40 protein-coding genes and 1 pseudogene are annotated in these 41,996 nt (G+C 69.6%); 24 read left to right on the forward strand and 17 right to left on the reverse strand.

Annotation, left to right across the window (positions count from 1 at the left end; all coding sequences use genetic code 11):
* The 6 genes and pseudogenes from ON27_RS03805 to ON27_RS03830 all read left to right on the forward strand — a co-directional run.
* Positions 1 to 1,012, forward strand: a pseudogene (locus ON27_RS03805) (sensor histidine kinase); the annotation flags it as partial.
* The gene (locus ON27_RS03810) at positions 1,009 to 1,422 is read left to right on the forward strand and encodes a roadblock/LC7 domain-containing protein (RefSeq protein WP_011207200.1); all 414 of its coding nucleotides are present in this window, start codon (positions 1,009 to 1,011) and stop codon (positions 1,420 to 1,422) included. The pseudogene ON27_RS03805 and the gene ON27_RS03810, both read left to right, overlap by 4 nt.
* 7 nt (positions 1,423 to 1,429) lie before the next feature.
* Positions 1,430 to 1,804 carry a DUF742 domain-containing protein gene (locus tag ON27_RS03815; protein ID WP_014981573.1) on the forward strand — a complete coding sequence of 125 codons (375 nt, stop codon included), beginning with the start codon at positions 1,430 to 1,432 and terminating at the stop codon, positions 1,802 to 1,804.
* Positions 1,785 to 2,387: a GTP-binding protein gene (locus tag ON27_RS03820; protein WP_174377809.1), complete on the forward strand. Its 603-nt coding sequence runs from the start codon at positions 1,785 to 1,787 to the stop codon at positions 2,385 to 2,387. The genes ON27_RS03815 and ON27_RS03820 overlap by 20 nt, the downstream gene beginning before the upstream one ends.
* Positions 2,388 to 2,438: 51 nt before the next feature.
* Complete coding sequence (locus ON27_RS03825) at positions 2,439 to 4,016, forward strand: acetyl-coenzyme A carboxylase carboxyl transferase subunits beta/alpha (RefSeq protein ID WP_043719361.1); 1,578 nt, start codon at positions 2,439 to 2,441, stop codon at positions 4,014 to 4,016.
* Positions 4,017 to 4,133: 117 nt separating this feature from the next.
* Positions 4,134 to 4,991 carry an aldo/keto reductase gene (locus ON27_RS03830; RefSeq protein ID WP_043719431.1) on the forward strand — a complete coding sequence of 286 codons (858 nt, stop codon included), beginning with the start codon at positions 4,134 to 4,136 and terminating at the stop codon, positions 4,989 to 4,991.
* A gap of 16 nt (positions 4,992 to 5,007) precedes the next feature.
* Here the strand turns inward: ON27_RS03830 and ON27_RS03835 are convergent, their stop codons facing one another.
* Positions 5,008 to 6,111 (reverse strand): NAD(P)-binding domain-containing protein, encoded by a 1,104-nt coding sequence (locus ON27_RS03835; RefSeq protein WP_043719363.1) that lies wholly within the window; start codon positions 6,109 to 6,111, stop codon positions 5,008 to 5,010.
* An 89-nt stretch (positions 6,112 to 6,200) separates the two neighbouring features.
* On the opposite strand from ON27_RS03835, the gene ON27_RS03840 reads away from it, so the two are divergent.
* From ON27_RS03840 to ON27_RS41090, 5 genes are read left to right on the forward strand one after another with little or no spacing between them, the layout of a single operon-like run.
* Entirely contained in the window at positions 6,201 to 6,929 is a 729-nt protein-coding gene (locus ON27_RS03840; protein ID WP_043719366.1) for an enoyl-CoA hydratase, read from the forward strand.
* On the forward strand, positions 6,929 to 8,071 hold the full coding sequence (locus ON27_RS03845) for an MBL fold metallo-hydrolase (protein ID WP_051046189.1): 1,143 nt from the start codon (positions 6,929 to 6,931) through the stop codon (positions 8,069 to 8,071). Before ON27_RS03840 ends, ON27_RS03845 begins: the two co-directional genes overlap by 1 nt.
* A gap of 39 nt (positions 8,072 to 8,110) precedes the next feature.
* Positions 8,111 to 8,317 carry an antitoxin gene (locus ON27_RS03850; protein WP_043719368.1) on the forward strand — a complete coding sequence of 69 codons (207 nt, stop codon included), beginning with the start codon at positions 8,111 to 8,113 and terminating at the stop codon, positions 8,315 to 8,317.
* 47 nt (positions 8,318 to 8,364) lie between these two features.
* Positions 8,365 to 10,683 carry an ATP-dependent DNA ligase gene (locus ON27_RS03855; RefSeq protein ID WP_043719371.1) on the forward strand — a complete coding sequence of 773 codons (2,319 nt, stop codon included), beginning with the start codon at positions 8,365 to 8,367 and terminating at the stop codon, positions 10,681 to 10,683.
* Positions 10,684 to 10,727: 44 nt separating this feature from the next.
* On the forward strand, positions 10,728 to 10,904 hold the full coding sequence (locus ON27_RS41090) for an antitoxin (RefSeq protein WP_245559772.1): 177 nt from the start codon (positions 10,728 to 10,730) through the stop codon (positions 10,902 to 10,904).
* Positions 10,905 to 10,946: 42 nt separating this feature from the next.
* Here ON27_RS41090 and ON27_RS03860 read toward each other — a convergent pair whose 3' ends face one another.
* Positions 10,947 to 11,591 (reverse strand): cysteine hydrolase family protein, encoded by a 645-nt coding sequence (locus ON27_RS03860; RefSeq protein WP_043719375.1) that lies wholly within the window; start codon positions 11,589 to 11,591, stop codon positions 10,947 to 10,949.
* A 247-nt stretch (positions 11,592 to 11,838) separates the two neighbouring features.
* On the opposite strand from ON27_RS03860, the gene ON27_RS03865 reads away from it, so the two are divergent.
* Positions 11,839 to 13,107 (forward strand): lipase family protein, encoded by a 1,269-nt coding sequence (locus ON27_RS03865; RefSeq protein ID WP_083887365.1) that lies wholly within the window; start codon positions 11,839 to 11,841, stop codon positions 13,105 to 13,107.
* A 109-nt stretch (positions 13,108 to 13,216) separates the two neighbouring features.
* Here the strand turns inward: ON27_RS03865 and ON27_RS03870 are convergent, their stop codons facing one another.
* From ON27_RS03870 to ON27_RS03885, 4 genes are all read right to left on the reverse strand, one after another.
* A complete protein-coding gene (locus ON27_RS03870) occupies positions 13,217 to 13,870 on the reverse strand; it encodes a DUF8020 domain-containing protein (RefSeq protein WP_043719378.1) in 654 nt (217 codons plus the stop codon).
* Positions 13,871 to 14,334: 464 nt separating this feature from the next.
* Positions 14,335 to 15,072, reverse strand: coding sequence for an energy-coupling factor transporter transmembrane component T family protein (locus tag ON27_RS03875; protein ID WP_043719381.1), 738 nt, complete (start codon positions 15,070 to 15,072; stop codon positions 14,335 to 14,337).
* Complete coding sequence (locus ON27_RS03880) at positions 15,069 to 17,192, reverse strand: ABC transporter ATP-binding protein (protein ID WP_245559773.1); 2,124 nt, start codon at positions 17,190 to 17,192, stop codon at positions 15,069 to 15,071. The genes ON27_RS03875 and ON27_RS03880 overlap by 4 nt, the downstream gene beginning before the upstream one ends.
* A 55-nt stretch (positions 17,193 to 17,247) precedes the next feature.
* A complete protein-coding gene (locus ON27_RS03885) occupies positions 17,248 to 18,714 on the reverse strand; it encodes a flavin-containing monooxygenase (RefSeq protein ID WP_043719384.1) in 1,467 nt (488 codons plus the stop codon).
* Positions 18,715 to 18,799: 85 nt separating this feature from the next.
* On the opposite strand from ON27_RS03885, the gene ON27_RS03890 reads away from it, so the two are divergent.
* The gene (locus tag ON27_RS03890) at positions 18,800 to 19,861 is read left to right on the forward strand and encodes an AraC family transcriptional regulator (RefSeq protein ID WP_043719386.1); all 1,062 of its coding nucleotides are present in this window, start codon (positions 18,800 to 18,802) and stop codon (positions 19,859 to 19,861) included.
* On the opposite strand, the gene ON27_RS03895 is transcribed toward ON27_RS03890, so the two are convergent.
* From ON27_RS03895 to ON27_RS03905, 3 genes are all read right to left on the reverse strand, one after another.
* Complete coding sequence (locus tag ON27_RS03895) at positions 19,858 to 20,535, reverse strand: hypothetical protein (protein ID WP_043719390.1); 678 nt, start codon at positions 20,533 to 20,535, stop codon at positions 19,858 to 19,860. The genes ON27_RS03890 and ON27_RS03895 overlap by 4 nt on opposite strands.
* 67 nt (positions 20,536 to 20,602) lie before the next feature.
* Positions 20,603 to 21,388 carry a metallophosphoesterase gene (locus tag ON27_RS03900; protein WP_228839096.1) on the reverse strand — a complete coding sequence of 262 codons (786 nt, stop codon included), beginning with the start codon at positions 21,386 to 21,388 and terminating at the stop codon, positions 20,603 to 20,605.
* Positions 21,389 to 21,544: 156 nt separating this feature from the next.
* Positions 21,545 to 21,982, reverse strand: a complete 438-nt coding sequence (locus ON27_RS03905; RefSeq protein ID WP_043719392.1) for a MarR family winged helix-turn-helix transcriptional regulator — start codon at positions 21,980 to 21,982, stop codon at positions 21,545 to 21,547.
* A 51-nt stretch (positions 21,983 to 22,033) separates the two neighbouring features.
* On the opposite strand from ON27_RS03905, the gene ON27_RS03910 reads away from it, so the two are divergent.
* The gene (locus tag ON27_RS03910) at positions 22,034 to 22,636 is read left to right on the forward strand and encodes a TIGR03086 family metal-binding protein (protein ID WP_043719394.1); all 603 of its coding nucleotides are present in this window, start codon (positions 22,034 to 22,036) and stop codon (positions 22,634 to 22,636) included.
* Positions 22,637 to 22,846: 210 nt separating this feature from the next.
* Here the strand turns inward: ON27_RS03910 and ON27_RS03915 are convergent, their stop codons facing one another.
* The 3 genes from ON27_RS03915 to ON27_RS03925 form a co-directional block, all read right to left on the reverse strand.
* On the reverse strand, positions 22,847 to 23,614 hold the full coding sequence (locus ON27_RS03915; RefSeq protein ID WP_043719396.1) for an RluA family pseudouridine synthase: 768 nt from the start codon (positions 23,612 to 23,614) through the stop codon (positions 22,847 to 22,849).
* A 48-nt stretch (positions 23,615 to 23,662) separates the two neighbouring features.
* Positions 23,663 to 24,673: an adenylate/guanylate cyclase domain-containing protein gene (locus ON27_RS03920; protein WP_043719442.1), complete on the reverse strand. Its 1,011-nt coding sequence runs from the start codon at positions 24,671 to 24,673 to the stop codon at positions 23,663 to 23,665.
* Positions 24,674 to 24,793: 120 nt separating this feature from the next.
* Complete coding sequence (locus ON27_RS03925) at positions 24,794 to 26,068, reverse strand: epoxide hydrolase family protein (protein WP_043719400.1); 1,275 nt, start codon at positions 26,066 to 26,068, stop codon at positions 24,794 to 24,796.
* A gap of 181 nt (positions 26,069 to 26,249) precedes the next feature.
* Here ON27_RS03925 and ON27_RS03930 point away from each other — a divergent pair, with 181 nt between their 5' ends.
* Positions 26,250 to 27,068 (forward strand): alpha/beta fold hydrolase, encoded by an 819-nt coding sequence (locus ON27_RS03930; RefSeq protein WP_051046191.1) that lies wholly within the window; start codon positions 26,250 to 26,252, stop codon positions 27,066 to 27,068.
* A gap of 127 nt (positions 27,069 to 27,195) precedes the next feature.
* Here ON27_RS03930 and ON27_RS03935 read toward each other — a convergent pair whose 3' ends face one another.
* The 3 genes from ON27_RS03935 to ON27_RS03945 all read right to left on the reverse strand — a co-directional run bounded on the left by ON27_RS03935 (position 27,196) and on the right by ON27_RS03945 (position 29,230).
* Positions 27,196 to 28,152 (reverse strand): type IV toxin-antitoxin system AbiEi family antitoxin domain-containing protein, encoded by a 957-nt coding sequence (locus ON27_RS03935; protein WP_063711271.1) that lies wholly within the window; start codon positions 28,150 to 28,152, stop codon positions 27,196 to 27,198.
* A gap of 92 nt (positions 28,153 to 28,244) precedes the next feature.
* A complete protein-coding gene (locus ON27_RS03940) occupies positions 28,245 to 28,874 on the reverse strand; it encodes a TetR/AcrR family transcriptional regulator (protein WP_043719402.1) in 630 nt (209 codons plus the stop codon).
* Positions 28,874 to 29,230, reverse strand: a complete 357-nt coding sequence (locus ON27_RS03945; protein ID WP_043719407.1) for an SPW repeat domain-containing protein — start codon at positions 29,228 to 29,230, stop codon at positions 28,874 to 28,876. Before ON27_RS03945 ends, ON27_RS03940 begins: the two co-directional genes overlap by 1 nt.
* 217 nt (positions 29,231 to 29,447) lie before the next feature.
* Between ON27_RS03945 and ON27_RS03950 the strand changes: the two genes are divergently transcribed.
* The 3 genes from ON27_RS03950 to ON27_RS03960 all read left to right on the forward strand — a co-directional run bounded on the left by ON27_RS03950 (position 29,448) and on the right by ON27_RS03960 (position 32,374).
* Positions 29,448 to 30,644, forward strand: coding sequence for an NAD(P)/FAD-dependent oxidoreductase (locus ON27_RS03950; protein ID WP_043719409.1), 1,197 nt, complete (start codon positions 29,448 to 29,450; stop codon positions 30,642 to 30,644).
* 160 nt (positions 30,645 to 30,804) lie between these two features.
* Complete coding sequence (locus tag ON27_RS03955) at positions 30,805 to 31,566, forward strand: glutamate racemase (protein WP_043719411.1); 762 nt, start codon at positions 30,805 to 30,807, stop codon at positions 31,564 to 31,566.
* Between the two features lie 58 nt (positions 31,567 to 31,624).
* Positions 31,625 to 32,374, forward strand: coding sequence for a DNA alkylation repair protein (locus ON27_RS03960; protein WP_043719414.1), 750 nt, complete (start codon positions 31,625 to 31,627; stop codon positions 32,372 to 32,374).
* 58 nt (positions 32,375 to 32,432) lie between these two features.
* Here ON27_RS03960 and ON27_RS03965 read toward each other — a convergent pair whose 3' ends face one another.
* Positions 32,433 to 33,488, reverse strand: coding sequence for a ferredoxin--NADP reductase (locus tag ON27_RS03965; RefSeq protein ID WP_043719417.1), 1,056 nt, complete (start codon positions 33,486 to 33,488; stop codon positions 32,433 to 32,435).
* A gap of 61 nt (positions 33,489 to 33,549) precedes the next feature.
* Entirely contained in the window at positions 33,550 to 34,188 is a 639-nt protein-coding gene (gene mftR2, locus ON27_RS03970) for a mycofactocin system transcriptional regulator MftR2 (RefSeq protein ID WP_051046193.1), read from the reverse strand.
* 388 nt (positions 34,189 to 34,576) lie between these two features.
* Here mftR2 and mftA point away from each other — a divergent pair, with 388 nt between their 5' ends.
* The 6 genes from mftA to ON27_RS44270 form a co-directional block, all read left to right on the forward strand.
* Positions 34,577 to 34,675 carry a mycofactocin precursor MftA gene (gene mftA / locus ON27_RS42680; protein WP_157107015.1) on the forward strand — a complete coding sequence of 33 codons (99 nt, stop codon included), beginning with the start codon at positions 34,577 to 34,579 and terminating at the stop codon, positions 34,673 to 34,675.
* Between the two features lie 16 nt (positions 34,676 to 34,691).
* Entirely contained in the window at positions 34,692 to 36,242 is a 1,551-nt protein-coding gene (gene mftC, locus ON27_RS03980; protein WP_083887366.1) for a mycofactocin radical SAM maturase, read from the forward strand.
* Between the two features lie 231 nt (positions 36,243 to 36,473).
* Complete coding sequence (mftF, locus tag ON27_RS03985; RefSeq protein ID WP_043719422.1) at positions 36,474 to 37,874, forward strand: mycofactocin biosynthesis glycosyltransferase MftF; 1,401 nt, start codon at positions 36,474 to 36,476, stop codon at positions 37,872 to 37,874.
* A gap of 91 nt (positions 37,875 to 37,965) precedes the next feature.
* Positions 37,966 to 39,417, forward strand: a complete 1,452-nt coding sequence (gene mftG / locus ON27_RS03990) for a mycofactocin dehydrogenase MftG (RefSeq protein WP_043719424.1) — start codon at positions 37,966 to 37,968, stop codon at positions 39,415 to 39,417.
* A gap of 113 nt (positions 39,418 to 39,530) precedes the next feature.
* Positions 39,531 to 40,892 (forward strand): GAF domain-containing protein, encoded by a 1,362-nt coding sequence (locus tag ON27_RS03995; RefSeq protein WP_043719426.1) that lies wholly within the window; start codon positions 39,531 to 39,533, stop codon positions 40,890 to 40,892.
* Between the two features lie 398 nt (positions 40,893 to 41,290).
* The coding region (locus ON27_RS44270) for an AMP-binding protein (protein WP_043719428.1) at positions 41,291 to 41,996 on the forward strand (706 nt) is incomplete at its 3' end.

A 41,996-nucleotide genomic window follows, 5' to 3' on the forward strand; every position in this document is an offset into this window, starting at 1 on the left:
CGCGCTGGGTGATCTGCCGCAGCGTGACGCCTCGAGCGGTTTGCCGCAGCGTGGGTCCACGGGTGGACTGCCGCAGCGGGATGCCTTGGGCGGCCTGCCGCCGCGTGAGCCGGGTTCCACGGGTCTGTCGCCGCGTGATTCGGGCCCCACCGGCCTACCGCAGCGGCAGCCGGGTTCGAACGGTGTGCCGCAGCGTGATTCGGCGGCCGGTGGCCTGCCACAGCGTGAACCGGGCAACGGCCTGCCGCAGCGGGATACCGGCGCCCACCGTCTCCCGCAGCGTGAGCCGGGCTCCGGTGCGCTGCCCGCCGTCAACGGCCTGCCGCAACGGGATTCGGCCTCGAACGGTCTGCCGCAGCGGGAACCCGGTATCGCGAACGGCTTGCCGCAGCGTCCTCCCGCTCCGTCGAGCCCGCCGCAGCGGGAGAGCGGGCTGACCGGCCTGCCGCAGCGGCAGCCGGGCGCCCAAGCGCCGCAGCGCCAGCCCGTGCCCCCGGGCATCGCGCTGCCGCAGCGGGATCGCGGAGCCCAGCACGCCGCGAGCGAGGATCAGCAGTCCACTCCGGCGGGGCGCGATCCGGGTAAGCACAGCTTCCGGTCCAACCCGGCCAAGACGGCCTCGTTCTTCCAGACCAGGTTGCAGCCCGCGGACGAGTCGGGGGCGGTGATGGGCGGAACGCCGATCTTCGCCGAGATGATGTCGGCGTGGCTGTCGGATCCCAACGCGGATCGGTCCCAGGTGGCCGCCTCCTTCGAATCGCCGGGCGACGAAGGGTGGCAGGCGGCTCGCCGTGCCAGCGAGGCGCAGACCGAAACGAAAACGGCCGCGGGGTTGCCGCAACGCAATCCGGGCGGAAGGCTTGTCCCCGGCGGCGTGACCGGTGCGGCGGATCGGGCGCCGCGCCGCGACCCAGAAACGATCAGGTCCAGCTTGAGTCGTCACCAGCAGGGCGTCCGGGATGGCCGCGCAATGAGAGCAATGAACCTAACCGGAGATAAAGGAGACCGATGAACCCCGATCTAGGTGGTACGAACCGTCAGCTGGATTGGCTGGTTTCGAACTTTGCCAACGAGGTTCCTGGCGTAGCCCATGCCGTCCTGGTCTCGGCTGACGGCCTACTCATGGCCGCGAGTGCCCAGCTGCCCGTCGATCGCGCCGAACAGCTCTCGGCCGTCACGGCCGGTCTGGCCAGCCTGTCAGTCGGCGTCTCGAACCTGTTCGAGGGCGGCACCGTGCTGCAGTCCGTCGTGGAGATGGAGCACGGCTACCTGCTACTCATGGCCGTCGGCGACGGTTCCTATCTCGCGGTGCTGACCAATACGTCGTGTGACATCGGCCAGGTCGGCTACGAGATGGCTCTGTTGGTCGAGCGTGTTGGCCAGACTGTTCAGGCCACACCACGCGTCACGATGGGTTCCTGATGGTGGGATGGACATAGAAGATCACCGCGTGGGGAGCGCCGAGCCGAGCCTCGTACGCCCGTACTCGCTGACCGCAGGCCGCACCAGGCCCGCGGTCGAGCTGGCGTTGGAAGCTCTCGTCGCATCGCATCCGGTCGCCCTGGAGCGGCAGTTCGAACTGACCAACATCGAGACGTCAATCGTGGAGTTGTGCAGAGAATCGCCGTCCGTCGCCGAGGTGGCAGCCCGATTGGGTATTCCTATCGGGGTGGCGCGCGTGCTCGTGGCCGACTTGATCGAGGCCGGGCACGTGCGCGTTTCGGCGACTTTGAAAGACGATTCCAGCGACGATGAGCGTCGCGAGCTGATCGAAAGGGTTCTCAGTGGACTCCGGCGTATTTGATTCGACGGCGCAGGTCGACACTCGTACCAGTAAGCCAACATCGGCGAAGATCGTGGTCGCGGGTGGCTTCGGTGTCGGGAAGACCACGTTGGTCGGTGCTGTCTCGGAGATCGTTCCGCTGCGCACCGAGGCATTGGTGACCAACGCCAGCACCGGGATCGATAACCTGACCGGCATTCCGATGAAGTCGACCACCACCGTGGCGATGGACTTCGGCCGGATCAGCCTCGCCGACGATCTGGTGCTGTACCTGTTCGGCACGCCCGGCCAGTATCGGTTCTGGTTCATGTGGGACGACCTGATCCGCGGCGCTATCGGCGCGGTCGTGCTGGTCGACACCCGCAGGTTGGAAGACAGCTTCGCGGCCGTCGACTACTTCGAAGCGCGCGGCCTGCCTTTCCTGGTGGCGCTCAACGAATTCGACGACGCGCCGCGATACCCGATCGAGGACATCCGGCAGGCGCTCGCGGTGCCCGCCGATGTGCCTATTCTGTCCATCGACGCCCGTCGCCGGGAGCCTGCCAAGCAGGCCCTGGTCGCGCTCACCGAGTACGCGTTGCGCAAGGTGATGCAGGGCTACTGAGTGCTCGTGTGGCTTGCCGAGGCGCCGGGTAGGGCCGGATAGGCTCGCCCGGTGCGTACTTCGGCGCGAGAGTTACTCGGGCAACTGCTCGACACGAATTCGTTCGTCAGCTGGGACCGGCCGCCGGTGACGGTGGCCGCATCCCCGCGGTATCGCGATGCTCTGCGCAAGGCGGCGGTCGCGGCGGGCACCGACGAATCGGTGCTCACCGGCGAGGGGCTGCTGCGGGGTCGGCGCGTGGCCGTCATCGCCTGCGAGTTCGGATTCCTGGCCGGCTCGATCGGTGTCGCGGCCGCGGAGCGGATCGTCTCGGCGGTCGAGCGCGCCACCGAACTCGGGCTGCCGCTGATCGCGTCACCGACCTCCGGCGGCACCCGGATGCAGGAGGGCACCGTCGCCTTCGTGCAGATGGTGAAGATCGCCGGTGCGGTCGCGGCGCACAAGTCGGCTGGTCATCCGTATCTCGTCTACCTGCGTAATCCCACCATGGGCGGCGTGTTCGCCTCGTGGGGTTCGCTGGGACACATCACGTTCGCCGAGCCGGGCGCGCTGATCGGGTTTCTCGGCCCGCGGGTCTACGAGGCCCTGTACGGCAGGCCGTTCCCGGAGGGCGTGCAGACCGCGGAGAACCTGTACCGGCGTGGCGTCATCGACGGCGTTCTGACGATTCCGGTCTTCCGCCGGATCGCTCACCGCGCGCTGAGTGTGTTCAGTGGCGTCGAGTTACCCGATTCGACTGCCGCACTGTCGGTTTCCGATCAGAGCGCTGTGCCGCAACCGCAGCGTTTGAAGCCTGATGACGCTGCGGCGGAAGGGATTCGGCCGGAAGGTCCGCCGACTGGCACCGGAGGCAATGCGGTATGGCAGTCGGTCGAGATCTCCCGCCGCCCGCAGCGTCCTGGTATCCGGGAACTTTTACGTCATGTGACACAACGGGTTCCGCTCAGCGGCACCGGTCAGGGCGAGTCCGACCGCACGGCGGTGCTCGCCCTCGGACGCTTCCGCGGGCAACCGTGCGTGGTATTCGGGCATGACCGGCGTGGCCAGGTGGGCGAGAACACCATGGGCCCGGCCGCACTGCGCGAGGCGCGGCGCAGTATGGCGCTTGCCCAGGAGTTGCGCTTGCCGCTGGTCCTGGTCATCGATACGGTGGGCGCGGCGCTGTCGAAGGAGGCCGAGGAGCGCGGGCTCGCTCCCGAGATCGCGCGCTGCATAGCGGATCTGGTCACCCTGGACACTCCGACCGTCTCGGTGCTGCTCGGTCAGGGCACCGGCGGTGGCGCGCTCGCGCTGCTGCCCGCCGATCGGGTGCTCGCCGCCACCCACGGGTGGTTGGCGCCGCTGCCGCCGGAAGGGGCGAGCGCCATCGTCTACCGCGATACCGGCCATGCGGCGGAAATTGCTGCGGCACAACGCATCAGCGCTGCCGATCTGCTCGCCGACGGAGTGGTCGACCGGATCGTGCCCGAGTTCCCCGACGCGGCGGACGAGCCGGTGGACTTCGCCCGCCGGATGGTCGCCGCGATCGCGCACGAGCTGGCGGCTTTGCGGGCCCGGCCGGAAGCGGAGTTGCTCGCGGCGCGGCAGGCGCGCTACCGGCGGCTCGGGTTGTCCGGCGGGACGAGCTGACGGGCGCGAACGCGGTGTGTTTTCCACTCCGGTGACACGGGGTTTCCCAGCAAATTGCGGGCCAACACACCCGATGGCGTGATTGACGGTTCGCCGCCGCACTTCTACCGTCGGAATGTGACCTTCAAAAGCGAGACCAGCACCGTTCCCTCGATCGTGCTGAACGACGGGAACGTGATCCCGCAGCTCGGCTTCGGGGTGTTCCAAGTGCCCGCCGAGGACGTCGTTTCGGCCGTCACCACCGCGCTCGAGGTTGGCTACCGCAGCATCGACACCGCCGCGATCTACGAGAACGAAGAGGGCACCGGCCGTGCCATCCGGGAATCCGGCCTGCCCCGCGACGAGATCTACGTCACAACCAAGCTGTGGAATTCCGAGCAGGGCTACGACTCGACGCTGCGCGCGTTCGACGCGAGCATGCAGCGGCTCGGCCTGGATTACCTCGACCTCTACCTCATCCACTGGCCGGTGGCCGCCGCCGACCGCTTCGTGGACACCTTCCGCGCCTTCCAGGCGCTGAAGTCCCAGGGCCGGGTGCGCTCGATCGGTGTCTCGAACTTCACGGTCGCGCACATCCAGCGGCTCATCGCGGAGACCGGTGAGATCCCGGTGGTGAACCAGATCGAGCTGCATCCCAGGTTGGCGCAACGCGAACTGCGCGAGTTCCACACCGCCAACGCGATCGCCACCGAGGCGTGGAGCCCGCTCGGGCAGGGCACGCTGCTGGAGGAGAGCGCCGTCACCAGGGTGGCCGCCGAGGTCGGGCGCACTCCGGCGCAGGTGATCATCCGCTGGCATCTGCAACTGGGCAACGTCGTCATCCCGAAGTCGGTCACGCCCTCGCGGATCGCGGAGAACTTCGACGTGTTCGGTTTCGAGCTGAGCCCGGAACAGATGAACGCGATCAACGCGCTGGACACCGGTTCGCGGCTGGGCGGTGACCCGGACACGTTCACACTCGGTCTGATCGACTGACCGGTCGGTGTGGCGGTCAGCGCAGTCCGAGCCGCGCGGTGAGTTCGGCCGCCGCCGCGCGTCCGGCGCGATTGGCGCCGACGGTGCTGGCCGACGGCCCGTAGCCGATCAGGTGGATGCGCGGGTCGGCGGCTACCTGGGTGGCCAGTCGTCCCGCCATGGTGATGCCGCCGCCGGGCCCGCGCAGTCGCAGTGGTGCGAGGTGGTCGAGGGCGCTGCGGAACCCGGTGGCCCAGAGGATCACGTCCGCTTGCCGGAACGTTCCGTCGGCCCAGCGCACCCCGGCTGGCTCGATGCGCTCGAACATCGGCAAGCGGGTGAGCGCGCCGCGAGCCTGCGCCGCGCGCAAGCGGTCATCGAGCGGCAATCCGGTGACCGAAACCACAGATCCCGGTGGCAACCCGAGCCGCACCCGATCTTCGACCATCGCGACCGCGGCCCGCCCGGCCTCCTCGGTGAAATCGTCCTCGCGGAAGCGCGGCGGGGTCCTCGTCACCCAGGTGGTGGTGGTGACCTGGGAGATCTCGTCGAGCAGCTGCACCGCCGAGATACCGCCGCCGACCACGACCACGTGCTCGCCCACGAACTCCGCGGCGCTGCGATAGTCGTGGGTGTGCAGCTGGCGGCCGGTGAAGGTCTGCGCTCCCGGATAGTGCGGTACGAACGGATGCTCCCAGGTGCCGGTGCAGTTGATCAGGCCGCGTACCCGGATGACTCCCGCGGCGTCGGTTTCCGCGTTGAGCACCGCACCGCGGTGGGCCGGGTCGCCCTCCTGGGTGCGATCACAGACCACGGTCACCGACACCTGGCGGTGGACGCGCAGATCGAACCGCTTTTCGTACAACTCGTAGTAGTTCGGCACCGCGGTGGCCGCCGGTACGGACGACGAACCCGGCGGCAAGGTCTCGGCGAACGGCATACCGGGCAGATCGTGCACGTTGTTCACCGTTTCCAAGGTGAGCGAGGGCCATCGGAACTGCCACGCGCCGCCGGGCCCGGGCGACCGGTCCACCAGCAGGAAATGCCGCTCGGGACGCAGCCCGAGGCGCTGGAGGTGGTATCCGGCCGACAGCCCCGCCTGACCAGCGCCGATCACCAGGATGTCGAAGTCGGTCGGCACAGCCGGTGATCGTATCGCCTGGCGCGGAAAGGGTGACGGGCTATGGCAGAGTGAAGAGACCAGATGGACCGTTCAGCCGGGGAGGTCGCATGCTCGGGGTCAGCCGTGACGGTGACGTGGTCACCATCGAATTGCGGCGGGAGGAGCGCCGTAACGCGCTCAACTACGAACTCGTCACACTGCTGCGCGAGGCCGTGCTCGCAGCGGTCGCCGACCAGGCGCGGGTCATCGTGTTGACCGGGCGCGGTCCGGTCTTCAGCGCGGGCGCCGATCTGTCCGGGGTGTACTCGGATGATTTCCTGTCCGCGCTGCTGGAGACGCTGCACACGATCGAATCGGCGCCGATCCCGGTGATCTCGGCCATCAACGGCGCCGCGATCGGAGCGGGCGTGCAGTTGGCGATCGCCTCGGACCTGCGGGTGATCGAAGCGGATGCCTACATCGCGGTGCCCGCCGCGAAACTGGGCATCACCGTGGACCGGTGGACCGTGCGCAGGCTGGTGGCACTGATCGGCGGTGGTCCGGCGCGAACCGTGCTGCTGGGCGCCGAACAGATATCGGCCGAGGACGGCTACACGTTCGGGTTCGCCAACCGGATCGGCGGACTGGCCGACGCGCAGGCCTGGGCCAAGCAGATCGCGGCGCTGGCCCCGTTGTCGCTGCGGCACCTGAAGCTGGTGCTCAACGACGACGGAACGCGCGATCCGGAGAACGCGCAGCAGCGGGCGGCGCTGGAGGCCGCCTGGACGAGCGAGGATGCCAAGGAGGGTCGTTTGGCCAGGCAAGAAAAGCGTCCGGCGAAGTTCGTGGGGCGATGATGGACATCAGACGTATCGGAGCGGCCGCCGCGGGCGCGCTCGGCATCACCTGGCTGGTGCGCGCGGTATGGGACATCCCCTCGGCGATGGGGGCTTCGATCTCCGCGATCCAGCCGCACGCGATGGGCGCCACGACCTACCGCGACCGCCAATTCCACAACACCGAGCCCAGCAGCCAGATCGCCGCGGGTTCGGCTCCCTCCCTGCTGGTCTCGGCGCTGACCAGACGCAACGCGGGCAGGCCACGGGCCCCCATCCCGCTGCAGACCCCGCCGCAGCCCGCCGCGGCCGCCGCGCTCGCCGTCACCTGGTACGGCCACGCCACGACGTTGCTCGAGGTCGACGGGTACCGGATCCTCACCGATCCGGTGTGGAGCGAGCGGGTTTCGCCTTCCCCGCTGGTCGGTCCGGCGCGGCTGCATCCGGTTCCGCAGCCGCTGGCAGATCTGCCTCCGATCGACGCGGTGGTCATCTCGCACGACCATTACGACCACCTGGACAAGGAGACGGTCCGGGAGCTGGTGGCGCGCCAGAGCGCACCGTTCCTCGTTCCGATCGGGATCGGCGCCCACTTGCGGCACTGGGGCGTCCCGGAGGACCGGATCGTCGAATTGGACTGGGGCGGATCGGTTTCGCTCGCCGAACTAGGCCGGGACCGGGACGGCGTCGACCTGGTGATCACCTGCACGGAGGCCCGGCATTTCTCCGGCCGCGGGCTGCTGCGCAACACCACGCTGTGGGCCTCGTGGTCGATCGTCGGTCCCACCCGGCGTGCCTACTTCGGCGGCGACACCGGCTACACCAAAGCATTCGCCGCGGCGGGCGCGGCGCTGGGTCCGTTCCATCTGACGCTGCTGCCGATCGGCGCCTACGACGAGCGCTGGCCGGACGTGCACATGAACCCCGAGGAGGCGGTTCGGGCACACGCCGACCTGTGTGGCGGCGATCCCGGCCACGGCCTGCTGGTGCCCATCCACTGGGCCACGTTCAATCTCGCCTTCCACGGCTGGTCGGAGCCGGTGGGGCGCATGGTAGGGGCGGCGCGGTCGGCCGGTACCGCCGTCGCGGTGCCGATGCCCGGGCAGCGTGTGGACCCGTCGAGTGCCCCAGCCGCGGATTCTTGGTGGGAGAATGTTGGGTGAACGACTCCGGCTAATTGACGACAGGAAGGAATCACGGCGATGAGTTTCGCGGATACGGTCAAGGGCCTGGTCGGCAAGGGGAAGGACGCGGCGGCCAAGAACGCCGACAAGATCAACCACGCGGTCGACAAGGCCGGCGACTTCATCGACCAGAAGACGCACGGCAAGTACACCGACAAGATCGCGAAGGGTAAAGAGGCCGCCAAGAAGGTGGTCCCGCCGGACCAGTCCGGCCCGCACGCCTGAGCCTGCGGCGGAGACCGCGACCGGGTCTCCGCCGCTACACTTCGAATATGGCGGCCCGCCGCGCGTTCGGTGGTATCGAGGTTGACCTGAGCAACCTCGACAAAGTGCTGTATCCGGCCACTGGCACCACCAAAGGCTCGGTCGTCGCCTATTATTCGGCGATCGCGCCTGCCATGCTGCCGCATATCGCCGGGCGTCCGGTCACTCGGAAGCGCTGGCCCAACGGGGTCGACGAACCGTCCTTCTTCGAGAAGAATCTCCCCTCGCACGCGCCGTCCTGGATCGAGCGGCGCTTCCTGCGGCACTCCGATCGCAAGGTCGACTATCCGCTGATCGATGCCGAAGCCGGGCTGGCCTGGATCGCCCAGCAGGCCGCGCTGGAAGTCCATGTACCGCAGTGGCGTTTCGACGGCGACGAGATGGGCCCGGCGACGAGGCTGGTCTTCGATCTCGACCCCGGCAAAGGAGTCGGGCTCGCCGAATGCGCCGAGGTGGCGCTCGCGGTGCGCGAGATGGTGGAGGGTATCGGGCTGCGTGCGTTCCCGGTCACCAGCGGCAGCAAGGGGATTCACCTCTACGTGCCGTTGGATCGCGAGCTGAGCTCGGGCGGCGCGTCCACGGTGGCCAAACAGGTGGCCACGAATCTGGAACGACTGCACCCGGATCTGGTCACCGCCACGATGGCGAAGGCGGCCCGCGGCGGCAAGGTTTTCCTGGACTGGAGCCAGAACAACCCGGCGAAGACCACCATCGCGCCCTACTCGTTGCGGGGGCGGCCCGAGCCGAACGCAGCCGCTCCGCGCACCTGGAAAGAGATCGAGAACCGGAAGAAGCTGCGGCACCTGCGGTTCGACGAGGTGCTGGCCAGGTACCGATCGGACGGTGATCTGCTGGCGGACTTGGATCCGCCGCTGACAACCCGCGATTCGTCGGCGCAGGCGGGGCCGGACACGTTGACGAAGTACCGCTCGATGCGTGACCCGGCCCGCACGCCGGAACCCGTCCCGGCCGAGTCGCCCGCGCCCGGAGCGAACAACCGCTACGTCGTGCAGGAGCACCACGCGCGGCGGCTGCACTGGGATGTGCGGTTGGAGCGCGACGGCGTGCTGGTGTCCTGGGCGGTGCCGAAGGGCCCGCCGACCTCGCCGGACCAGAATCGCCTCGCCGTGCACACCGAGGACCATCCGATGGAGTATCTCGACTTCCACGGCGCCATCCCGAAAGGCGAGTACGGCGCGGGCGAGATGACGATCTGGGATTCCGGCACTTACGAGACCGAGAAGTGGCGCGACGACGAGGTCATCGTCCGGTTCCACGGCAAGCGGCTCACCGGCCGTTATGCGCTGATCCAGACCAACGGCAACCAATGGCTGATGCACTTGATGCGGGCGGGCGACGGCGCCGAACCGCAGGAACCGCCGGACAAGACGCCGGGCCGGATAATCCGCCCGTCCAACGGGCCCGCGCCGCTGCCGCGCGGCCTGTCACCGATGCTCGCGACTCCCGGCGAGGTCGCCGAACTCACCGCCGACGAGTGGTGCTTCGAGACGAAATGGGACGGTTTCCGCCTGATCGCCGAGATCGACTCCGGCGCGCTCACCTTGCGCAGCCGCGCTGGGAACATCGTGACCGACCGCTACCCCGGCATCGCGGCGTTGCGGCGGGAGTTGTCCGGGCACCAGGTGGTGCTCGACGGCGAGGCGGTCGTCTTCGACGACCACGGCGTCGCGATCCTCGGTCTGCTGCAAGCCGATGCGGCGCGGGCGGTTTTCGTCGCGTTCGACGTGCTGTACCTGGACGGCACCTCGCTGCTACGCAAACGCTATTCCGATCGCCGCAGGGTGCTCGAGGCGCTCGCCGCGAACGCGCCCTCGCTGGTGGTGCCGCCGCGATTGGACGGCTCGGGCGCCGACGCCCTGCGCTACAGCCAGGAGCAGGGGCTGGAGGGTGTGGTCGCCAAGCGCAAGGATTCGGTGTATCTGCCCGGCAAGCGCGGGCATTCCTGGGTGAAGCAGCGCAACTGGCGCACCCAGCAGGTGCTCATCGGCGGCTGGCGGCGCAGCACGGCGAGGGATTTCAAGTCATTGCTGGTCGGCATTCCGCACGACAGCCGCCTGATCTACGTCGGCCGGGTCGGCACCGGCTTCAACGAGCCGGACATGCGTGCGCTGGCCGCGCGCTTGCGCAAGCTGGAACGAAAGACCTCCCCGTTCGACAACGACCTCACCTCCGAGGAGCGCAAGGAGGCGGTGTGGGTGACGCCGAAACTCGGTGGCACCGTGCGGTTCATGAACTGGACCGAGGCGGGACGGTTGTGGCATCCGGCCTGGGTCGGCGCCGCGCCGCACGCGCGCGAGGCTGGGTAGGGTTGGTTCGCGGTTGTTCTCAGCGCGAAAACGAGGAGTGCACGGTGGACTTCAAGAACCTGGCAGGCAAGGCGATGGATCTGGCCCAGAAGAACGCGGACAAGCTGGACGCGGTCATCGACAAGGCGGGCGACCTCGTGGACGAGAAGACCGGAAAGAAGTACGCGAGCCAGGTGGACGCCGCCCAGGACGCGGCCAAGAAGGCTCTGCGGGAGCAGTGAGCGATGGAACGGGACCCGATCCGGCCGGGTCCCGTTCCGCTGTCAGTGTGCGCCCGAGAGCAGCGGGGTGATGGTCGCGATGTCGGTCACCAAGGCGTGGCCTTGGAATTCGAAGTCGGCGTAGGCTCGCGCCATGGCGGCTTCGTCCCGGCCGCCGACCGCGTCGCTGATCACCACCGGGACGAACCCGAGATCGGTGGAGTGCGCCACCGTGGGCGCGATGCCGATCTCCAGAGCGACGCCCGCGATCGCGTAGGCGCCGATGCCCAGGTCGCGCAGCATCGAGGCCAGCGGGGTGCCTTCGAACGCCGACATCGACGTCTTGTCGAACACCACCTCGTCCGCGCGTGGCCGCAGCTCCGGCACCAGTTCGAAGGCGGGGGTGTCACGCTGCAGGATGAAGCGCACCTGGTCCACCGAATCCACCTGCTGCCAGCTCATGGCCATGCGCAGCGCGAACGCGCCGCTGAGGCGCTCGGGCAGGAAGAAATGGCGCAGAAAGACCACCGGGTAACCACCCGAGCGCGCCGCGTCGACCACCCGCACCACACGCTCGACGATCTCCTGGCCGTCGGGCAACTGGCTGAGCACGCCGACCTGCATGTCGTAGACGATCACCGCCATCCGGTCGGGGGCGCACACGTCGGCGAGTGTTTCGGGGATGTCCAGTCCGTTGCCATGCCGCATGCTCGGCTACTCCTCTTGGTTGCGCCCGCGCCGCTCGGGAGGGTCCGCCCGACGGCTATCCGATTGCGCTAGGGGCGTTTTCGTCAACACTGTAACCAGTCCGGCGGACACCTGCGGCGGTGGGTGTGACCTGCGATCGACCGTTGCCGGGTGGTCGGCGCGGCAGTACCGTTGAGGTCTGGAGGCCGGGTGGATCGGCGCCGAACGCACCGGGATCACTCGCCTCGCCGGGACTGGGGAGGCCCTGATGAAGGATGTTCAGCGAACGCCCGCCAGCGCGTGGGCGAGCAACCGACCTGTGTGTAAGGCGATTCCGCGGGCCATACTATCCGCGCTGATCTTCCTCATCGCCGCCCTGGGCGCCGCACCCATGGCATACGCCGAGCTACCGCCGCCGGATCTGGACCCGTTCTACGCGGCTCCCGCGGACCTGGGCCATTACCGCAACGGCGCCGTGCTGGATTCCCGTCCGATCGCGCTGTTCGGTCTGCCGCTGCCCATCTCGACCTGGCAGGTGAAGTACCGCAGCTCCGACGCGAGCGACGATCCCGTCGCGGATGTGGCTACCGTCATGGTGCCGATGCTGCCGTGGTTCGGTCCCGGCGCCCGGCCACTGCTGTCCTACCAGGTCCCCGAGGACAGTCTGGGCATCCGGTGCGCGCCGTCGTTCGCGCTGCGCGGCGGCTGGGGCACCGGTGCCGTGAACACGCTGATCGACACGCCCTTCATGGCGGAGGCGCTGCGCCGCGGGTGGGCGGTGGTGGTCAGCGACTACGAGGGGCCGCGATCCCGTTTCCTGGACGGGGTGAACTCCGGACGCGGTGTGCTGGACGGCATTCGCGCGGCCCGCGACTTCCCGCCCGCAGGTCTCGGCCCCGCGACGCCGATCGGCGCTTGGGGCTATTCCGGCGGTGCGTTCGCCACGCTGTGGGCCGCGCAGATCCAGCCGTGGTATGCGCCGGACGTCCGGTTCGCGGGCATCACCTCCGGCGGCGTTCCGGCCGACTGGCCCGCCATAGCGCGCGAAGCGGACGGCACCTTGCAGGCTGGACTGGCGTTGCTGATCCTGTTCGCGCTCGCCCGCAACGATCCCGGCGGGGGCCTGGCGAAGTTGCTCAACGATCGAGGGCACGCGGCGCTGGTCGAGAACGGCGCGGCCTGCGGGTCCGATCTGGTGCCGAAGTACGCGGGCGCGTGGGTGGACGACTTCGCCCTCGTCCCGGACCTGCTGACACATCCGGTTTTCCGGGCCGCCACCGTCGCCCAGGAACTCGGCGGCAGCGCGCCCGCGGCGCCGATGTACCTGTATCACAGCCTGACCGACGACGTGATCCCTGTGGCGGGCTTCACCGACCTGGTCGGCCGCTACTGCGCGCTGGGAGCGAGCGTCACCTCGGTGCACTCGATGCTGCCCACGCACAACCCCGCGGCGATCGGCGAGGCTCCGGGTGCGATGAACTTCCTGGCCGACCGATTCGCCGGCCTACCCGTCGCTCCGGGATGCCGCGAGCGGTAGGTGGGTGATCGCCCGGCAGCGGCGGGCGATCCGGAAGCACCGACCGGGCATGGACGAAAGCGCACCGAATCGCGGTCGATTCGGTGCGCGTCGTGCCGAGGGGCGCGGGTCAGTTCTGCGGACGGCCGGTGGTGTCCATCCACTTGGTGGTGCCGGGCGGGGCAGCCAGCGTGCTGATCAGATCGATGCCCGCGATGATCAGCGCCGGTCCGCCGACGACGATCGTGCCGATGATGCCGCCGATGCCCGCACCGGCGAGCACGGTGCCGATACCGATGGGTCCGCCGATCAGGCCGGTCAGTCCGACGAGCGCGCCGATCACCGTGCCGATGAACCCGCCGACCGCGGTGGCGATGGTGAACTGCGCCAGGAACGCGTCCATCGCGCGCTGGTTCTCGAACGGCGAGGCGACCGGTGTGGCCGCCGGGCGGGCCTGTGCCGCGTCCTTCACGACGGTCAACTCCAGTACCCGGCCCTCCTCGCGAACGGCGTGCGGCATGGGGAATTCGAGCCCGTCCTGCCGGAAGGCCAGCGGCAGTGTGACCGCGACGTTTCCGGCCGCGTCCTTGATGTCGACGGCGTCGCCGCGCACGTCGAACGTGCCGGCGGTGAGCGTCGTGACGATCTTGTTCCCGATCAGCCTGGCTTCGTAGCCGATGTCCGGGACCGGCGCGGCGGCGGGTTCCGCGTGCGTGACACCGGCCCCTACCGTCAGCGCGGCGACGAGCGGCACGACAGCGGCGGTGACTTTCCGGAGAATCATTTCTCGGTTCCAATCTTCATCAGGTTTCAAGCAATAGAGAACGCGGCACACGCCGAAATTCCTTCCCCCGTCGGCATGTACATCCGTAATGTGATCCAGAAGACAGCTACCTCTGAGTGGTAACTGTACTGTGGCTGAGAAGGTTTAGTGCCCGAATTAAAGGGGTAATCTTCAGATTTTCCTGTCCTTACTGAGGTTATAGCGGTTGGCTATTCAATGTGGGTGTAGCCACGGTGGGGGATGGCCAAAACCGCTTGGGCGGTAGGGAATCGGCGCCTGCTGGTCTGTTCCGCGGATCGGGAGGCGATCATCATCCCGCAAACATTCGGCGAATTGCGCTGGCGGGATTCGTCGGGGACCTGTACAGGTGGCAACCGACCGGCATCCGGTTTTTGGCCCGGCAGAGCGCGATTCGCTGCACGGGCGCTCGATACGAACCCAACGCCCTCGTTCGCGGCCCGAGTTCAGAGCAGCAGGTGCAGCGCGACCGAACCGAGACAGACGCCGACGACCAAGGCGAGCGCGAGCGCGTCGCGGCGGCCCGGAGCGCTGGGGTGGGCGGTGAGTTGCCCCGTGCCGCCGCGCGCGGTGATCGCCTCGCCCAGTTCACCGGCGCGGCGGGTGGATACCGCCATGGCCGCGGTGAGGATGTCGATGAGCGGGTTGTCGGCCGCGCGGGCGAGCATGCCGTCTTTGGGGCGGAGCCGGCGAGCGGCCCGCAGCACCCGGATCTCCTCCATGAGCAGTGGCAGACCTCGCAGAGTGAGCGCGACGACAACGGCCCATTCGTCCACCGGGAGCCGGAGCCTGCGTAGCGGCGCGCCCAACTTGGCGAGGGCGGGCGCGATATCGCCCATGGGGGTGGTCCACGCGATGAGGAACGAGGCGGCCACCAGGATCAGGGTGAACGTGGCGATCTGCGCGTAGCGCAGCACCGCCGCGCCGCCCACCGGCACGGTGATCAGGCCGCCGACGAGGAACAGCGCCCAGAACCACCAGGGCAGGCGCGGCAGCGTGCCGAGCGGCAACCGGGCGGCGACGCCGACGACCACGAGGAACGCCGTCATGATTCCGAGCACCGGCCAGGACGGCATGAACATCAGCACCAGGCTGATCAGGAACACCCCGATCATCTTGGTGCCCGCCCACAGCCGGTGCACCGGGCTGTCGACCGGCACCTGACGCAGCAGAACGGTGCTCATCCTCGACCTCCGTGCTCGAATCGCCAGGCGGTCGCACCCGGCCGCAGCGCCCCGGAGCCGGAGTCGGCCTGCGCGCCCGCCTTGCCCGGCAGCGGCGTGGCGTCCCACGCGGATTCCGCGCCCAGGATGCGTCCCGAGCGCAGATGCACCGTCCGATCGCACACCGCCGCCATGTCGGCCACGTCGTGCGAGATGACGATCAGCGTCAATCCGGAATCCCGCAGCCGCGCCAGCAGCTCCACGACGTCGGCCCGGCCCTCCGGGTCGAGACCGGCCAGGGGCTCGTCGAGGACGACCACCTGGGGATGACTGGCCACGATGGCGGCGAGCACCACCCGTTTGGCCTGGCCGCCGCTGAGTTCCTCGATCGAGCGCGCGGCCAGCGACCGGTCCAGTCCGACGGCGTCCAGTGCACGGCCGACCGCACCGGAGCCCGTGGCCCGCCCGCCCCAGTCCGCGATCTCCGCGCCGACGGTCTGCTTCTGCAATTGCAGGCGGGAATGCTGGAACGCGAGCTCGACCCGGCCGATCTGCTTGCTGATCGGCTTGCCGCGCAGGTCGCAGCGTCCGGAACTCGGTTCGATCAGACCCGCCATGATCCAGGCCAGGGTGGATTTGCCCGAGCCGTTCCCGCCCACGATGAGCAGCGCCTCGCCCTGCCGGACGGACAGGTCGACGCCGTGCAGGGCGGGCGCTTCCCACGGCGTCGCGCGGTTGTAGGTGTGGCGGACGTCGCGCAGTTCCAGGATCGGCTCGCCCATCGGCCTGCGTCGCTCGTCGCGCACCGGGCGCGGCCACGCGGGCAGGTGTCCGACCGAACGGCCCGCGGCCAGGTGCACCACTCGGTCGGCGGCCGCGGCATCGGCTTCGTGATGGGTGACCAGCACCACGGCCATCGGGTGCCGTTTCGGCAGCGCGGCCAGCAGTTCCACCAGTTCCCGGCGGCCGTCCGGATCGATCATCGAGGTCGCCTCGTCGGCGATCAGCAGGGCGGGCCGCCGGGCCAGCGCCGCCGCGACCGCGAGCCGCTGCTGCTGTCCACCGGAGAGTGTGGCGGTCTCCTTGCCGCCCATCCCGGCGAGCCCGACCTCGCCGAGCAGTCCCTCGACGTCCACCTCGGCGGCGAGCTGCGCGGACAAGCCCCATACGACGTCGTCGGCGACGAGCACGCCGAGGGTCTGGCTCTCGGGGCGCTGCAGGACCAGCGCCGTCCCGCCGAGCCGCCCGAGTCCGGCCGATCCGGGCCGCCACACCGATCCCGAGGTGGGCGGCAGCCCCGCCAGCAACCGGGTCAGCGTCGACTTGCCCGATCCGTTGTGTCCGACCACGGCCACGAATTCGCCGACCGCCACGGTCAGGTCGACGCCGCTGAGCGCCTCGCGCGCCGCGCCGGGGTAGCGGAACCCGGCGTCGCGCAGCGTGACCGGAAGCGGCGCGATCGGCCGGTCGTCCACCGGCGCGTCGAGCCGGTCGGAGCCGGGCAACCACTCCAGCCGGTCCAGTACCGAGCCGAGGACGTACCAGGAGAACACCCCGGTGGCCACCATGCCGAGCGTGACGCCGCCGCCGATCCACACCCACCACCAGCGCAGCACCGAGTCGGCCAGTTCCGCCACGAGCCGCCCGAGCGCGGCCAGTTGCACCTGACCGGCGAGATCCTGCAGACCGCGCGAGACGTTGCGGATGTTGTCGAAGACCAGATTGCGCGTACTCGACAGCGCCAGCAGCGACCCGACGGCGAGCGCGGCCCAGGCCAGCCCGGCCAGCAGCGAGAGCCCGAACACGGCCACGACGCCGCCGCCGCGCCGTTTCACGCTTCCGATGATCCCGCCCATGGTGGCCGCGGCGAGCAATGCCGTCGCCGCCGCCATGCCGGCTGCCACGAAGGTGACCAGTGTGGCCGCGATGGTCGCGGTCACCACCGCCCGCGGCCGGAAGCGATGGGCGACCAGCCCGATCGGGACCGCGGCGACGAGGTTCAGCGCGGCGGCGAACGGGACCACCGATCCGATGGTCACCAGCCCGACGGTCGCTCCGCCCAGCACGGCGCCGGTGGCCAGCTCGATCGGACGCAGCGGCCCGCGCTGACCCGATTCGCCCGGACGGTCCAGTTCATGCACAGCACAAGTCTGCCAGCCCGGCGGGCGATGCCGGGGCGAGCTGGATCGTCGCCCGTCAGGAGACCGGGGTGAGCGTGTAGTGCCGGGGATCGAGGCGACGGGTGCGGCGCCGGTAGCTGGTTTGCGATCCGGGCCAGTTGTTGGTGATGCGGCCCGCGGCGTTGCGGTACCAGCTCGAGCAGAAGTTCCACGGGGTGCGGGCCAAGCGCTGCTGGAGTGCGGTGTTGTAGTCCTGCTCCAGGTCCGCGCGGACCTCGACGCAGTGGCCGGGGTGGTCGGCGAGCAGCCGCACGGCCTGGCGGATGTAGCGCGCCTGCGACTCGATCATGTAGATAATCGAGCCGACGCCGAGATTGGTGTTCGGTCCGTAGATCAGGAAGAGGTTCGGGAAGTCCGGCACCGTGATGCCGTAGTAGGCGTGCGCGCCGTCGGCCCAGGCGTCGGCCAGCTTGCGGCCCCCTCGGCCGTAGACGTCCATCGGATACAGGAACTCCGTGCCCTTGAAGCCGGTGCCGTAGATGATCACGTCCGCCTCGTGCACCGCTCCGTCGGCGGTGCCGATGCCCCGCGGGGTGATCTCGCTGATGGCGGTGGTCTCCACCCGCACGTTCGGTTGGGTGAGCGCGGGGTAGTAGTCGTTGGAGAACAGCGCGCGCTTGCAGCCGATCGGATAGTCCGGGGTGAGCTTGGCCCGCAGCTGCGGGTCCTCGACCTGTTCGGCCAGGTGCCGGGCGGCGATGCGGGCCACCCACCGCGCGATCACGGGAAATTCCACCAGCCCGAGCGAGACGAACTCGGCGATCGACCACCACCCGAACCGTTCGGCCAGCAGCACGCCCGGCACCCGCGCGAACAGGTTGTGCTGGATCGGCGTGTAATCGGTGTCGAACTTCGGGATCACCCAGGCGGGCGTGCGCTGGAACAGCGTGAGTTCGGCGACCACGGGCTGGATCTGCGGGATGAACTGGATGGCGCTGGCCCCGGTGCCGACGCAGGCGACGCGTTTGCCGCCGAGGTCGACGCCGTGGTCCCACTCGGCCGAATGGAACGACGGGCCCGCGAAGGTCTCGATGCCCGGAATGGCGGGCAGGGACGGGCGCGACAGCTGCCCCACCGCCGAGATCAGCACGTCCGCGATCCAGCTGCCGCCGTCGGCGGTGCGGACGGTCCACCGGCCGGTGGCGTCGTCGAATTCCGCGTCGGTGACGCCGGCGCCGAAACGGATCGCCGACAACACGTCGTGCCGTTCGGCGACGCCGCGCAGGTATCGGTGGATGGCAGCCTGGCCCGAGTACCGCTGCGGCCAGTCGGGCTTGGGTTCGAAGGAGAACGAGTACAGCGGGGACGGGACGTCGCAGGCGGCGCCGGGGTAGGTGTTCTCCCGCCACACCCCGCCGATGTCGGCGGCGCGCTCCAGGATGGTGATGTCGTGGAAGCCGTTGCGGCGCAATTCGATCGCCATGCCGATGCCGCCGAAGCCCGCGCCGATGATGAGGATCGACGGCCCATTGCGCACTGTCATGTGACACTCCTCACTGCGACCGTAACTCTCTACACTGTAGGAGCCGGTGTGCCGAAGTATCGAGAAATTCGGCCATAATGTCCGCGTGGAGCGGGTGCAGGATCCGGAAATCCGCGATTGGAACTTTCCGCGCGGGGTGGCCAGCGTGGCGCTGATGGTCGGCTACGCGGCGGAGCGCGGCGTGCCCGCCGCGCCGATGCTGCAAGGGACCGGTCTCAGCGAGCAGCAATTGCGAGATCCGGACGCGCAGATCGACGCGCATACCGAACTGGCGGTCGTCCGCAATCTCGTCCGCGAGCTCGCCGACCGGCCCGCGCTGGGCGTGGAGGTCGGCCGTCGCTACCGGATCACCACCTTCGGCATCTTCGGCTTCGCCTGCGTCAGCAGCCCGACACTCGGGGAGGCGATCAGCTTCGCGTTGCGCTACCTGGATCTCAGCTTCACGTTCTGCCTGCCGGTCGCCGAATGGGGCGACGGGGAGTTCGTCGCGGTGGTGCACGACGAGTCGGTGCCCGCCGACGTGCGCCAATTCCTCGTCGAACGCGACGTCACGGCCATGCACCAGGTGATGAGCGACCTGCTCGGTACGCGTTTGCCGCTGACCAGGGCAGAATTCCGTTTCCCCGCACCCGCCTACGCGGACCGGATCACGGAGGTCACGGTGGTGCCGCCGCGTTTCGGCATGCCGCGCAACCTGTTCGCGATCGAACCGATGCTGCTGGAGCAACCACTGCCGCAGGCCAACGAGCACACCTGGGCGATGTGCCTGGCGCAGTGCCGGGACCTGGTGCACCGCCGCAGGGCTCGCACCGGCATCGCGTCCGAGGTGCGCGAGCGCCTGGTGCCGCGCGGCGGCGCGGACGGGTTCGCCGCGCCACCCGGCATCGACGCCGTGGCGAACGATCTCAATATGAGCACGCGCACGCTGCGGCGCCACCTCGATGCGGCGGGCACCAGCTATCGCGCGCTGCTGGACGAAGTACGGCGGGCATTGGCGGAGGAAATGCTCACCGCCACACCGCTATCGGTGAGCGACGTGGCGATCCGGCTCGGCTATGCCGAAGCCTCGACATTCATCTTCGCGTTCAAACGGTGGACCGGTAACACCCCGGCGGCCTACCGCCGCGAACGCGTCGTCCGGCGTTAGGCCCCCTCGCCTCGGCCGCTCCTGCTGCCGGTGTAGGCCAGTTCGCGAATCTTGCCGATGGCTTTGGGGAACAGTTCCACTTCGGGCGGATGGTTGAGCATCGGATCGAAGTAGTCCGTGCGATGCTCGGCGGATTCGGCGGGCCGCAGCGTGAGTTCGGCGACCCGCCAGGCGGGGCCGCCGAGGCGGCTGGCGGTGAGGGTGAAGCTCACCAGATCCTCTTGCAGGTGGGCTTGCATCGACTCGAGCGACGCCGACTCGGGCTGCACGCCGTCGGGCTCGGCGAAGAACCAGGTGGGTGCGGAGTTGTCGATCCGGTAGGGCATCAGGCATCCGTAGCGTGCGCTGGCCCAGCCGCGCGCCGGTGTGATCACCAGCCTGCCCAGCGCTCCCTGGCCCGTGGTGGCCAGTGCGAAATCCCATGGCTGGTCGTCATGGCCGAGCACCCGGAACGCCAAGCCGAGCACATCCGGCAGACCGTCCGGCAGGCCGACGCCCTTGGACAACCGCGCGATGACCGCACGGTCGCCAGGGCCGAAGAGGGGCTCGAATTCGGGCTCCGCGTGCAGTCGACCGGCCAGGTGCAACCCCGTCGGATGGAACACCCGCGCATGCCGGATCCGTGCTCCGGCCGCGAACGCGTTCTTCACCACTGCGGCTGGTAGATCGACCATGGCGAATCCTCCCGGGTAGGCGTCGTGTGCCTCCCGATTGCCCCGGCTCGGGCCGGGTAAACCGCCGTCAGACCGGTTGCACGCCGATCCGGCCGCCCAGCGCGACGGTGCGGAAGTGGGTGGTGAGCCGGTGGTCGTCGCCGATGACGTGCAGCGCGACCGCCGGGTCCGGCGCGTAGTCCATCACGTGGTCGGGCAGGTCCAGTTCCCACTCGCCGCTGAGCACCGACGCGGTGCTCGGGGCCACCAGCAGCGGGCGTCCCCCGAACGTGGTGGTCGCGGCCGAATGCGCGTGCCCGGTGAGAACGGCGACGATCCGGTCGTCCCCGGCCACCAGTTCGGCCAGTCGCTGCGGCTCGGCGAGGGCGATATCGTCGACGATCGGGCTGAACAGGTGCGCGGGCGGGTGGTGCAGCGCGAGCAGGATGGGCTTGCCCGCCGGCGCCGCGTCGAGCACCTCGTCCAGCCACCGATAGGTCTCGTCGGCCAGTCGCCCACCCGCCTCCCCGGGAACGCTCGAATCCAGCAGCGCGACCGTGAGATCGCCGATGCGATGCGAGCGGTTGATCGGGGCGTCGGAGGCGGGCTCGCCGAGCAGGCTCGCGCGGAAGCCCGCGCGGTCGTCGTGGTTGCCGGGGATGGCGTACACCGGGATCTCGGCGTCGAACGCGAGCTTGGCCTCCGCGTACTGCTCGGGTTTGCCGGACTCGGTGATGTCGCCGGTCACGAGGATGGCGTCCGGTCTGCGGCGTAGGCCGGCGATGAACGCCATGACCTGGTGCACACGTTCGGCATTGCGGGTGCCGAGATCGAAATGTGTGTCGCTGACCTGAGCCACCAGGATCATCGGCATTCGCTTTCGCTAGGGGTTCGCTGCACTGCGCCAGAGTGTGCGCGCGTCGCGGTCGCCGCACGTCATCAGGCTAGTTGACCTGCGTATTACGCGTCGCCATGACGCTCGCCACCGCGCCGGGGCTCCTCGGCGGATCATGGCCGACATCACATTGGGTCAGGATGTGGGGGATTCGGAGACCGCGTCGGAGAGGGTGCGCAGGGCGCGCAGGAACGTGCGGCGATCCGGCGCGGGCAGCCGCTCGAGCAGTCGGTCCTCGCCCGCCTGGATCTCGCGCTGGGCGCGATCGCGCAGGCTGCGGCCCGCGTCGGTGAGTGACACCAGGTTGACCCGCCGGTCCGTCGGATCGGGTTCGCGCGTGATCAGGCCGCGGCGCTGCAGCTCGTCGAGTACGCCGATGATGCGGGTCTTGTCCGCGCCGATCGCCTTGGCCAGCGCCGCCTGGGTGTGGACGGGCTCGGCGCCGAGTCCGAGAAGGACGGAATAGCCCCACATCGATAGCTCATGGCGCTCCAGGATGGGTTGTTCGGCGGCCATGAGCGCCCGGATGAGCGGCGCGATCATCGCGGCGAGATCGGGACGGGCGTTCGGCATGGACCGACGATACTGCTTGGCAATTTATAAGCTGATGCATATGATGTGCGTATGCTTACTGATTCGGTAGAAGAATTGCGTGCCCGGCATGCCCGGTCCGTTCGTTTGAGTGTGGACGCCGTCGATCGCGTGCGCCCCGACCAACTGGACTCCGAGACCCCCTGTGCTGGTTGGCGTCTGCGTGAGCTGCTGGAACACATGATCGCCCAGAACCACGGCTTCGCCGACGCCGCGCGGGGCGGCGACGATCCCGGTGTCTGGGCCGTTCGCCCGTCCGCCGACCCGGTCGCCGACTATCGCGCGTCGGCCGACGACGTGCTGGCCGCGTTCGCCGCCGAGGACGTCTTCGAGCGCACGCTGGTGCTCGCGGAAATCCTGCCGGACCGGGGCATCCCCGCCGCCCAGGTGATCGGTTTCCATCTGGTGGACAGCGTCGTCCATGCCTGGGACGTCGCGCGATCGATCGGTGAGACCGTCACGCCCGATGCCGCCCTGGCCGATGAAGCGCTGACCATCGCCCTGACCGTTCCCGACGGCCCGGAACGTTCCGCCCCTGGCGCGGCCTTCGGTCCAGCGCTGACCGGGCCGGAACATACCTCCACCCTCGACCGGATCCTGCTGGCCCTCGGCCGCTCGCCGAACTGGCCGAGCTGACGTGCTGGAGCGGCTCCCTCGCACATGCTCCGCGCGCCTGGGCAATTCCCCTGAGGATGATTGTGGATGAATCGCGACCAGGTGCCTTCCGCGCGAGAGCGCGACGAATGGCCGGTGCCGGACTCGGCGCCGTGGGAGTCGCCGCACGGCGTCCGGGGGTCGAAGCCGGTGCGGGTGCTGACCGGGCTGTGCGGAACGAAGCGGGTCCGCCTACCGGATCGTGCGCAGGAGGTCGGCTGCGTGGTCGAGGGACGGCGGGGTCGCGGATTCACCCAGCGGAGCCCAGAAATCGGTGTCGGGCTCGGCGGTCAGCGACAGTTCCGGCGGGGTGCGCCAAGAGGCGGTGAGGCCGAGGCGCCACGAGTGCAGGTAGGTCCGTTGGTGGGCGCCGGAGCGATCGAACAGGGGGTCGCCCACGATCGGATGCCCGGTCCAGGCCAGGTGGACGCGGATCTGGTGGCGGCGGCCGGTGACCGGGCGCAGCGCGAGCACGGTGTGCGCCGGGCCGCGCAGCACCGTCACGAACTGGGTGAGCGACGGGTAGTTCTTCGCGGGCAGCAGGTCGGCGTCGTCGACGAACCAGCGCCCCGCCGCATGCCGGATGCTCTCGCGCGGCGCCGCGATCCGCACCCGGTTCTTGCGCCCCACGCTGAGCGGCAGATCGAACACGCCGGTGTCGGGCAGGCCGGTGGCCGCGACGACGGCCAGGTACGCCTTCTCGGCGGTCTGCTTGTTGAACTGCCTGGTCAGCTCGCCGTGCGCCCGGAGTTCCTTCGCGAACAGGATCAGGCCCGAGGTCACCTTGTCGATCCGGTGCACCGGATACAGCGTCTCACCGGCCGCGGCCGCCGATTCGACCAAGTCGGTGTCGTGCCGCTCGCCGGTGACGGCGATGCCGGCCGGTTTGTGCAGGGCCAGGATCGCCGCGTCCTCCTCGACCAGGGAACGCGCGCGTAGCTGTGACCAGTCCGTGTCCACCGGACGAGCCTAGGGCGGGCGTCGCGGGCGGGCGGCAGGCGGTCGCGGCTACTTGCCGTTCTTGCCGTTGCGGCGCAGCAGATGCGGACGCAGGCGGTTGAAGCCGCGCACCCGGACGCTGCGCAGGTGCTTGATGGTGAATGCCGGGTCGCCCTCCAGCGCGGTGGCGGCGTGGTCGTCGATCAGGACGGTGCCCGGCCGCGCGACGCCGGTGAGCCGCGAGGCGATGTTCACCACCGAGCCGTACAGGTCGCCGAAGCGTTGCAGTACCGGGCCGTAGGCGACGGCGACCCGCAGATCGGGGGTGCCGCCGACCATCATCGTGGACTCCTGGACGGCGAGGGCTATCCGGGCGGCCTCGGTGGCGGTTTCGGTGGCGAACATGACTTCGTCGCCGACGTTCTTGATCACCCATCCGCCGTTCTCGGTGATGGCGGCCGTCGTGGTGGATTCGAACGCCTCCAGCAGTATGGACAGCTCGTCCGGATGCAGGTGCCTGGTCAGCCGGGTGTAGCCGACCATGTCGGCGAACCCGACGGCCAGTTCGCGCACCGACTCACCCGCGCTCGTCCCCGGGTCCATCGAGCGCGACAGCGCCGCGGCGAGATGCCGCCGCCACGCGTAGGCGTTCAGCTGTTCCAGCGTGGCGATGGCGCCCTCGGTGGCGGCGCGCACCGTCTCCTCCGGGTCGGCCTCGGGATTCGCGCGGGCGATGCGTTCCTCGATCTCCGCCAGTACCAGGTCGACCTGCCATTCCGCCAGGCGCGCCATGCCCTGGCCGAGCGTGCGCGCGGTCGCCGACTGCTGCCGCACGTCCGCCGAGGACAACACGGTGAGCTGCTCGAAGTTGCGCACCGCCGCGACATCGGCGTCGGCGTAGTCGACCGCTTCGTCACCGATGCTGGACGGGAAGCCGAGCGCCGTCCACAGGCGCTTGGTGAGCGCCGTCGTCGTCCCCGACTGCTCGGCGACCTCGGTGCGGTTGTACCGGCGAGCTCCGTCGAGCAGATAGGACTCGACGACCGACTGCACCAGCTCGGACCTCTCGGTGGGCGCCATGTCCATGATCGGTACCTTACGGGCCGCATCCGACGACGCGGCCTGCATTGGGGCAGTTCACAAACCGCCGGCCAGGCGACGTCGGCTTCGCTCGCGCGCCGAGGGCGTCATCGATCCCCTTCAGCGCTGCGCGGCGGTGGCCGGGGTGCGGCCCCGGAAGGTCCGCCGCAGATCCTCGACCCATTGGGCCGGTATCTCCCAGGGGATGAAGTGGCCGCCGTGCTCGTGGGCGGTGAGGTTGACGTGGTTGTACCAAGCGCCGCGATCGCTGTCGACGAAGTGCCGCACACGGCGATCGGTGGTGACGCCGGGCGGATTCTCGTGGCCGACGAAGGTGATGCCGGTGGGCGCCTCGATGGGTGGCTGCCGGTCGTGCGACGGGGTCCAGGGGTAGCGATTGTTGTTGGCGTAGGTGCGGATGGACGTGCCGATGGAATTGGTGACCCAGAAGATCATCGCGTGGGTGAGCAGGTCGTCCTTGCTGAAAACGGACTCGATATCGCCGCCGTTGTCGCTCCAGGTCACCCAGCGCTGCAGTATCCAAGCGAGCATTCCGGCGGGGGAGTCGGACAAACCGTAGGCGAGGGTGCTCGGTTCGAGTACGTGCGCGGCCAGGTGCACGGCGAAACGTCGTTCCAGCTCGATCGTCCGGGCGCGCACGCCGTCGGGTAGGCCGTCGGGCAGGGGCCTGCCACCGCTGATGTCCCAAGCTCGGTCGCCGTCGAACAAGGTGAGCTTCTGACCGGAGCCGATATGGATGCCGTACAGCTCGTCGGCGTACTTGTGCCCGAGCTGACCCGTGACGAGCGCACCCACATCGCAACCCGCGGCGGCGTACTTCGGATGGCCGAGCGTCTCGGTCATCAGGACGTGCCAGAGGTCGGCGACCTTCCAGAAGTTCATGTCCGGGTGGCCCGGCAGCGGTGCGGAGAAGCCGAACCCAGGGAACGACGGAACGATCACCTCGAACGCGTCGGCAGGGTCGCCGCCGAAAGCCGCTGGGTCGGCCAGCGGGTCGACCACCTTCGCCCAGTGCCAGAAGGTCCACGGCCAGCCGTGGGTGAGGATCAACGGCGTCGGGTTCGGCCCGGCACCGGGCCTGCGCAGGAAATGCACCCGCACACCCTCGATCTGGACGAAATAGTGCTCGTAGGCGTTGATCGCGGCCTCTGCCGCACGCCAGTCGTAGCCGGTGCGCCAGTACTCGACCAGCTCGCGCAGATATTCTCGCGACACACCGTAGGACCAGTCCTCGTTGCCCGCGTCGACCGGCCAGCGGGTCAGTTCGAGCCGTGCCCGCAGATCGGCCAGCACCTCGTCGGAAACCTGGATGCGCTCGGGCGCAAGCGGAAACGGCCGTGTCTCGACCCGGCGGGAAAGAGGCTCGTGACTCATGCGGCCAGTATGCTCCGGGCGCTTTCCCGGCCAGGGGCGCGTGCGAGACGCCCTGGGCCGATCGCATCGGCGACCGCTGGAGGCACGCGGCGTTCCCGAATCCGACCACGGAGGTCATCGCGCCCCACGGCGTGCTCCGATAGCGTCGGGACGACGAACGGGTCTCTGATCGGAGGGCACTGTGGGTAAGGCCGGGCGGGTTGCGCGGTTCGAGATCACGGAGGGTACGTGGGCGCATGGCCTGCCGTATTTCGCCATCGGTTCCGGCCGGCCGCTGGTGTTCCTCCGGTGGTTCAGCCCCGACCACGCGAATCCCCGCGGGTGGATGCGCGATTCCGAGATCAAGACACTGGCGCCGCTCGCCCGGAACTTCCGCGTCTACGCGGTGAGCCGCGCGCCGGGCATGGCGGAGGGCATCACGATGGGCGAGATCGCCGCCGAGCACGCGGATGCGCTGCGCGGCGAGTTCGGGGCACCGGTCGACGTGCTCGGCGTCTCCTCCGGCGGCTCGGTGGCGCTGCAACTGGCCGCCGATCATCCCGAGGTGGTGCGCCGCCTTGTCGTAGCGTCGTCCGGCTACCGGTTGGACCCGGCCGCCAAGGAAGGCCAGATGCGCTACGCCGAGGCCGCGCTGCACGGCCGCCGGGCGATGCACCACTTGGCGCCCATCTCCGTGTCCTCGCCCGTCGCCGCGCGTTTCGCGGCCGCCGCCATGTGGTTGCTCGACCCGCTGACCCGGCCGGCCGACCCGGCCGACACGCACGCCTTCCTCCGCGCCGAGGACGGATTCGACCTCGGCGAGCGCTTGGGCGAGATCCAGGCGCCCACCCTCGTCGTCGGCGGCGAACGGGATGCCGCCTACAGCCTCGCCAATTTCCGTCGTACCGCCGACGGAATTCCCGATTCGCGCCTCGTCATCTACTCCGGCGCGGGCCACATGGGCGCCATCAAACACCCCCGCTTCGCCACCGACGTCACCGAATTCCTCACGAGCGCATGACTCTTCGCATACCGCATCTTCGATGCCTCCTGCCTCGCGGTCACCCCGCTGGGCGACCGAGTGCTGTGTGATCGGGCAGCGGGTCATAGGACGCCTCTTCGCGCTCGGGAGTGGTGGACATGCGAAATCAAGGTGCGGGAGTAGGTGTCCAGTAGCCGGAGCGGTGGTCGCCGGTGGCGGTGTGGAACGCCGTGTGCAGCCGCTCGGCCAGACGGGCGGGAGCGGACAGGTCCTCCCAGGTCCAGCGGGCGACCGCCCAGCCGAGGGCGCGCAGCTGGTCTTCGCGCGGCTGCGCCGCGGTGACCGCCAGTGCGGAAGGCCGGTGGCCGCGCGCCGCCGTTCGGTACTCGCCCGGTCCGTCGAACTCGCCGATCACCCCGAGGTCGGGGAACAGGAAATCGACGCGGCCGACGCATATCGCGCTATCGGTGAAGACACGTGCCTGCACTTCTGGTGTGGGGAAACCATACTGCCGCAACAATATTCGGCTGCGGGATATGCCGACGCTCGCACTGCGCCCGTCGAGGAAGTCGAGTACGCGGGCGGCCCGGCGGCATCCCGGCCGGTGCCTGGCCCTGCGGAGATGTTCGCGTAATTCCGCCGTGGTGGTCAGGCCCTGGCGCAAAGCGGAATCCCCGAGCACGACGGACTGTTCGAAGCCCGCCGATCGGGCGATGTCGAGGACGGTTCGCGCCGGAGTGGTCACCCGGATGTCGTCGACCAGGGTTATCTCGTCCGGCTCCACTTGGGCCGAATGGACCACGACTCGCCTGCTGGACCGGCCGCCGTTGATCCGGTTCCTGGTGAGATGCACGCGATCGAGCGGAATGCCCCAGGTCGCCATTCCGTGCAGCACCGCCGCCGAGCAGTGGCTCGTGACGGCGGACGCGGACGTGGACTCCGCCGTCGCCAGCGTCAGCAGCAGATGCCGGCCGGTGGCTCCGAGACCGGATGCGGGCGAGTTCAGGTAGTGCCCGGCCCGCAGCCGCTGCCACTGCCCGGTCCGGCACAATCGGTGCAGCGCCTTGTCGGACAGACCGGAGGCCAGCGCCTGTCGGCGCGAGATCAGTTGCGGTGCTTCCATACCGACGATCGTGATCGAGCCGTGGCCCCGGCGCACCCGCCGAACGGGTGCATGTGGACAACACGCGGGCTGTGGAAAACTCCGGTGCGCGATCAGCCCATCTGGGTCATGCCCGCCGCGACCACTCGAGCCACGTTCAGCACTTCGTCGGCGGTGGGCAGCGGCACGCCGTCGAGCGCGTGCAGCCGGTCGGTGCTGGCGATGGCGAACATCGCCGAGACCCAGGCCGCGGCGCAGGCCCGCAGGGTGCCGGGGCGAACCGGGGCCGGTGCGCTCGCTTGCAGCACCCTGGCGGTGACGTCCAGCAATTGGTCGCGCAGGCGGCGTAGCTGCCGTCGCACGTCGGGATGGGTGTCGGCCTCGCGCCACAGGATCACCCGCAGCACCGACGAGTGGTGGTCGCGCAGGTTCAGCGCGGCGTCGAGGTTGACCAGGCTGGCCGCCGGGTCTCCCGGCGTCACCACCGTGCCGATGTCATCGATCGGCTGCGCGGGCACCCGCTCGGACATCAAGGCGGACAGGATCGAATCCTTGGTCGGGAAGTAGTAGAAGACGAGTCCTTTCGGGACGCCGGCCGCGGCGGCGACGGCCGCCGTCGCGGTGGCGTCGAATCCTTGCGCCGCGAAGAGTCGCTCCGCGGCGTCGAGGATGAGCTGCCGGGCGTCGCCGTCGGCTTTCGCGCTGCGGCGACGCCCGGCGCGCCGGGCCTTGGGCATCTGCATCAGTGATGCGGAGCCATGCCGTGCAGACGTCCCGACACCGTCGGCAGCGCCGCTACCGCGACCACCGCCGTCACTACCCCGACCACCCATGCGGTCCAGGATGCGCTGCGGTACTCGGTGAAGTCCATGACCCAGGGGGAGATGAACAGCAGTGCGCCGCACAGGCCCATCACGTAGTCCGCCGCCGCCATCTCGGGGCGGGCCATCTGTGCGAGACCGGTGAGGGCGATGAGCACGCCGAGCACGATCAGCGACCACATGGCGTTGTCGTTGGTGTCCACCCAGAGGGGGGACAGTGCGGCGAAGGCTCCGAGCACGACAGCCAGGAAATCTTGCGCGCGGCTCTCGGTGAACATGTGTGCCTCCTCGGGCTGTGGATATGTCCTGTCCTCGGTATAACTCTGATTGACCGCCCGATCAATACCGGAACGGAAACGATTGCGCGGCAGTCCCTCGACCGGCCTGACGTGACGGTCCTCACAGAGTCCCGAACCAAGCGGAGGTTAGGGTGGGCTTCGTCGCACCGCCGGTTCCGTGGAACCGGCGGCCGGGTTCCAAAGAAGGGATGGCCGCATGACCGCGCCGATCGTGATCGTCGGAGCCGGCCTCGCCGGCCTGCGCACCGCGGAGGAACTTCGCCGCGCGGGATACGCCGGTGCGCTCGTGCTGGTGGGTGACGAGTCGCGGTTGCCGTACGACCGGCCGCCGCTGTCCAAGCAGTTCGTGCGCGGCGAGACCGACGACACCACCCTGCGCCCCAGTGAGTTCTACGACGAAAAGCAGATCGAGCTGCGGTTGAGCACCGAGGCGGTCGGCGTCGACACCGCGGCCCGTCGCGTCCGCCTCGCCGACGGCACGACGCTGGACTACGACCAGCTGATCGTCGCCACCGGCCTGCGCCCGCGCCGCCTGCCCGGCCTGCCCGAACTGCGCGGCGTGCACGTGCTGCGCGGCCATTCCGACGCCGTCGCCCTGCGCGCCGATCTGACCGGCGCCGCCACGGCGCTCGTCGTCGGCGCGGGTTTCATCGGTTGCGAACTCGCCGCGAGCTTCCGGGCGCAGGGGGTGGATGTCGTGCTGGTCGAGCCGCAGGCGACGCCGCTGGCCTCGGTGCTCGGCGCGGAAGTGGGCGAACTGGTCGCGCGGATGCACCGGGCGGAGGGAGTCGATCTGCGCTGTGGCGTCGGGGTGGACACGCTCCTCGGCGACGACGCGGGGCGGGTGCGCGGCGCCCGGCTGTCCGACGGCACCGAGGTCGCCGCCGACCTCGTCGTGATCGGCGTGGGTTCGCGGCCGGTGACCGAATGGCTGAGCGATTCCGGGATCGCGCTGGCCGAACCGTCGGCCGGTGGCGGCGTGCTCGCTGACGAAGTGGGGCGCACCTCCGCCGAAGGCGTGTGGGCCGTGGGCGACGTGGCGGCGTGGCTACACGACACCGGGGCGCGCAAACGCGTCGAACATTGGACCAACGCGGGCGAACAGGCCAAATTGGTCGCCTGCGCGCTGTTGGGCGCCGAACCGCCCACCGTGGCGCGCGTCCCGTACTTCTGGAGCGACCAGTACGACGTCAAGATCCAGGCCCTCGGTACACCCGGCGCGTCCGACGAGGTGCACCTCGCCGCCGACGACGGCCGCAAGTTCCTCGCCTACTACGCCCAGGGCGGCAACCTCACCGGCGTGGTCGGCGCGGGCATGACCGCCCAGGTGATGAAGGCGCGCGCCAAGATCGCGGCGGGCGCTCCGGTGACCGAGCTGCTCGCGCCGAGCTGAACGCCGCGCGCCGCGTTCACGCTCACGTCGCGACGGGTTCGGTCCGGCCGAGGTGTGGCACGGCTGGTTCGGATGCCGAGGTGTCAGGCGTTGTTGCGGAGGGTGCGCCGGGCTCGAGCGGTGTGCGGGGCTGTCGGTGGAGCTGTAATACGGTGGTGCGGTGATCGTCGCGCTCATCGACTCGGGTCTGGGGTTGCTGCCCACCTCCGCTTGGTTACGCAAGTTGCGGCCGGATGTGGATCTGCTGCTGCAACTGGACCCGGAGGGCGCGCCGTGGGGACCGAAGCCGGAGGACTGGGTGGTCGAGCGGGTGGTGGGCGCCGCGCGGAACTCCCTCCGGATGGGGGCCGAGGTGATCGTCCTGCCGTGCAATACGGCCAGCGTCACGGCGCTGGAACACGTGCGCGCGGACGTCGGGCCGGACGTGCCGGTGATCGGCACCGTCCCCGCGATCAAGCCCGCAGCGGCGGTGTGCCGGTCGGTCGCGGTCTGGGCCACCGCGGCTACGACGGCGAGCCGGTATCAGGCCGATCTGATCGCGAAGTTCGGCGGCGACGCCGACGTGGTGGGCGTGGCGTGCCACGGGTTGGCCGACGCCATCGATCGCGGTGATCTGGCGGCCGCCCACGACGCGATCGCCGACGCGGCCGCGCGGACTCCGCCCGGCGTCGAGGGCGTGGTGCTCGGCTGCACGCACTACCCACTGGTGACCGATGCCATCGTGGCCGCGCTGCCGGACGGGGTGCGCCTGTTCGACAGCGCGCAAGCCGTTGCCGCGCAGACCATTCGGCGTATCGACGCGCTCGGCCGCCCGAGCACGGGCACCGGCGGCATCCGGGTGCTCACCAGCGGCCGGCCCGGGGCGCTGCCCGCCAGCGCGGCCGCGTTCGAGTCGGGCCGCGCGCTGGGCGCGCGAGCGTGAACCGCTGTCCGGGGCAGTCTCCGCCGCGCTGACGAGTTCGAAACAGGAGTGTGGATCGATGACGGGCTCGGTGACCGCGGCCGACGTGCGGGCGGCCCTGCGGGAACTGGCGGATCCGGCTGATGCCGCGAACCTGCGGAAATTCTTCAAGACCGGGCCCGGCGAGTACGGCGAGGGCGACGTGTTCCTGGGTGTCCGGGTTCCGGCCAGCCGCGGCGTCGCGAAACGCTTCGCCGCGCTCGCGCTGGACGAGATCGATGAGCTGCTCGACAGCGACGTGCACGAGGACCGGTTCACCGCGCTGGTCATCCTGAACAACCGATTCGCCCGGGCGTCCGCGCCGCGTTCGTTCGACGATGCCGCTCGCGCCGCCATGGTGGAGCTGTACCTGGCCGCCGTGCGCCGCGGCCGGGTGAACAACTGGGATCTCGTGGACGTGTCGGCGGAGCGCATCGTCGGCCCGTGGCTGTTGGACAAGCCGCGTGACCTGCTGTTCGAGCTGGCCGGGAGCGAATCCCTGTGGGAGCGGCGGGTGGCGCTGCTGTCCACCTTCGCGTTCATCAAGGCGGGGGACGCCTCGACCACCTTCGCGCTGAGCGAACTGCTGCTCGCCGACCGGCACGACCTGATCCAGAAGGCGCTGGGCTGGATGCTGCGCGAAGTCGGCAAGCGTGTCGATCGGAGCCTGCTGACCGGCTTCCTCGACCGGCACGCCGCGGGCATGGGCCGCACCGCGTTGAGCTACGCCACCGAGCATCTGGCACCTGAGGTCCGCGCCGGATATCGCGCGCGACAGGCGCCGCAATAGGTCGACCAACGGCACCATTCCGGGCGAACGCAAAATTGCGTCCCGATTTCCGGTGGGCTCAGAACTGGATCTTCAGGTGGTCGGTCACCGGATGCGCCTGGCAGCCGAGGATATAACCGTTCTCGATGTCCTCCGGGTCGAGGATCTCGGCGTTGTCCATCTCCACCTTGCCTTCGAGCACCGTGCAGGCGCACGAACCGCATTCGCCCTCCTGGCAGGAATACGGCACGTCCAAACCCTTGGCCAGCATGATGTCCACCAGCGTCTGCTTGCGCGGCCATTTCAGCTCGTGCACTTCGCCGTCGAGTTCGACCTCGACCGTCGCCGCGTCGGCCGCCTCCGCCTCGGAGACCTCGACCGGCGCCTGATCGGCGAACGGGTCGCCGGCCAGCGAGTTGAACACCTCGGCGTGCGTGCGCGAGCGCGGCACGCCCAGTTGTGCGAGCGCGTCGTGCACCCGGTCCATGAAAGGTTTCGGCCCGCACATGAACGCGTCGTAGCCGCGATACGGCGCGACCAGCGTGGCCAGCGCGTCGGCGGTCGGCAAGCCCTGCAGGTACTCCAGCCAGTGGATCACGGTGAGTCGCTGCGGGTGCTTGTCCGCCAGGTCGCGCAGCTCGCCGGCGAAGATCACCGACTCGTGGTCGCGGTTGGCGTAGACCAGCACGATGCGGCCGGTGCCGCGAGCCAGCGCCGACTTGAGAATGGACATCACCGGCGTGATGCCGCTGCCCGCGCCGAACAGCAGCAGATCGTCGTCGAGGTCCTTCGGGGTGAACACGCCCGAGGGCGGCAACACCTCGATCTGGTCGCCCGCCTGCACGTTGTCGCACACCCAATTCGACCCGTAGCCGCCGTCGGTCCGCTTGACGGTCACTTTCGGGCGGTCGTCGGTGTAGGGCGAGCTGGCCAGCGAGTAGCACCGCGCCACGGAGCCGGTCCGGTCGCTGGGGATGCGCAGGGTGAGGAACTGTCCCGGCTGGTAGCGGAATTTCTCGGCCAGTTCGTCGGGGACGTCGAAGACCAGCGAGCGGGTGTCGGCCGTCTCGGCGATGACCGCGGAAACCCGCAGCACGACCGAGCGCGAGCCGTGTGGAACCTCGACAGTGGTCATGTCGTCCTCTCGAACCTGGCACGGGCATCCCGCGATGCCAAAACTAGAACGTGTTTCAGTTTCATCGTACGTCGGTCGTCGCCTGCCGGACAAGCTGGGCTTCCAGACCGGCGATCAGCACGTCCATGCCGAAGTCGTAGGAATAGCGTCCGCGCAGGTCGCCGATGTAGCGGGTGGCTCGCTCGACGACGGGGGGCAGCGTCACGTCCGCCGGTGCGGAGCGGTCGCGCGGGTTCACCCGGCTGCGACCGAACAGGTAGGTGTGGATGGTCGCGTAGGCGGCGAGCACGTTGCGGTCGCCGAAGCCCGCTTCGGCCAGCAGATCCATGATGGCGGCGATCAGGTCCAGCTGTTTGCCGAGCATCTGCTCGATGAGGATGTCGCCGAGGCCGGGATACTTGCGCAATTTCTCGTCGATCTGGTCGACAAGGTCGCGCAGCCGGTGCTGCCACGGCCCGGATTCCGGCGGTGGCGTGCGCACTCCGGTCAGCGCCGCGCTGGCGACGAGGTCGAGCAGCTCGCGTTTGTCGGCGACGTAGTAGTAGGGCGCCATCGGGGAGACGCCGAGTTCGCGGGACAGTCGCCGCATCGACAATTTCTCCACGCCGTCCTCGCGGACCACCCGCAGCGCGGCCTCGACGATCTCGGACTCCGACAGTGTTCCGTTCGTGGTGCCGGCGGGTCCTCCGTGGTTACGCAAGCTTCCGCCTCCGGGCCTGGTGCTCGCACCCGAGCGTGCTGCCGCCCCCGTTCGCCTGCATTCGTCCGACTCCCATGCCACCTCTACCGCTGCGGGCGGGTGCCGCCCGTCACATTTTGTTCAGCTGCTTGCCACCCGAAGTCTAGAGCGCCGGGCGCGGACCTTGTCGCCGCCTGTTCACTCGACGGGCGGCGAACCGGCCGGTCCGCGCGGCGGACGACCTCCCGATCTCCGGTTCCCGACTGAAACCTGTTCTTTTGTCAGTTTATGACGTTATTGTGTGAGCACGGACTGCACCGGGCAGTCCGGCACACGGATCGTCCTCGCGGAGGTAGCCATGCCGGAATACGGGTCCATCGGACACGCCGACACCGACAACACCGGACGGATGGAGACCGCCGCCGCGCGGTCGGCCGAAGAAGCGCCGCTGGTCGAGGAGAGCCTCATCGAAGAGGTGTCCATCGACGGTATGTGCGGCGTCTACTGACGGGCGGTCGAGGACGATGCTCGATCTCGATACCCGCTGGCAGCTGCACCCCCGAGTGGCGCTGCGGCCGGAGCCCTTCGGCGCGCTGCTCTACCACTTCGGCACGCGCAAACTCTCCTTCCTGAAGAGTCCGCGGATCGTCGAGATCGTCCGGTCGCTGCCGCAGCACGCGTCGGCCCGCAGCGCTCTGCGGGCCGCGGGCGTGCCCGAGACCGGTACCGGGGCCTACGTCGATGCGCTGACCCAGCTCGCGGATTCGCAGATGATCGTCGGCGCTCCGGCCGGCGCGCCGGTCGCGACCGCGGTGCCGAGCGCGACTGCGGTCCCCGGCGCGGCGACCGTCGCGCCGTCGGACGCGGCGGTGCGCTTGGTGGATCGCTTCGAATCCGGTCTGGCCGCGCCGATCTGCCTGACCTGGGAGCTGACCTACGCCTGCAATCTGTCCTGCGTGCACTGCCTGTCCTCCTCGGGACGGCGCGACCCGCGCGAGCTGAGCACCGAGCAGTGCAAGGCGCTGATCGACGAGTTCGAGCGCATGCAGGTGTTCTACGTGAACATCGGCGGCGGCGAGCCCACGGTGCGCCCCGACTTCTGGGAGCTGGTCGACTACGCGACCGCGCACCACGTGGGAGTGAAGTTCTCCACCAACGGGGTCCGGATCACGCCCGAGGTCGCGGCCCGGCTCGCGGCCAGCGACTACGTCGACGTGCAGGTGTCGCTGGACGGGGCCGACGCGGCGGTCAACGACGCCGTGCGCGGACCCGGCTCCTACGACATGGCCATTCGCGCACTGGAGAACCTCGCCGCGGCGGGATTCCGGGACGCGAAGCTGTCGGTGGTGGCCACCAGGCACAACATCGAACAGCTCGACCAGTTCCGGGCGATCGCCGAAAGATACGGCGCTACCTTGCGGCTGACCAGGCTGCGGCCGTCGGGGCGGGGCGCGGACGTCTGGGACGAGCTGCACCCGACTCCCGATCAGCAGCGCGTGCTCTACGACTGGCTGTTGCGCAACGGAGAGGGCGTGCTCACCGGCGACTCGTTCTTCCACCTGTCCGCGTTCGGCCAGGCGCTGCCGGGCCTGAACATGTGCGGCGCCGGGCGCGTGGTCTGCCTGGTCGACCCGGTCGGTGACGTCTATGCCTGCCCGTTCGCCATTCACGACCGGTTCCGTGCCGGAAATGTGGTCACCGACGGTGGTTTCGGCGCCGTATGGCGGTCCTCGGAACTGTTCGGGGAGCTGCGCGAGCCCAGCGGCGGCGGCGCGTGCGCGTCGTGCAGCCACTACGACGCCTGCCGGGGCGGTTGCATGGCGGCGAAGTTCTTCACCGGGCTGCCCGCCGACGGCCCGGACCCGGAGTGTGTCCAGGGCTACGGCGAGGCGGCGCTGGCCGACACCGAGCGGATGATCCCGCGTTCGTCGGTCGACCATTCGCGCCGGACCGGGCCGCGAGCGAGTGGGCGCAAGAGCGGACCGGTCCCGTTGACGCTGAGCGCGACGCGCCCGGCCGGATTCGCGCCGGAACGCCGTCCGTCGCGGGCCTGCGACGAGAGTCCGCTGGCATGACGCAATGATGTTTGCTGAAGGTATGCTATATGCCCGGTTTCGGCTATCGCCCGGTGTGCTACCGGGCGATAGCCGCCCCGTTGCCGGATGCTGTGACCGGGCCGCCGGCGAACTCCTGGCATCGGAAGCGGAGCGGGGTGCTTCCGGTGGCGGGCCGGTTTCGCCCGGAATTCCGCCGTTTTTTCCGGACTGTTGATGTCCGCACCCGAAACTCCGCCTAGCATGCCAGGAATGTGCCATGATCGCCTGCCCGATGGATTCGGGGTGCGGATCGATCCCCGGGTACGCGCATACTCCGGTGGGCGGGTACTGATCGGCGGTTCGCCGGCCCGGTTGCTGCGACTTGCCCCGGAGGCTGCCGAGATGATCGGCGACGGGTACCTCGAGGTAACGGGTCCGAAATCCGCCGTCGTTGCCAGACGGCTGCTCGACTCCGGAGTGGCGAATCCCCGCCCCCGGCTGCTGCCCTCGCCGGAGGACGTCACCGTCATCGTGCCGCTGCACAACAACGCCGAGGGGCTGGCGCGGCTGCTGGCCGCGCTGCGCGGGCACAACGTCATCGTGGTCGACGACGGGTCCGACCAGCCGGTCCGGATCCCGCGCAACCGCGGCACCCGGTGCCGGGTGACGGTGCTGCGGCACGACCGCAGACAAGGGCCCGCCGCCGCGCGCAACGCCGGTTTACGGGCGGCGACAACCGACTTCGTCGCGTTCCTGGATTCCGACGTGGTGCCGCGCAGCGGATGGCTGGAGGTGATGCTCGGCCACTTCAGTGACCCCGGAGTGGCGCTGGTCGCCCCGCGGATCGTCGCGCTGGACCCGGAGTCCAACGCGCTGGCGCGCTATGAGCACACCCGGTCCTCACTGGATCTGGGCCGGCGCGAGGCGGCCGTGCACTCGCGCGGACTGGTGTCCTACGTGCCGAGCGCGGCGCTGCTGGCCCGGCGCAGGGCGCTGCTGCAACAAGGCGGTTTCGACGAGTCGATGCACGTCGCCGAGGACGTCGACCTGTGCTGGCGGCTGGAGCGGGCGGGCTGGCGGTTGCGCTACGAGCCCGCCGCGCACGTGGCGCACGACCACCGGGTGTGCTTCCGGGCCTGGTTCGGCCGCAAGCTTTTCTACGGCACCGGCGCCGCGCCGCTGGGTGAGCGGCACGCGGGCACGGTCTCGCCGCTGTCGGTGCCGTCCTGGACCCTGTTGGCCGCGTTCCTGTTCGGGACGCTGACCAAGTGGGGAGTGCTCGGCGGCATCGTCACCCTGATCACCGCGCTGGCCCGGCTGCGCCGCGTCTTCGCCGGGCTGGACAACCCCACCCGGATCGCCGCGATCTACCTGGCGCGCGGATTCTTCGCCGGACTGTGGCGCCTGGCCTCGGCGATGTGCAGGCACTACTGGCCGATCACGCTGCTGGCGATGGTCGTCTCGCGGCGGGTCCGGCGGATCGCGGTCACCATGGCCGTCGCGGACGGACTGGCCGACTGGTTCACCCACCGTGACGCGGGCGGCCTGGACCCGGTGCGCTACGTCGCCTACAAGCGGCTCGACGACATCGCTTACGGCACCGGCCTGTGGCTGGGCGCCTTCCGCGCCCGCAGCATGGAGGCGTTGAAACCCACCACACCGTCGCGCTGATCCAGCCGAACGACCCGCGATGACCTGGTCCGCACCGGCGCGGGACCGCCCGGTGGCGCGGACCGCGCCGAGACGCTGAACGGGAGTCCGAATGGCCGACACGCTCGTCGTCGGGGGCGGTACCGCCGGATGTGTGCTGGCGGAGCGGTTGAGCGCCGATCCGGCGCACACGGTGCGATTGCTGGAGGCCGGCGCGCTGTGGACCAGCGCGGACGCGATGCCCGCCGAACTGATGGACGCGGCCGCGCTGCCGATCGGTCCGGAAGCGGAATGGCTGTGGCGTTACGAGGTCGTCCTCGCCGACGACCCGCCGGTGCCGGGAACCATCGTGCGCGGCAGGCTGATCGGCGGCTCGGGGTCGGTGAACGGCGGTTACTTCGTCCGGGCCACGGCGGCGGACTTCGACGCCTGGACTCGTGTGCTCGGCGGCTCGGATGCCTGGTCGTACGAATCCGTGCTTCCGATGTACTGCCGGACCGAGCGGGACCTGGACTTCGGCGAGCAGCCCTGGCACGGTGACGGCGGCCCGATTCCGGTGCGGCGCGCGTCGGATCCCGCTCCGGTCAGCGCGGCGTTCGCGCAGGCGTGCCTGGCTGCCGGATTCGCCGAACTGCCCGATCTCAACGCACCCGGCACCGGCGCGGGCGTCGGGGCGGTGCCGTGCAATTGCGACGGGGGCAGGCGGATCGGCCCGGGCGTGGGCTACCTGCTGCCCGCGCTGTCTCGGCCGAACTTGACCGTCGCCGGGGAAACGATGGTCACCCGCATCCGCTTCGACGGAACCCGCGCGGTCGGCGTGGAATGCGTGCGCGAGGGCGAGATCCGCGTCGAGTGGGCCGACCGCGTCGTGCTCTGCGCCGGTGCGATCGAGTCGGCCGCGCTGCTGTTGCGCTCGGGCATCGGTGACCCGCGACAGCTTCGCGCACTGGACATCCCGGTCGTGCATTCCGCCCCCGTCGGCGCGTGGTTCAGCGACCATCCCGAAGTGGGCATCTCCTACCTGCTCGACGTGGCCGAACCGCCGAGCGTCCCGCTGGAGACGGTGCTCGAGGTCGGCGACGTCGAAATTCGGCCGTACGCGGTGTCCTTCACGCCGGGAGTGCACCGGCTGGGCGTCACGCTGATGCGCCCGCGCTCGTCCGGGGTGCTGCGTCTGCGATCGGCCGAACCGGACGCCGCACCGCTGATCGACTATCGCTATCTCACCGCGGAGCAGGATCGCGTCCGGTTCCGCGACGCGGTGGCGACCGCGGGCGGGCTGCTGCGCCGGATGAACGCACGGCCGGTCGATCCGATTCCGGAGCCGGCCGATCTCGGCGCCTGGCTGCGCGCGAATCTCGCCACTTCGCAGCATTTGTCCGGAACTTGCCGAATGGGCCGGGAAAACGACGCGGCGGCGGTGGTGGACGAGATGTGCCGGGTGCACGGCGTCACCGGATTGTCCGTCGTGGATCTGTCCATCGTGCCGGTGCCACTCGGGCGGGGACCACAGGCGACGACCATGATGATCGCGGAAAAGGCGGCCGCGCACCTTACCTCGTAAAGTGAAATACAGTTAGATCACAATTCGCGGCTGTGACCTCGCGGACAAACCCCAACCATCGGCCGGTGCCGTCCTGCGCGCGCCGGTACAGTTTGGGGCGGAAAGAAAGGCAAATGGGCAGCAACATCGCAGGTGGGCGACCCCCGGGGCAGGGCGTCGAGCCGGGTGCCCAACTCGGTGCGCTCGAAGTCTATGCCGCGCAGGCGCACGGATATCTCAGCGCGGGCGGCGATCGACTTGCCCGGCTCGCCGGTTTGCTGCGCCCTGCCGTGCTGGAGTCCTGGCTGCGCAGCGTGCGCGGCGGAGTCGACCCGACGGATGCGCTCGACGGTCGCGGCCTGCGCGGCGCCGATCTGCAACGCTACCTCCAGGCTCATCCGATCGCGGCGCTGATGCCGCTGATCGATAAGTTGCTCGTGCGGGACACGGCCGGAACGGGTTTGATCGTCGTGGTCGCCGATCAGTTCGGCCGGGTGCTGTCGGTGCACGGGAGCGCCGAACAGGTCGCGGCGGCCGCGGAGATCGGCCTGCGCGCCGGGGACGATCTGAGCGAGCGCCGCATCGGCACGAACGCGGTCGGCTTGGTGGTGCGCACCGGTCGCGCCGCGTGGATCCATGGACCGGAGCACTTCCTGCACCGGATGCACCGGATCACCGGCGCCGCGGCGCCGGTGCACGATCCGGACGGCAGGCTGGTGGGCGTGCTGATGATCGCGGGCGGCGTCCGTGTGGCCAAGCCGGAGATCCTCGCCCTGGTCAAGGCCACCGCCACCGCCGCGGAGATGGATCTGCTGCTCACCGCGATGCGGGCCCGCGTGGACGGCCGGGGACGTCGCGACCCCGCGCAGCCGCATCCCGCGGGCCGGCTCGGGCTCGACGTGCTCGGTCTCGGGCAGCCGCAATTGAACCTGGCCGACGCTCGGGTTCCGTTGTCCCAGCGGCATGCCGAGATCCTGCTGCTGCTGGCCGAACACCCGGAGGGGCTCGGCGCCGATCACCTCGCGCTGCTGCTCGACGACACCGATCTGGACAACGGCACCATCCGCGCGGCCGTCTCGCGTTTGCGGGCGGTGGTCGGCCCGGCCGTGTTCGGTTCGCGGCCCTACCGGTTGCGCGTTCCGGTGGAAACCGATGTGGCGGCATTGCGCGCCGCGCTCGACTCCGGTGATGTCGATTCCGCATTACGACTTTATGCCGGACCGGTACTGCCGCGGTCGACCGCACCGGGGGTCATCGACATTCGCGACGAACTGCGGGTGCGATTGCGCGCCGCGGTGCTGGGTTCCGCGGACGCGGCCGTGCTGCGCCGATGGACCGCGTGCCAGGAAGGGCGCGAGGACGCCGCGGCGTGGGCGGCCTACCGGGCCACGGTCGATCGTGAGTCGCCGTTGTACGCGCAGATCGAGGCCAAGCTCCGGGTACTGGACCGCCGGCTGGGCGCTGATGCAACGCGGATGCAACGTTTCGGCTCATAGTCTGCACAGTCATCGGCGCGGAGCGTGTTCCCGTGGTCTAAAAGGGAATCGGGCATACTGTTTTGCCCCGAGTTCCGGCCCCGGGTAGCCGCACTGGACGACCGTCCAGAAGTTTTTAGGGGAAATAGTTCCTTTTTATTAGGAAACCCTCTAATGTTCGCACTGCACGGACTGTGAACCGTGTGACGTAGCTGACATAGCCGTGGCGCCCGGTCCACGGCGATGACGTTGGAGGAATGCCGGATTCCGTGCGAGTGGGCCTCGACCGCTCGCGCACTCATCGAAACGCACGTGGTGCTCGACGCCATGCGTCCGGCCTGGGCAGCCGGACGCAGCGGCTTGTTCGTGCTGCCCGAAAGCGTTCGGACGACGGTTGTTTCGCCGAGTAGGAGGCTCTGGTGCGGGATACGGAGTTGGGTGGGTTCAGCGCCTCGCCGCCGCGTTCGGTCCAGCTTCAGCCGTCCTCGGCCGCACCCGCGCCGTTCGCGCTGACCGGCGCTCGCCCGTACAACCTGTATGGTCCGACGGAGGCGGCGGCCGACGTCGCCTTTCACGAAGTCGCCGGCACCGATACCCTCTCGGTGCCGATCGGCGCCCCGGTGTTCGACACCGGGCTCTACGTCCTCGATCCGCGGCTTCGGCCGATACCGGTCGGGGCGCCGGGTGAGCTGTATCTGTCGGGGGTACAGCTCGCCCGGGGCTACCTCGCGCGACCGGAGCCGACCGCGGAACGGTTCGCGGCCGATTCGTTCGGCGGCCCGGACGTGCCCGCGTCGGCGGAATACCGGATGTGCCGCACCGGTGGCCTGGTGCGATGGATGCCGCACGGCGAGCCGGAGTACTTCGAAAGCAGCGCTTTCCCGGGGCGGCCGCGGGGCCCGCGCATCGAGCTCGGCGAGATCGAGGCCGTGCCCGGGCGGGTCGAGGCGGTGCTGGGCCGGGTAGGGGCCGTGGTCGGCCGGGGCGATGCGTTGGTCGGCCGGGGCGGGGCGGTGTTGGGCCGGGTCGACGTGGTGCTGGACCGGGTTGATGCGTTGGTGGGCCGGGTCGGGGCGTTGGTGGGCCGGGGCGATGCGTTGGTGGGCCGGGTCGGGGCGTTGGTGG

Source organism: Nocardia asiatica NBRC 100129 (genome assembly GCF_000308415.1).
Lineage (GTDB): Bacteria > Actinomycetota > Actinomycetes > Mycobacteriales > Mycobacteriaceae > Nocardia > Nocardia asiatica.

What these genes read in the sequence shown, in the direction of transcription:
- ON27_RS03850 (WP_043719368.1), top strand. Translation starts at nt 8,111, where the DNA reads ATGAGTTTCGCGGATACGGTCAAGGGCCTGGTCGGCAAGGGGAAGGAC.
- ON27_RS03865 (WP_083887365.1), top strand. Translation starts at nt 11,839, where the DNA reads ATGAAGGATGTTCAGCGAACGCCCGCCAGCGCGTGGGCGAGCAACCGA.
- ON27_RS03905 (WP_043719392.1), bottom strand. Translation starts at nt 21,982, where the DNA reads ATGCCGAACGCCCGTCCCGATCTCGCCGCGATGATCGCGCCGCTCATC.
- ON27_RS03840 (WP_043719366.1), top strand. Translation starts at nt 6,201, where the DNA reads ATGCTCGGGGTCAGCCGTGACGGTGACGTGGTCACCATCGAATTGCGG.
- ON27_RS03870 (WP_043719378.1), bottom strand. Translation starts at nt 13,870, where the DNA reads ATGATTCTCCGGAAAGTCACCGCCGCTGTCGTGCCGCTCGTCGCCGCG.
- ON27_RS03885 (WP_043719384.1), bottom strand. Translation starts at nt 18,714, where the DNA reads ATGACAGTGCGCAATGGGCCGTCGATCCTCATCATCGGCGCGGGCTTC.
- mftF (WP_043719422.1), top strand. Translation starts at nt 36,474, where the DNA reads ATGTGCCATGATCGCCTGCCCGATGGATTCGGGGTGCGGATCGATCCC.
- ON27_RS03815 (WP_014981573.1), top strand. Translation starts at nt 1,430, where the DNA reads ATGGACATAGAAGATCACCGCGTGGGGAGCGCCGAGCCGAGCCTCGTA.
- ON27_RS03860 (WP_043719375.1), bottom strand. Translation starts at nt 11,591, where the DNA reads ATGCGGCATGGCAACGGACTGGACATCCCCGAAACACTCGCCGACGTG.
- ON27_RS03895 (WP_043719390.1), bottom strand. Translation starts at nt 20,535, where the DNA reads ATGGTCGATCTACCAGCCGCAGTGGTGAAGAACGCGTTCGCGGCCGGA.
- ON27_RS03965 (WP_043719417.1), bottom strand. Translation starts at nt 33,488, where the DNA reads ATGACCACTGTCGAGGTTCCACACGGCTCGCGCTCGGTCGTGCTGCGG.
- ON27_RS03845 (WP_051046189.1), top strand. Translation starts at nt 6,929, where the DNA reads ATGGACATCAGACGTATCGGAGCGGCCGCCGCGGGCGCGCTCGGCATC.
- ON27_RS03925 (WP_043719400.1), bottom strand. Translation starts at nt 26,068, where the DNA reads ATGAGTCACGAGCCTCTTTCCCGCCGGGTCGAGACACGGCCGTTTCCG.
- ON27_RS03910 (WP_043719394.1), top strand. Translation starts at nt 22,034, where the DNA reads ATGCTTACTGATTCGGTAGAAGAATTGCGTGCCCGGCATGCCCGGTCC.
- ON27_RS03810 (WP_011207200.1), top strand. Translation starts at nt 1,009, where the DNA reads ATGAACCCCGATCTAGGTGGTACGAACCGTCAGCTGGATTGGCTGGTT.
- ON27_RS03920 (WP_043719442.1), bottom strand. Translation starts at nt 24,673, where the DNA reads ATGGCGCCCACCGAGAGGTCCGAGCTGGTGCAGTCGGTCGTCGAGTCC.
- ON27_RS03940 (WP_043719402.1), bottom strand. Translation starts at nt 28,874, where the DNA reads ATGCAGATGCCCAAGGCCCGGCGCGCCGGGCGTCGCCGCAGCGCGAAA.
- mftC (WP_083887366.1), top strand. Translation starts at nt 34,692, where the DNA reads ATGCTCGATCTCGATACCCGCTGGCAGCTGCACCCCCGAGTGGCGCTG.
- ON27_RS03935 (WP_063711271.1), bottom strand. Translation starts at nt 28,152, where the DNA reads ATGGAAGCACCGCAACTGATCTCGCGCCGACAGGCGCTGGCCTCCGGT.
- ON27_RS03960 (WP_043719414.1), top strand. Translation starts at nt 31,625, where the DNA reads ATGACGGGCTCGGTGACCGCGGCCGACGTGCGGGCGGCCCTGCGGGAA.
- ON27_RS03900 (WP_228839096.1), bottom strand. Translation starts at nt 21,388, where the DNA reads ATGCCGATGATCCTGGTGGCTCAGGTCAGCGACACACATTTCGATCTC.
- ON27_RS03950 (WP_043719409.1), top strand. Translation starts at nt 29,448, where the DNA reads ATGACCGCGCCGATCGTGATCGTCGGAGCCGGCCTCGCCGGCCTGCGC.
- ON27_RS03855 (WP_043719371.1), top strand. Translation starts at nt 8,365, where the DNA reads ATGGCGGCCCGCCGCGCGTTCGGTGGTATCGAGGTTGACCTGAGCAAC.
- ON27_RS03875 (WP_043719381.1), bottom strand. Translation starts at nt 15,072, where the DNA reads ATGAGCACCGTTCTGCTGCGTCAGGTGCCGGTCGACAGCCCGGTGCAC.
- mftA (WP_157107015.1), top strand. Translation starts at nt 34,577, where the DNA reads ATGGAGACCGCCGCCGCGCGGTCGGCCGAAGAAGCGCCGCTGGTCGAG.
- ON27_RS03945 (WP_043719407.1), bottom strand. Translation starts at nt 29,230, where the DNA reads ATGTTCACCGAGAGCCGCGCGCAAGATTTCCTGGCTGTCGTGCTCGGA.
- mftG (WP_043719424.1), top strand. Translation starts at nt 37,966, where the DNA reads ATGGCCGACACGCTCGTCGTCGGGGGCGGTACCGCCGGATGTGTGCTG.
- ON27_RS03995 (WP_043719426.1), top strand. Translation starts at nt 39,531, where the DNA reads ATGGGCAGCAACATCGCAGGTGGGCGACCCCCGGGGCAGGGCGTCGAG.